A 55896-nucleotide genomic window follows, 5' to 3' on the forward strand; every position below is an offset into this window, starting at 1 on the left:
TCATCCCGCGAACTCAGTTCGGTGCGCCCGCACCCGCTGTCCCACCCCATGTGTGACCCGGGCTCAAAATCAGGCGCTGTTGCGTCTGGCAAAGACGAAACATGGGCAAGACAACAAGCCGCTCCTGAACCTTCAGGTGCCTCACAGCTGCAAAACCAGGGCTGATTTTGGGGTGAGGCGGGGGAGCGGCCAATAATCCTGCCATGCTCCGGCATTCGCCGGTCTACGCAGTCGCCACATTGTCGTCACCGGTATGACCGGCTGATGAATGCGACGGCGGCGGATGCGGAGACTGCTCCCCGCACCCGCAATTCACCTGGCGCGCCTAGCGGCGCAGGCCGAGCTTTTCGATCAAGGTCTTGTAACGGGCATCATCGACCTTCTTGACGTAGTCGAGAAGGCTGCGACGGGTCGAAACCAGCTTGAGCAGGCCGCGACGGGAATGGTTGTCCTTGCCATGGCCCTTGAAGTGCTCGGTGAGGTTGGCAATGCGCTCGGACAGGATGGCCACCTGGACTTCCGGCGAACCGGTATCGTTTGGCTTGATGGCATATTCCTGAATCAGAGCGGTCTTGCGCTCAGCAGTGATCGACATCGGATAGATCCTTTCAGAAGAGGATTGGGGTCGCCCCGGCCGGGATGTCGTCCAGGAGGGGCCATGAGTGCCGCCGTGCAAAGCCCGGCAGCAGGCGTCCCTATAGGGCAAATGCCGCTATAATGCCAGAATTATTCGCCCGCCCCGTCCCCGACCGGCGGCGGCCCGCGTTCGGGATCGATGGCCTCGAGCGGAATGGAGAAGCGCCATTCCATGCCGCTGGGATGGACGATGCGCTCGACGCCGGCGCCCAGGGCATGCCCGACCATGGATTTGAGCACCGTGGTGCCGAAGCCGACGCGCTCGCCATGCTGCAACAGGTGCGGCACGCTCTCGCGCCAGACCAGGTCGAGCCGCTCGTCGGTCAAGGACCACTGCACGGTCAGCGTGCCGCCCGCCTCGCCAAAGGCACCATATTTGGCCGCATTGGTGGCCAGTTCATGCACTGCCATGCCCAGGATCTGCGCGGCCTGCATGTTCAGGCGCACCGGCGGTCCGGCCAGGCTCACCCGTCCGCGGTCGGGCGGGCTGAAGGGAGCGATCTGGCTTTCCACCAGCTCCTGCAGCGCCACGCCAACCCGGCCATGGGTCAGCAGCAGATCGGTGGACCGTGCCAGACCCAGAATGCGCCGCTCGAAAGACTGCACATAGCCCGGCACATCGTCGGCGCCACGCGCCGTCTGGCGCGCCATGGCGGCAATCACCGTCATCTGGTTCTTGGAGCGGTGCGCCACTTCGCGCATCAGGAAGCGCACTTCGCTGTCGGCCGCCTGCCGCAGGGCCGAGGCATCGGCCAGCGCCCGCGACACTTCGGCAATTTCGGCGACGGGGTAGGACTTGGCCTCAACCGCCTCGCCGCGCCCCAGCCGCTGAGCATCGCGCCGCAGACCGCGCACCGACAGCGCAATGCGCTCTGCTATTACAAAGGCCAGCAGGGCCGCCATGGCCGAGATGACTACGCCCCAGGCCGCCAGCCAGATCAGGCTTTCCCCCAGTGGCCGGTCCACCGCGTCGGTCGAGGCCCAGGCGATCACCCGCCATCCGGCCAGCCCGGACCGCCACTCGGCCGTGACGACCTGCTGCCCGCCAAACCGCTCGCGCTGCCACTCATCCGGATTCTGGGCCTGGCTCTGCCGCATCGGCAGCACGCTGCCGGTGACGAACTCGGCGTCGGGGGTGGCCGCGATCACCAGGTTGGTGGTGTCCACCAGCGCCGCATGCCAGCCGGTCGGCAATTGCCGCGACTGCAGCGCCACCGCCAGATTTTGCGCGTTCTGCGTCAGCGCCAGCAGGGCCACGGTGTCATTGTCGGGAACCGGCAGCAGCACATTGAAGACCCAGCGATCGGCCGTCTTGCCGAAGAACAGGCCCGACACAGTGGCGCCGGGACGCCCCAGAGCCAGCGTCGCCGTGGCGGGATCAGAGGTGCCCCCCAGGGGCGTGCCATAGGGCACGCGGGTATTGAGCAGCTGGGAAAAATCATTGTCCAGCGCGATCAGATAAGCGCCGCTGCCGGCCAGCGCGGTAACCACCCGGTCATGGAAATCGGCGAGCTGGTTGTCCTTGAGCAGTTCGCTGGTCGAGAGCACGCGCAGGGTCGTCACCATGCTGGCGATTTCCCGCTCCACCGACTGGCCGATCGCCTGCGCCGTGGCATTGGTGAGGCTGCGCACCACCTCTTCCTGCGCCTGGTTGTTGCGATTGAGCAGGAGCAGCGACACCAGCAGTGCGGGCAGAATGATGACCAGGACGAGTGCGAACAGATAGAGGGCGACCGGCAGGCTGCGGACAGATCCAAGCCAGCCTGTGCCGCGACCGGCCGGTTCAGCTGCGTCTTGCAAGGTTTCGGTCATGCCGCGCTTTCTTGGCAGAGCTTGAGGATAGGGCCGCGGCCAGCGCCGACCATAGCGGCATGTCCATTTGGTGCGAAGCGGCAGCGGGGACAAGTCTATAGGCCCCCGCCGCCGCCGCAAGATGGTCAGGAGACGGCTGCCTCAGTATTTGGCGGTGGCGTCGCTGGCGGGAAAGCTCTCGTCCAGCGCCTCGTCCTGTGCGTCCCAGTCCTTGGTCTTGTCGGCATGCGCCTCGTCGCCGGCATTGCGCACCTGGACGGGCGACTTGTCCGGACCGGGCTTCTTGCCGCCCTTCATCGCCGCCGCATCGTCGCCGGTCTTGGCGGTATCTGCCTTTGGCTTGCTCGTATCGGTCATCACGGTTCTCCAGGACTTGGTACGCACCAGAACACCCGAGTGACCACAAGGGTTGCAGGTGCTTTGATAAGCGCGCGTCCTCTGGTATGAGCCGGCTATGACCGAGATGCGCGCCAATACCAAGAAACTCTTCATCAAGACCTATGGCTGTCAGATGAATGTCTATGACAGCGACCGCATGAGCGATGCGCTGGCGCCGCACGGCTATGAAACCACGCTCGACATGGCCCAGGCCGACCTGGTGCTGCTCAATACCTGCCATATTCGCGAAAAGGCCAGTGAGAAGGTGTTTTCCGAACTCGGCCGGCTCAAGGAGCTGCAGGGCGAGCGCCGTGCCATGGGTGGCGACATGCTGATCGGCGTAGCCGGCTGCGTGGCCCAGGCGGAGGGCGAGGAGATCGCCCGCCGTGCCCCCGTGGTCGATATGGTCTTCGGCCCGCAGGCCTATCACCGCCTGCCGCAGATGCTGGCGCGCGCTGAGGCGCAGCGCCATCTGCATCCTGCGCTCAAGACCCCCATCGTCGATACTGATTTCCCCGAGGAAGACAAGTTCGAGCACCTGCCGGCGGCGCGCAAGGAAGTCACCATCAAGCGCGGCCTGACCGCATTTTTGACGGTGCAGGAGGGCTGCGACAAGTTCTGCAGCTTCTGCGTCGTGCCCTATACCCGCGGTGCCGAAACCAGCCGCCCGGTCAGCCAGGTCATTGCCGAGGCGCGCGGCCTGGTCGATGCCGGGGTGCGCGAAATCACCCTGCTGGGCCAGAACGTCAACGCCTATCACGGGCTGGACGCCAGCGGCCGCAGCACCAGCCTGGGCGAACTGGCCTATCTGCTGGCCGAAATCGAGGGGCTCGACCGCCTGCGCTACACCACCAGCCATCCGCGCGACATGGATGATGGGCTGATGGCCGCCCATCGCGACCTCGATATCCTGATGCCCTATCTGCACCTGCCGGTGCAATCGGGTTCGGACGCCATCCTTAAGGCAATGAACCGACGTCATACGGCCGCCGAATATCTGGATGTGATCGGCCGCATCAAGACGGCGCGGCCTGACATGGCTCTTTCTGGCGACTTCATCGTCGGCTTTCCCGGCGAGACCGACCGCGATTTCGAGGACACGCTCAAGATCATCGCCGATGTCGGCTATGTCTCGGCCTATTCCTTCAAATATTCCACCCGCCCCGGCACGCCCGGCGCCAATCTGGGCGATCAGGTGCCCGAAGCGGTCAAGAACGAGCGGCTGTGGCGGCTGCAGGATCTCGTCAACGCCCAGACCACGGCCTTTCATGCGTCCTGCGTGGGCAAGACCCTGCCCGTCCTGATCGACCGTCCCGGCCGCATGCCTGGCCAGGTCGGTGGCCGCTCGCCCTATCTGCAGGCCGTGCACCTGGATGGCTCGCCCGACCTGATCGGCGCGGTGCATCAGGTCGAGATCGTCGGGACAAGCACCAATTCGCTGGTCGGCCGGCTCAAGGCAGCGGTGGCGGCTTAGGCGACGGCCTTCGCCACCATGTCGGGATGCTGGGCGATGACCCGCACATAGGCAATGGCAAAATCGGGCGCGGTCACGCGCGCCTGTTCCCAATCACGCAGGGTGCCGACCGGGACATGGAATCGGCTGGCGAACTCGGCTTGCGAGAGGCCAAGATCGGTCCGTGTCATCCGGATCAACCGCGCACGCTGACCCCGATCGAGCGCTTCTGCCGTGACGTCAAAGTCTTCGGTGTCAGACGGGTCAGCGGGAAGCACGATATTGTCTTTCTTCATTTCTGTTGCTCCTTCGCACGGACATGAACCGCGGCAAGTCATCTCGCCAGGTGAATACGCCGGTAAACAGCCGGTCTTCCACCAGGCCGACCACCTTGAATCGCTCTTCCTGATCCACCGTCCTGATGGAGGGGATGATGAGGTGGGCGCGGTCCTCAAAGATCCGATCGCCAAACGCCAGCGACAGCTGATGCTTGGCGATATTGATCGCATCCTTGCCTGGGTCGAACCTGTCCGACATGGTGGCACTTTATACGGGATTTCCGCATAAAGTGCAAGATTTCGAACAAGATGCCTGCTTCCATTTGCCTTTGGCATAGCCTGTGTCCCCATTCCGCCAATAGGACAGAGGTCGTGGGACGAAGAACAATAAGGGTTCGGAAGATTTAAAACCGCGGCGGCGGCTCAGGCGCGCGGCGGCGCTATAATCTCGATATCGGGGAAATAGGTCTGGTACTTTCTGGCGTCGCGCGTCAGCAGCGGCAATAGGCTGACCGCTGCGTGAGCGCCGACAAAGAAGTCGGCAAGGATGTTGGATCGTGACCCGCCCGCCGGGCGATATTGCGCAAATGCTTTGCCGGCGAGAAACAGAGCGGATGTTGGGAGGTGGTGCATTTCGATGCCGGCGGCTTCAAGAAAGCCATCCAACTCTTCGATGCGATCAAATCCCACAGAGAGTTCGGCATAGATGATGTCGTTTATGAGCAGGGCCCCCCGAAGCGAGGCAATTTCCAGCTTTTGCTGCGACCAGTCTGCCCAGTTCGGGTCATCGGTGGCCACATCAATAAGGACGCTGGTATCGATCAGCGTCACGGCTCGCCACGCAGCATTTTCATGATCTCATCCGTATTGAGGTCTGTTGTCGCACGCCCCCGCAACTTGGCGAACCGGCTGGGCCGCGCCGCCGTCCCGTCAGCTTTGCTCAGGACGATCTCGCCTTTGTCATTGCGGTGGAAATCTACCCGCATACCGGGCTCGATGCCGAGAAGGTCGCGCACGGGCTTCGGGATTGTAACCTGACCTTTGCTGGTGACTGCTGCACTCATGGGTTTCTCCACGGTAAGGAACGGTATCTTGAAGGTATTACCTGTGCCTCTTCAGTTCAAGCGGTGGCTGCCCGCGCTGCCATTCGGGCATAGCCCTCATGGCCTTCTTGCCTCAAATCGCTCCACCGGAGCGATTGTGCCCTTGGCAACGGCTCGAAGCGTCACAATATTGCTACAGACAGGGCAACCAAATCGGCCTAGCCTTGTTTTGTAGTCGCGGCGCAAGCCCGCAGCCGCGCTGAGCGTGGAGCCACACCAGTTTGAGCAGGCATTTGTCCCCGACCGCAGACAACGCACTCGCATCCCAACTCGAACTCGCTTTTGAAGACAATCGCCTGGCTGCCCAGCTCTATGGCGACTTCGACCAGAACCTGGCGCTGATCGAACAGCGCCTCAAGGTCTCAGCCATTCCCCGCGGCAATCATGTTCTGCTCAAGGGCGCCGCCAGCGCCGTCGATCAGGGCCGTCGCGTCCTCGAATCGCTTTATGGCAGTCTCGAAGAAGGCCGTACCGTCGACATTTCCGAAGTCGATGGCGTCATCCGCATGATCCAGACCGAAGACAGCCAGCTCACCCTCCCCACCCTCGAGCGCAAGGGCAAGGTGCGCATGGCCCAGATCGCCACGCGCAAATCCACCGTTGTCGCCCGCACCCCGTCCCAGGACGGCTATATGCGCGCCATGGATCGGGCCGAACTGGTTTTCGGCGTGGGTCCGGCCGGTACCGGCAAGACCTATCTGGCGGTGGCCCATGCCGCGAGCCTGCTCGAACGCGGCGATATCAACCGCATCATCCTGTCGCGACCGGCTGTGGAGGCCGGCGAGCGCCTAGGCTTTCTGCCCGGCGACATGAAGGAAAAGGTCGATCCCTATCTGCGTCCGCTCTATGATGCGCTCTACGACATGATGAAGCCGGAAAATGTCGAGCGCTGCATCACCTCGGGCATTATCGAAGTGGCGCCGCTGGCCTTCATGCGCGGCCGCACCCTGGCCAATGCCGTGGTGATTCTCGACGAGGCCCAGAACACCACTTCCATGCAGATGAAGATGTTCCTGACCCGCCTGGGCGAGAATTCCAAGATGATCATCACCGGCGATCCGACCCAGGTCGATCTGCCGCGCGGCGAGAAATCCGGGCTGGTCGAGGCGGTCAATCTGCTCGACGGGGTCGAGGGCGTCCATATCACCCGCTTCAACGACAAGGATGTGGTGCGTCACGCCCTGGTGGGCCGCATCGTGCGCGCCTACGAGGCCGACACCGCCAAGCGCCTGGCCGAAAAGGCCATCGAAGGGGCATCCCGCTGAGCGACCTTCCCCTCGAGATTGCCATCATCCGCAATGACGACGCCTGGCCGGAGGATCTCGATCCTCTGGCCGAGCGCGCCGTGCTCGAAGCGCTCAAGCAGTCCGGGGCCCGGGTCAAGGGCGCCGCCGAACTGGCCATCGTGCTCACCAATGACGAGGAACAGCACGCGCTCAACCAGCAGTGGCGCGGCAAGGACAGCTCGACCAATGTGCTGAGCTTTCCCCAGATCGAGCCCTTCGGTCCCGTGCGCGGCATTCTGGGCGACATCACCATGGCGCGCGAAACCCTCGAACGCGAAGCCGTCCAGCAGGGCACCACTTTCCCCGATCATTTCACCCATCTCGTGGTGCATGGATTTCTGCACATTTTAGGCTATGATCACCTTACCGATGTCGAAGCCCTGCAAATGGAGGGCCTCGAAACCCGGATCCTGGCCAGCTTGGGGATCGCCGATCCCTATGCCGACTGAGACCGGACCCAGATCGACCGGCGAATTTCGCCCTTGCAAGGACAATGAGCTGCCAGCGGGCAGCGAGCAAACATGAACGACAGCGACACTCTGGCCCACTCGGCGCCTGCCAAATCCGAGCCTCCTTCTAGTCCCGCCTCCGTGCCTGCACGGAGGCCATCACTCTGGAACCGTCTCAAGGCCATGCTGGCCCGCAGCACCGTATCGCTGCGTGACGATCTGCAGGTCGCCCTCGACGAGCAGGGCAGCGCCGAAGTCGCCGACTTCTCCGAGAGCGAACGCACCATCCTGCAGAATGTGCTCAAGCTGTCCAACGTCTCGGTTGGCGACGTCATGGTCGAACGCAGCGACATCCAGGCCATCGACATCGACGCCAATCTGGGCGATCTGCTGGCCCGCTTCCGCCATGTCGGCCATTCGCGCCTGCCGGTCTATGACAACGGGCTCGACAACATTCTGGGCTTCATCCACGTCAAGGATGCGCTCAGCAAGATTACCGCGCCGGTGGAGGACACCACCAAGGCCGTGCCGGTCAAGCTGATCTCCACCGTGCTCAAGCAGAAGCTGAGCAAGTTTGACGGCCTGCGCACGGCAATGTTCGTGCCCACCTTCATGCCGGTGGGCGATCTGCTGCAATCCATGCGCGCCAGCCGGGTGCACATGGCCATCGTCGTCGATGAGTATGGTGGCACCGACGGTCTGGTGACCATTGAGGACCTGCTCGAGGCGGTGGTCGGCGAGATCGAGGACGAGCACGACGAACTGGCCGCTTCGCTGATCCGCAAGGTCGGCGTCGATACCTATATTGCCGATGCCCGCGCCGAACTCAGCGACGTTGTCGCCATGATCGGCCCCGAATTCGATCCGGGCGAATATGCCGACGAGGTCGATACCATTGGCGGCCTGGTGTTTGACCTGGCCGGCCATGTACCCAAGCGCGGCGAACGCGTTACCCGGCTGGACGGCTTTGATTTCGAGGTCCTGGCCGCCGACAGCCGGCGCATCAAGCGCCTGCGCATCATCCGCAAGCGCGACGCCGGTTCCCAACTCGCCATTACCGACCAGCGCAGCGACGGCCAGAAAGCCGCGGCCGAGTAACGCGCGGCCGGTTGCAGACCCTCAGACAGCAAAAAGGGCGCGGTTCACACCGCGCCCTTTTTCCTGTTCTTGATAGCCGCTGACTAGAGCGTGCGCTGCACGGTCTCGACGCGGAAGCACTCGATGACGTCGCCGGCACGCATGTCTTCGTAGTTCTCGAAGGCCATGCCGCATTCCTGGCCGGTCTGGACGTCCTTGACCTCGTCCTTGAAGCGCTTGAGCGTCTTGAGCTTGCCTTCGTGGATCACGACGTTGTCGCGGATCAGGCGCACGCCGGCACCGCGTTCCACGATACCCTCGGTAACCCGGCAGCCGGCAACCTTGCCCACCTTGGTGATCGTGAAGACCTCCAGGATCGAGGCATTGCCAATGAAAGTCTCGCGACGTTCGGGCTTCAGCAGGCCGCTCATCGCATTCTTCACGTCATCCACCAGATCGTAGATGATGTTGTAATAGCGGATTTCGATGCCGTCGCGCGTCGCCAGCTCGGTGGCCTGCTTGTTGGCACGGACGTTGAAGCCGATCACGATGGCATTGGATGCCGCTGCCAGGGTGACGTCGCTCTCGGTGATGCCGCCTACCGCGCTCATCAGGATCTGCGCCGACACTTCGTCGGTCGAGAGCTTGTTGAGGCTGGCCACGATGGCTTCGACCGATCCCTGCACGTCGCCCTTGATGATCAGCGGGAACTTGGCGATGCCGGCAACCTTGAGCTGATTCATCATCTGCTCGAGGCTGGTGGCGCCGCCGCCGGCCGTCTTTTCACGGATGGCGCGCTGACGATATTCGGTGACTTCGCGGGCCCGTGCTTCGGTTTCGACCACCGAGAAGCGATCGCCCGCGCTCGGCACGCCGGTAAAGCCCAGCACTTCCACCGGCGTGGAGGGACCGGCTTCCTTGACCTGCTCGCCCTTGTCGTTGATCAGGGCGCGCACACGGGCAAATTCGGTACCGGCGACGAGAATGTCGCCGATCGCCAGCGTGCCACGCTGCACCAGCACCGTCGCCACCGCACCGCGGCCGCGATCAAGCTTGGCTTCAATCACCAGGCCTTCGGCACGGCCATCGCGGGCCACCCGCAGCTCGAGCACTTCGGCCTGCAACTGGATGGTCTCGAGCAGCTTGCCCAGACCGTCGCCGGTCTTGGCCGACACTTCCACGTCCAGCACGTCGCCGCCCATCGATTCGACGAACACTTCATGCTGCAGCAGCTCGGTGCGGACCCGCATCGGGTCGGCATCGGGCTTGTCCATCTTGTTGATGGCCACGATGATCGGCACACCAGCCGCCTTGGCGTGCTTGATGGACTCGATGGTCTGCGGCATCACGCCGTCATCGGCCGCCACCACCAGCACCGCAATGTCGGTGGCCTGCGCACCACGGGCACGCATGGCGGTGAACGCCTCGTGGCCCGGGGTATCGAGGAAGGTGATGCGGGCGCCGTTCTTTTCCACCTGATAGGCGCCGATATGCTGGGTGATGCCACCGGCTTCACCCGAAACCACGCTGGCCTCGCGAATGGCGTCGAGCAGGCTGGTCTTGCCGTGGTCGACGTGACCCATAATGGTCACGACCGGCGCACGATCGGTCAGATCCTCGGCCTTGTCGTCCGCGGGCAGATCGTAGAGACCTTCTTCGACGTCCGCTTCCGACACGCGCTTGACCGTATGACCCAGCTCGGTGGCGATCAGCTCGGCCGTATCGGCATCGAGCACGTCATTGATGGTAGCCATCTGGCCCTGCGCCATCAGCATCTTGATGACGGTGACCGAGCGCTCGGCCATGCGGTTGGCCAGTTCGGCAACCGTAATGGCTTCGGGAATGATGACTTCGCGCAGCAGCTTGGGCGCTTCCTGCTGGTTGCGGCCCATCTTCTTGTCGCGGCGACGACGCATGGCGGCCAGGGACGGACCCTTGTCGCGATCGCTCTCGGCGCCGGCATTGGTAACGGTCAGACGGCCACGCGCATTGGCATCGGCACCCGCACGGCGGGTGGGACGTTCCGGGGCAGCACGCGACGCGCGCCGGGCATTTTCAAGCTCGGCTTCGGTGGTCGGACGCACCTGCGGGGTACCGGAGCGGATCTTGCGGCCATCGGCCTCGTTCGGGCCGGCGGGCGGCACATTGCCGATCGGCGCCATGCCGGCACCAACGGGACGGCGTTCGCCCGGCGGACGCGTAGCGGTGCCGGACGGACGCGCCGCGGCAGCCCCGGCCTTGATATAGGCATTGGCGCCGCGTTCGCTTTCCGGACGCGCATTGCTCGGGCGTTCCACCCGCGGTGGCCGGGGTGGCTGGCCGGGACGGCCGGCAACCACGCGCACGCTGGACGGACCGGCATTGCGCTGCGAGGCAGGTGTCTCTGGTTCGGCGTCGCCAGCCGGTGCAGCAGCGGCAGGTGCTGCTGCTGTCGCCGGTGTCGGCGCTGCGGCCTCGGCGGGGCCCGCCTCGGTCGCGGCAATGGCAGGTGCCTCGGCAGCAGGCTGCTCGACAATCGCTTCCACAGCCTGACGTTCTTCTTCGGCGCGGGCGGCCTCCTCACGGATCTGGCGCCGGCGGGCGTCATCTTCCATGCGGCGGGCTTCGTCAGCTGCGAAACGCTCCTTGTCCTCGGCCTGACGCGCACCGGCCAGGGCCAGTGCATTGCGGCGGGCCTCGGCCTCTGCCGCCGACAGCCCCAACGGCGCGCGCGTCTGCTGGCCAGGACGGCCGGCAGGCGGGCGCTGATTGGCCGTGCTGGCGGGCGGGCGCTGTGGCGCGCCGCTCGGCACATTGGGCTTGGGGACCAGGCGGGTGCGCTTCTCGACGACCACCGTCGAGCGGGAAGGACCGCGCGACACGCCCGGACGGTTGCCCAGGCCTGGGCCGCCCTTCAATGTCAGCGTCTTCTTCGCGCCGTTGTCGTCGGTGCGCTTGTCGTCGTTTTCAGCCATGTATCTCGCGTCTTTCGTCGTGTTCCTCGGGCAAAACGTCACCGTCAACCGCAGGGCGGCCGGTGTCATTTTCCGTCAGTTTGGCAGTGAAAAGCGCCAGTCTTCTGGCTTTTTCTACTGCCGCTTGGGCTGCAGCCCCTCTTGTGAGGGCAGCATGTATCACATTTTCCATCCCGAGTGCCAAACCCATTTGCTCTGAGTCGAGCAATTCGAAATGGGGCACGTCGAAGCCGTTAATTTCTTCTTCCGCCGCAGCGTAATGCAGCGCCTTGAGCGGTCCAACCATCTTGCTGCGCCCGTCCTCGGCCGCATCGGTCGCCGTGATCAGCGCGATCAGGCTGCCCGTGGTGATCAGACTGCGCACTTTGGTGGCGCCGAAGGTCAGCTGGCCGGCCTTCCGCGCCATGCCCAGCGCATTGAGATAGCGCTGCTGCAGCCGCAGTTCGGTCAACCCCGGCAAATCCTCGGGCAGCGTCACCTCTTCCTTGAGGCTGCGCGCAAAAACCTTCTTCTTGACGGCTTCCGCCACCAGGGCCCGGTTGAGGCTGATCCAGACGCCACGCCCTTCGGCCTTGGCTTCCGTGTCGGGTACTAGCACACCATCGGGGCCGAGTACAAAGCGGATGAGCTCCGCCACGGGTTTTTCAACCCGCGTCAGAGCACACATCCTGGTCGTTTCTGCGCGCCGGGCCATTTCTGGTGCCCTCGCTAAGGTTTCGGCCGCTAGGCCGAAACCTCGTCAGTAGCAATCGCTTCGAGATCGGCTTCGTCTTCGGCCGGTACGTCCTCTGCGGCAATCCAGCCGGCCTTGATGCGGGCCTGCATGATCATGTCTTCAGCCTCTTCACGGCTGACCGGGAAGTCCTTGAAGGTGCCTTCAAAGCGCTTGGTCTCGCCATCCTTGCGTTCGCTCCAGCCGATCAGGTCGTCGGCGGCACAGCCGGCAAAGTCCTCGACCGTCTTGATGTCTTCCTTGCCCAGGGCCACCAGCATGGCGGCCGTCAGCCCGGCAATTTCATAGAGCTCGTCCTCGACGCCAAGCGCCTTGCGCTCGTCGTCATGGGCGCGGTCGATGGCGGCCAGATATTCGGCGGCCCGGTTCTGGATCTCGCCGGCAGTCTCTTCGTCGAAGCCGTCGATGGAGGCGATTTCATTGGTGTCGATATAGGCCAGTTCCTCGACCGAGGAGAAGCCTTCCGACGCCAGCAGCTGGGCGACCATCTCGTCGACGTCCAGCGACGCCATGAACAGGCTGGAGCGCTCGGTGAATTCCTTCTGCCGGCGTTCGCTTTCTTCCTGTTCGGTCAGGATGTCGATATCCCAGCCGATCAGCTGGCTGGCGAGACGCACATTCTGGCCACGACGGCCGATGGCCAGCGAGAGCTGTTCATCGGGAACGACGACTTCGATGCGCTCGGCCTGCTCGTCGAGCACCACCTTGGCCACATCGGCCGGCTGCAATGCGCTGACCACGAGGTCGGCAATGCTGTCGGTCCAGGGAATGATGTCGATCTTTTCGCCCTGCAGCTCGCCAACCACGGCCTGCACCCTGGAGCCGCGCATACCGACGCAGGCGCCCACGGGGTCGATCGAGGAATCAGAAGAGGTCACGGCGATCTTGGCGCGGCTGCCCGGATCGCGGGCGATCGAGCGAATGGTGATCACGCCATCATAGATCTCGGGCACTTCCTGCATGAACAGCTTGGCCATGAACTGCGGATGGGTGCGGGAGAGGAAAATCTGCGGGCCGCGCTGTTCGCGGCGCACGTCATAGACATAGGCGCGGACACGGTCGCCATAGCGGAACATTTCGCGCGGGATCAGCTCGTCGCGGCGGATAATGGCTTCGCCACGCCCCAGGTCGACGATCACATTGCCATATTCGACGCGCTTGACCGAACCGTTGACGATCTCGCCGATGCGGTTGATGTATTCGTCATACATGCGCTCGCGCTCGGCATCGCGCACCTTCTGCACGATGACCTGCTTGGCCGACTGGGCGGCAATACGGCCGAATTCCATCGGTGGCAGCGGCTCGGTCAGGAAGTCGCCGACCTTGGCCTCGGGGGACTTGATCTGGGCGTGCTTGAGATCGACCTGGCGGCTGGTTTCTTCCACCGTCTCGACGATTTCGAGCAGGCGCCACATGCGCGTCTCGCCCGAGCGGGGATTGATCTCGACCTTGATCTCGGTCTCGGCGCCGTAGCGGCCCTTGGCGGCCTTCTCCATGGCGTCCTGCATCGCTTCGATCACGACCATGCGGTCGATCGACTTTTCACGGGCTACAGCATCTGCAATCTGCAGGAGCTCAAGTCGGTTCGCGCTAACGGCCATTTAGTGTGTCTCCTCAGAGATGTCGTCATCATTGTCGATTTCGACCGTTTCGGTCTCGTCGTCGTCAAGCGGGTGCTGTTCCTGGTCTAGCCGCGCCTTTTCCATCAGCGCATCGGTCATCACCAGCTTGGCTTCGCCGATCGAGACGAGCGGCAGATGGTGGTCCGGATCAGTGCCGGCGGGCGCGTCGGGCAGGGTGATGGTCACCGTATCGGCATCCACCGCCTTGATGAAGCCGCGGAACCGCTTGCGGCCATTGAGCATGTCGCTGAGCTCGATCTTGGCCTCGTGACCGATATGGGCGGCAAAATCGCGCTGGCGCACCAGCGGCCGGTCAATGCCCGGCGAGCTGACTTCCAGGTGATATTCCCGCTCGATCGGGTCTTCCACATCCAGTACCGGCGAAACATCCTTGGACAGGGTCTCGCAGTCCACGATGGTGAAGCGGCCATTCTCGTCTTCGGCCATGATCTGCAGCGTCATGCCGTTTTCCTGGGTGATGCGCACCCGGACCAGGGCATAGCCCAGGCTGTTGGCGACGGGTTCGACAATGGCCGACACCCGGGCTTCCATGCCCGTTTCCTTGATATAGCGCTTGGCGGTGAGATCGAAGCTCATCGGTCCCTTCGGATAATAAAAAAGAGCGGGGCCGGGAGGCGCCCACTCTGCAAACCTGCTGAGATGTTGGCCTCTGTATAGCGCCGAACCGAAGTTACCGCAAGGGCAGGCGAAGGAGGCAGGTACGACGGCCGCCCGCCGCCCGCCGCCACTCGTCCATGGCCTCACCCCGACCTGCAGGGGTCGCAGGGGAGCCGGTCGGCCAATCCCGCCCCCACCTCCCCCTCAATGTGACCGGAAATGGCCGCTTTGGGGCTTGCCAAGCGGGTTGCTCGATGGTCAGCTCGACTGGCGAAGAGGTCCGGCCCGAATACTTTTCGGTTTTTCGACGTTTTTTTTATCGTCGGCGGGGCTACCGCAAAAAGGCCAGATTTGCCGTCCGCTGGCGGCAGGTTCAAGCTGGTTTTGCCGCCCTGACCGGCCTTTCGACGGGACCGGAACGGCCGCTCAGGCCCGCGTTGCCGGACCGTCACATAGTCGAAACACAGTCACTCAAAGCATACTGACGCACATCGTAATGCCTTGATATCCTTTGGAAAACTCTCGGCAGTCGCGCTGAAAGTTCAAGCCCCCGATGGCGCGATTTCTGCACTTGAGGATCCCTCCGGTCAGGATCATTTCCAGGGTGTTCAAAACGAAAGGAACACTCGAAATGATCAAGAACACAGTAATCGCCCTCGTTGCCGCTGCCTCCATCTTCGGCGCTGCCGCTCCCGCAATGGCCGGTGCCTTTGGCGACGGCGATGCCGATTCCCGCCAGTTCGTCTCGGAAATCATCCTGGCCGGCCTGCATGACAAGGGCGTGAATGCCACGTCGGTTGAAGAATGGGGCGATCTGGTCCGCGCCTATGTGGTCCAGGCCGATGGCACCGAGACCATGCAGTTCTTTACGCCGGTCCAGCTGCAGCCCGTCTCCCTCTAGACTGGCCGACCACGGCGCCGCCGGACCTGGGTCCGACGGCGCCCGTATGCTAGGCGGGATGGATGAGCCGGATCACCGGCTCGCCGCCCGCGGCATCGAACTGCCGTCTTGCCGCTTCCACCTGGGCGCGATTGCGCGCCGCAAAGACCCGCCAGCGATCGGCCAGTTCCAGCAGCTCCACGCCCAGTTCGGTCAGCTCATAGTCGACGCGCGGCGGAATGGTCGCAAAGATCTTGCGCGTGACGAAGCCGTCGCGCTCGAGATCGCGCAAGGTGGTGGTGAGCATTTTTTGGGAGATGCCGCCGGCATGGCGCTTGAGTTCGGAAAAGCGCAACGTTTCGGCGCGCAGCAGCGTTACGATGATGAGGGTCCATTTACCCGGTCGCACCACCAGCACGGCGTCATCGGGCTGAAAGCTTTGCGATAGGGACATGACGCGCCTCGGAAACGATAAAGCAAGCTCCGCATATGGGGGGGCGGCGCCCGCAGTCTAGTGTCCGGCAGATTAAAATTCTGACAGGGCAGCCATGCGCCTTGTCACGACCTGCGCACAAAACTCAGATAAAAACTGATCATGCGGCCTTCGCGGCGCGCCTTTTGCTCGTAGCGCGTAGCCTGCCAGCCCGGATAGGGCTCGTGCCAGTCGCCAGGCTGCTGCGGGATCATGGCGAAGTCTGGACTGCGCACGATATGGGCCAGCGTCCAGTTGGCATAATCCTCGATATCGGTGGCAAAATGAAACATGCCGCCCGGCCGGATCACCCGCGCCAGGGCGTCCAGCGTGGTGGGCGACACAAAGCGCCGCTTGTGGTGGCGCGTCTTGGGCCAGGGGTCGGGATAGAGCAGGTAGACTTCGTCCAGGCTGGCATCGGGCAGGGCCGTGAGCAGCTTGAGCGCGTCGTCGGTATAGAGGCGGATATTGCTCAGGCCCTCGGCCGCAATGGTCTGCACCATCTTGCCGATGCCCCCGGTAAACACCTCGCAGCCGATATAGCCGGTTTCGGGATGGCTGGCGGCCTCGAGCGCCAGATGCTCGCCCCCGCCATAGCCGATCTCGACGATGATCTTCTTGGCAGCGGGAAACAGGCTGCCCGGATCCAGCGTTCCGTCCAGCTTGATCTCGAGGTCGGGCAGGGTGGCATCGAACAGCGCCTGCTGTCCGCCATGCAGTTTCTTGCCCGAGCGCCGGCCGAAAAAGGCACGGGGCGCGCCATCGCGCGTCTTGGGCAGCTGGTGGTCGGGCTTGCTCATCGGTCTCGCATCATCAAAAAAGCACCTTGTCCCCGACGGCGCAGAGACAAGGTGCATGGTAGCAGGCTTTTGATCGGTCAGCGTTACTTCACGGCAGCCTTGAGGGCGGCGACCAGATCGGTTTTTTCCCAGGAGAAGCTGCCGTCGCGACCAGCCTTGCGGCCGAAATGGCCATAGGCCGAGGTCTTGGCATAGATGGGCTTGTTGAGATCGAGATGGGTGCGGATGCCATGGGGCGACAGGTCCATCACCTTGGAGAGGGCCGCTTCAACGGCTTCCTCGGCGACCGTGCCGGTATCATGCAGGTTCACATTGATCGACAGCGGATGGGCGACGCCGATGGCATAGCTGAGCTGGATGGTGGCGCGCTCGGCCAGGCCCGCCGCGACGACATTCTTGGCCAGATAGCGTGCGGCATAGGCCGCCGAACGGTCCACCTTGGTCGGATCCTTGCCCGAAAACGCGCCGCCGCCATGCGGGGCCGCGCCACCATAGGTGTCCACGATGATCTTGCGACCGGTCAGGCCCGCATCGCCATCGGGGCCGCCGACCACGAACTTGCCGGTCGGGTTGACGTGCCAGACCGTGTCCTCGGAGATCCAGCCCTCGGGCAGCGCCTGGCGGATATAGGGCTCGACGATCTTGCGCACATCGGCCGAGGTCAGGGTGTCATCCAGGTGCTGGGTCGACAGCACGATCTGGGTGACGCCGACGGGCTTGCCGTCCTCGTAGCGCACGGTCACCTGGCTCTTGGCATCGGGGCCGAGCGCCTTGGCCGGGCCGGTGCCCTCCTTGCGGGCGGCGGTCAGCACTTCGAGAATCTTGTGCGCGTAAAAGATCGGCGCCGGCATCAGCTCGGGGGTTTCGCGCGAGGCATAGCCGAACATGATGCCCTGGTCGCCGGCGCCCACATCCTTGTTGCCGCTGGCATCGACGCCCTGGGCAATGTCGGCCGACTGGCCATGCAGCAGCACATCGATGCGCGCCGTCTTCCAGTGGAAGCCGGACTGCTCATAGCCGATGGCGCGAATGGCCTTGCGGGCGGCGGACTTGAACTTGGACGGGTTGACCACCGGATTGCCGGCAGCGTCGAGCAACTGCTTGCCTTCCTTGTCCTTCTTCAGCAGCGAATCGGGGACGCGCACTTCGCCGGCAATGATCACGCGATTGGTGGTTGCCAGCGTTTCGCAGGCGATGCGCACGGCGCCAGCGTCCATGCCGGCCTTCTTGGCCTCGCGGAAAACCAGGTCGACGATTTCGTCGCTGATCCGGTCGCATACCTTGTCCGGATGACCTTCGGAGACCGATTCCGAGGTGAATACAAAAGACGACCTGACCACGCAAAATCCCCTAGGCTGGCTGAAAAGGGCTCAAAACAAGCCATTCGGACAGGTTTGTGACACCCAAAGCCTAACCGGTCAAGGCGGATATAAAGAAAGCTTGATATGATTTGCCGCGGTTGACGGGCACGTTTTGCCAAGTCGGCGCGGATGCCGCACACGCGCCGGTCACCAGAGGACCGCCCAAAACCAAAGACCCCGGCCGCGACTTTCGTCGGACCGGGGTCTAAACTTGGTGCCCAGAAGAAGACTCGAACTTCCACACCTTGCGGTACACGGACCTGAACCGTGCGCGTCTACCAATTCCGCCATCTGGGCAGGCAGGGGGTGATTAGGGGCACTAGACACTGATGTCAATCACCTATTCGCGCAGCGCCGCAATTGGCACTCTCCCCAAGGTGGCGTGCCGGGCGGCAACTGCCGCTCTGTCCTCATGGCCGTCGGCCCGCCAGCGCCTTGTGCCGCAGGTCCGGGCCTCGACAGCACCGCGGGGCGTGCGCTAGAAGCGGGAGCGTTTTGCCCTTCTGCCGGAGCCCACCCATGGAAAGCCTTGACCCTAAACTTGTCACCGTGTTTGGCGGCTCGGGTTTCGTCGGCACCCAGATTGTCCAGTTGCTGGCCGCCAAGGGGCATCGGGTGCGCGTTGCCGTGCGCCGTCCCGATCTGGCCGGCCATGTGCGCCCGCTCGGCACGGTGGGGCAGGTGGTGCCCATCCAGGCCAATATCCGCAACCTGGCCTCGATCCAGCGCGCCGTAGCCGGCGCCGACGTGGTCATCAACCTGGTCGGCATCGGCGCCAATAGCGGCGCCCAGACCTTTACCGCTGTCCATGTCGATGGCGCGCGGGCCATTGCCCAGGCAGCCAAGGCCGCCGGCGCCAGCGCTCTGGTGCATATGTCGGCGCTCGGCGTCGACAAGGCCGCCGAGATCAGCCAGTACGCCGCCTCCAAGCTGGAAGGCGAAGCCGCCGTCTTTGCTGCATTCCCCAATGCCGTGGTGATGCGGCCCTCGATCCTGTTTGGGCCGGGCGACGGCTTTTTCAATCTGATGGCGGGCCTGGCGCGCCTGTTTCCCGTGCTGCCGCTGATTGGCGGTGATACCAAGTTCCAGCCCGCCTATGTGGCCGACGTCGCCGAGGCCTTTGTGCTGGCCGCCGAAGGCAAGCTCAAGACCGGCAAGGTTTATGAGCTGGGCGGGCCGCAGGTCGAGACCTATCGCCAGCTGATGGATCGGGTGCAGCGCGAGGCGCTGCGCAACCGGCCGCTGCTGCCGCTCTCCTTCGGCGTCGCCAGGCTGCTGGCCGGCGTCATGGCTTTCCTGCCCTTCCCCGCTCTGCTCACCGCCGATCAGGTCGAGCTGCTCAGCGTCGACAATGTGGTTTCGGACGCCGCCATCAGGGAAAAGCGCACCTTTGCCGGCATGGGCATCATGCCCACCTCGATGGACACCATCCTGCCCACCTATCTCTGGCGCTTCCGCAAGCATGGCCAGTTCGACAAGGCACTCCCCACGCCGGCCGACGACTCCACCGCCGCCTGATCGGCCTCAACGCTGCAGATTCCAGGCCCGCAGTATCACTGCGGGCTTTTTGCTGGGCGCGTCCCATCGGCCAAATTAAACCTGCGATATATCTTGAATCGTGGGTGCGTCACGCCGATCTCTTAGTACAGATAGAGCTAAGATATATCGGAGAATAATAATGACCTATTGGAAGGATGGCGAACCCAATTGGCGCCGCATGGAAGCCATGGCCCGCCGCGGCTGGGAACGGCTGGCCGCCGGCGTCGATGGCGCCGAAAACTGGGGCAATATGGGCGGCAATTTCCGCATTGGCCGCATGCTCGCCTCGGGCGATCTGCGCATGGTCGCGCTCTACCTGATCGAGGCCCAGCCGCGCCATGGCTATGACCTGATCAAGGCGATCGAGGAGAAATCGGGCGGGTTCTATTCCCCCAGCCCCGGCGTGGTCTATCCGGCCCTGACCTTCCTTGAGGAGGCCGGCTACGTGACCTCCCATGTCGATGGCAACAAGAAGCTCTACACCATCACCGAGGAGGGCCGCGCCCACCTCAACGACAACCGCGAAGCCATCGAATCGACGCTGGCCTTCCTGGCCAAGGCCGGCGAGCGGATGCGGCACTTCCGCGACTTCGCCAAGGCCGACTGGTCGGCACGGCGCGAGGAGCCGGCCGAGGCCGGTTTCGAGCCCTCGGCACAGCGGGCCGATCGCGATCTCAAGGATGTGGTCCCCGAGCTCAATGATGCCCGCCGCGCCCTCAAGGCGGCGCTCAAGAAGGCCCGGCGCTCCAGCGAGGAACAGCAGCGCCATGCGGCCGATGTGCTCAGGCGCGCCGCTGCCGAAATCGAGGCCCTGAGCGACGACGACGTCGACATCTGAGCCTTTCCCGTCGGGCGGCGACAGCACGCGCCGCCCGATTGTCTTCGCCCCGGATTCCCTTCATGCTCCCCGGGCTGGGCAACGCGTTGAGGGAGATGCGCCATGTCTTTGTCCGATCGTGACCGCCAACTTGGCATGGACCGCCCGATCAGCCGTCGGGATTTCCTCAATGGCATGGCCCTGGCCACGGCCGGCATCGCTGCTACTGCGCTGCTTCCCGGCGCGGCCCAGGCTCAGGCGCCATCCTATCCGCCCAAAATCGCCGGGCTGCGTGGCCACAGCGAAACTGCCATGAACATCATGCACGCGGTGCGCGACGGCACCTTCTGGGACAGTGCCCCGGCGCTGACCGAAACGGGAGAGAGCTACGACCTCGTGGTGGTCGGCGGTGGCATTTCCGGGCTTGCCGCAGCGCGGCTCTACCAGCGCCAGGTCCCGGGCGCCCGCATCCTCATTCTCGAGAACAATGACGATTTCGGCGGCCATGCGCGGCGCAACGAATTTGTCGCCGGTAATGGCAAGACCATTATCGGCTATGGCGGCAGCCAGTCGCTGCAGACGCCGAGCTATTTCTCGCCGCTGGTCAAGGATGTGCTGGCCGATATCGGCGTGCAGGTTGAAAAGTTCGAAACCTATTATGACCAGGCCTGGCACGAGGAGCGCGGGCTGGGTGACGCCATCCTGTTCCGCGCCGGCGACTGGGGCAGTTCTGGCGACGTGCTGGTGGTGACCAGCGACTCCGCCGCCGAATGGGTGCCCAGGACGCCGCTCAATGATATTGCCAAGGCCAATCTGATCGAACTGCTGGATGCCCCGCCCGATTATCTGCCGGGCAAGACTCGCGAGGAGAAGCTCGAGATCCTCTCGACCACCACCTATGCCGATTTCCTCACCAAGATCTGCGGCTATGACGCGGAACTGGTGAAATATTTCCAGCATTCCACCGAGGCCTATTTCGGCATGGGCATCGAGGGCACCACGGCGCTCGACGCCTGGGGCAACTGGAATCCGGGCTTTGACGGTATGGATCTGGGCGACATGCCCTACAAGACCATGAGCCCCTCCGGCCGCCTCGCCCTGACCGATCCCGACCCCTATATCTACCACTTCCCCGACGGCAATGCGGGCGTGGCCCGCTCCCTGGTCCGCACCATGATCCCGGCTTCCTTGCCCGGCTCGACCATGGAAGACTTGGTGACCACGCCTGTCGACTATGACCGGCTCGATGTGGAGGGCAGCGACGTGCGGCTGCGGCTCAATGCCTCGGTGGTGCGCGTCAAGCATGACGGCGATCCGGCGGACGCGCCAAGCGTGACGTTGACCTATCTCGAGGGCGAAACGCTCAAGACCGTCGCCGGCGCCCAGGTGGTGCTGGCCTGCTGGCATCGCGTCATCCCCTACCTCACCGACGAGTTGGCTGTAGCACAGGTCGAGGCGCTGCAGGACCAGCACAAGGTACCGCTGATCTATACCAATGTGCTGCTGGCCAACTGGCAGGCGCTGGACGCGGCCAAGATTGCCGGCTTCAGCGACCTGACCGGCTTCTGGAGCGGCGCCGAGATCGATTTTCCGGTCTCGATGGGCCACTACAAGTTTGCCGACGTCCCGGCCGATCCGGTCCTGCTGCACCTCTCCAAGATCCCGCTGACCGGCGATCCGTCGATGACAGCGCGCGAGCAGGCTGCCGCCGGCCGTCAGGCGCTGACCGCCATCACCTTCGAGGATATGGAGCGCGAAATCCGCGACATGCTGCAGCGCGCGCTTGGACCCCATGGTTTTGACGCCGCTCGCGATATCGAGGCTATTACCTGCAACCGCTGGAGCCATGGCTACGCGCTTGAATATATGCGGCCCTGGGACCAGTTCTGGCCCGACGGTCCCTTGCCCATCGAAACGGCGCGCCAACCCTGGGGCCGCATCGCCATCGCCAATTCCGATTCGGGCGCCTATGCCTATGTCCATTCCGCCATCGACCAGGCGGCGCGGGCCGTGCATGACCTGCTCGGCGAGACGGCAAGCCTCACCGATTACAGCAAGTTCCCGGGCCCGCCGCCTGACATGCTGGGGCTCTAGGGGCGCACACGATTGGCGGAAGCTGCGTGAAAGGTCTTCGCAGCCGCGAACTAACATGTTAGTTCTGGGGCATGCAGCAAGCCCCTTTCTCCGTCCCATCCCCGGTTCATCAGGTCACCCCCGAACGGCACGCTGCCGGCGAGCGGCTGGTGGCGCGGCTCAAGGGCCAGGTGCGCGGTCAGATGTTTACCGACCCGCTGATGACCTATGCCTGGAGCGGCGACGCCAGTTCCTATCGGCTGATTCCGGCCGCGGTCGTGTTCATCAATTCCGAGGACGAGGTGCGCGCCGTCATGGCGGCAGCGCGGGCCGAGCACCTGCCCATTACCTTTCGCGCCGCCGGCACCTCGCTGTCCGGCCAGGCGGTGACCGATGGTGTGCTGGCCGTGCTCGGCGATGGCTGGCGCAAGCTCTTCATCCATCCCGGCGCCGAGCAGATCACCCTGGGCCCGGCCATCATCGTCGCCCAGGCCAATGCCGCACTCAAGCCCTATGACAAAAAGATCGGCCCCGATCCGGCCAGCCAGGCCACCTGCAAGATTGGCGGCGTGGTCAACAACAATTCATCGGGCATGTGCTGCGGCGTCAGCCAGAATACCTATCACACCATGGCGCGGTTGCGCCTGGTACTGACCGACGGCACCATGCTCGATTCCGGCGATGCGGAAAGCTGCGCCGCCTTTCGCATCAGTCATGCCACCATGCTCGAGGGCTTGCACCAGCTGCATCACCAGGTCATGGCCGATCCCGAACTGGTGGCGCTGATCACCCGCAAATATGCCATCAAGAACACGGTCGGCTATTCGCTCAATGCTTTGGTCGACTACCACGACCCGCTCGATATCCTGATTCACCTGATGGTGGGCTCGGAGGGTACGCTCGGCTTTGTTTCCGAGGTGACCTACAATACCGTCCCCGAGCACCCGTTCAAATCCACCGCTCTGGTGCCCTTTCCCGATCCGCAGACCGCCGGCCGCGCCATCATCGAAATGGCCAATGGCGGGGTGCAGCTGACCACGGGCGTGACGGCGGCCGAATATATCGAGCGCCGGGCCCTCGCGACGGTCGAGCACCTGGCCCCCATGGCGCCGCTGCTGCCCTGGCTGACCGACAATTCGCCGGCCGTGCTGATCGACGTCACCGCGCCCGACGCGACCACCCTTGAGAGCGAAGTGGCCAAGGCGGTGGAACTGCTGACCCGCCACGGCGCCACCCATGTCGATTTTTCCACCGACGAAGGCCGCAGCCACGCGCTGTGGGATATCCGCAAGGGCTTTTTTGCCTCGGGCGGCGCAGCCCGGCCCAAGGGCACCTCCATGCTGACCGAAGACGTGGCGGCGCCCATCGAACGCCTCGCCGAATTCGTCCTCGACATGCGCGCGCTGCTCGATGAGCACGGTTATGCCGACGCCATTATCTTTGGCCATGCTTTGGCCGGCAATCTGCACTTCCAGATGAGTGACGATTTTTCGCAACCCGACGCGGCCGACAAGTTCGACAGGTTTTCCAAGGCGCTGAGCGACCTGGTCTCGGTGCAATATCAGGGCTCGCTCAAGGCCGAGCATGGCACCGGCCGCGCCATTGCCGCCTTTGTCGAGGCCGAATGGGGCGCCAAGGCCTATGGGCTGATGCTGGCCATCAAGGCGCTGTTCGATCCCGAAGGCCTGCTCAATCCGGGCGTGTTGCTCAATACTGACGACAAGATCCATATCAAGCATCTCAAGGTCATGCCGCCGGCCGACGAACTGGTCGATCTGTGCATCGAATGCGGCTTTTGCGAACCGGCCTGCCCCAGCCACCAGATGACGCTGTCGCCGCGCCAGCGCATCGCCGTCACCCGCGAACGCGAGCGGCTGCGGGCCAGCGGCGAGGATCCGGCCCGCCTCAAGCGGCTGGACGACGACTTCCAGTATCCCGGCCTCGACACCTGCGCCGCCTGCAATCTCTGCTCGGTGCGCTGCCCGGTCGGCATCGAGACCGGCACCATGATCATGGGCCAGCGCGCCCAGCGTCGTGGTGGCACGGCACAGGCCATGGCCGGTTTCGTGGCCGATCACCGCGGCAGCGTCGAGAGCCTGATGCGCGCCGGCCTGGGCCTGGCCGATGTCGCGCGCACCATCATTCCTGCCCCCGCCGTCGCAGCGGTGACCGATACGGCGCGCCGCCTCACCGGCAAGCGCGTGCCGCGGCTATCGCCGCAACTGCATCGCGGTCCGGGCGCGCCAAAACCGCGCGAAACGCGGCAGGATCCGCGACGCAGCGGCTTTCCCGTTCCCATCGCCCAGAGCCCGCGACCATCGGTGGTCTATTTCCCCAGCTGCGCCACCCGCATGTTCGGCGCGCCGCAGAGCGATCATGAGCTGCTTGCCGTGCCCGACGCCATGCTGGCTTTGCTCGAGCGGGCCGGCTTTGACGTGGTCATGCCTGAGCACCTCAATGGCCAATGCTGCGGCCAGCCCTTCCAGTCCAAGGGCTTCCCCGAAGAGGCGGCCCGGGTGGGCGGCGACCTGTCGCGTGAACTCTCGGCGCTCTCGGACGCCGGACGGCTCAGCGTGGTGACCGATGCCTCGACTTGCGCCAAGCATCTGCGCGACTTTCCCGGCGACGCTCCGGTGCTCGATTCCGCTCAGTTCCTGCTCGCCCAGGTGCTGCCGCGCCTGACCATCACGCAGCAGCTGCCTGTCGTGGCGGTTCACCATAACTGCTCGGCCCAGCGCCTGGCCGAACAGCCGCTCACCGAGGCCATTGCCCGCGCCTGCGCCCAGACCATCGCCGTGCTGAGCTCGGTCACCTGCTGTGGCTATGCCGGCGACAAGGGGCTTTTCGTGCCCGAGCTCAACGCCCACGCCACCCGCTTTGTCAAAAACGACATTCCCGCCGGCTGCACTTTGGGGGTCTCCACCGTCAGCACCTGCGCCTCGGGGCTGAGCGAGCATGCCGGCCTGCCCTTTGTCGGCCTGGCCAGCCTGCTCGAATGGGCCAGTCGCCCGCTGCACTAGACCTGGCCGGGGCTTGCCGCTACTGAACGGGTTCAGCAAGCCCCGGATCATCATGACCACCATCACGACCATCACCAGCCTCGGCCACAAGGGCGAGGGCGTCGCCGAGATCGACGGGCACAAGGTCTTCGTGCCCTTCGCCCTGCCCGGTGAACGCGTCGAGCTCGAGATCGATGGTGACCGGGCCACGCTGCTGGGGGTGATCGCGCCGGCGGCAAATCGCATTGAACCGTTCTGCCCGCATTTTGGCGCCTGCGGCGGCTGCCAGCTGCAGCATCTGGATCGCCCCAGCTACGAGGCCTTCAAGATCGGCCTGATCGAGACGCCGCTGCGCTTTGCCGGCATCGAGCTGCCGGTCTCGCGCTTCATCGACGCCGCTGGCGCGGGTCGCCGCCGCGCTACCCTGCATGCCCGACGCGAGGGCGTCGGCTATATGCGGCTGCGCAGCCACCAGGTGCACGATATTGATGCCTGCCCCATTCTGGTGCCGGGCCTCGACAAGGCGCCCGACATTGCCCGCGCCGTGTTCCAGGCGGTTGGCGAGGCCGATGTGAGCCTGGTTGCTACCCTCTCCGGACTCGATGTCGCCATCCGCACCGAAAAGAAGCAGGCCCGCCATGACCGCGTCGCGCCGCTGGTGGCCCGCTTCCGGATGGCCCGGCTGGCGCTCAATGGCGAGATGGTGCTGCAGGCCCAACCGCCCGTGGTTGAAATGGGTCGCGCCCGGGTCGAGCTGCCGATTGGCAGTTTCCTTCAGGCCACCGCCGCCGCCGAAAACCTCTTGGCCGACTATGTGCTGGGCGCGGTGGACCGCAAGGTCAAGACCGTGGCCGACCTGTTCTGTGGCCTCGGCCCCTTTGCCCTGCGGCTGGCCGAACAGCGCCCGGTCATGGCGTTTGACAACGACCGGGCCGGCATCGCCGCGCTGGATCAGGCCCGTCGATTCACCAAGGGCCTGCGCGAGATCACCGCCAAGTGCCAGGACCTGTTCCGCGACCCGCTGACCCAGTATGAGCTCAACTATGACTTCGTCGTGCTCGATCCGCCGCGCTCGGGCGCCGAGGCGCAGGTGCGCGAACTGGCCAAATCCAAGGTCAAGACCGTGGTCATGGCGGCCTGCGATGCGCGCACCTTTGCCCGCGATGCCGCCATCCTGGTGGCCGGCGGCTACACGATGAGCGACCTCGTCGCCATCGATCAGTTCACCCAGTCCACTCATATCGAAATGGCCGCAACCTTCCGGCGGTGATCAGCAGTTGTGATCGACGCGCCCGTCAGCCGCGGCAACCAATGCGCTTTTGCCGACGTTGGGTAAGCATTCAACAATCATAGCGATTGCCCTGGGCGGGAGCCGTCGTGATGGAGATCACCATGAACATCTTGAAAACGACCTTTGCCGTGACTGCCCTCTGCGCCAGCCTTGCCGCGCCAGCCGTGTTCGCCCAGGAGGCCATTCCGACCGGCACCTTTGTCGACCAATATGGCACTTCGTTCGAGTTTCAGTCCTGCGGCGACGGTGGCACCACGCTCTGCGCCGTACTGACCAACCTCGAGGGTGAATCGGCAACCGAGGACAATCTGGCCTTTGTCGGCAAGCAGGTGATTGCGGCCGAGCAGGTTGCTGAAAACGAGTGGAAGGGCGAACTCGTCGCCGGTGGCCTCAGCGCCGCAGCGACCATTACCCAGGTCAGCGAAGATACCGTTGAAATCCAGGGCTGCCGTGCCGGCATTCTGTGCCAGACGCTGTCCTATACCAAGGCGTCGTAAGATCCTTCAATGCACAGACCCCCGAGGCGCGCCCCGGGGGTTTTTATTGCCTAGCAGACGGTGGCGACGCGCTCCTTGATGACGGCGAGGACTTCGTCCCCAGGGCGTTTCCACCAGTTGTCCTGGCTGAAGATTTCCACTTCCTGCGGACCGAAAAAGCCGGCATCTTCAATCATCTTTCGGATGGCGGGCAGGTCGATCACCCCATCGCCCATCATGCCGCGATCGAGCAGCATGTCCTTGGTCGGCACCAGCCAGTCGCAGATATGATGGGCAAAGATGCGGTTCATCCGCCCGGCCCGGGCAATGGCGCCCGCCAGCCGCGGGTCCCACCACACATGGTAGACGTCGATGGCGACGCCGACATTTTCGCCCAGCGTCTCGCAGATATCGAGCGCCTGATCGATGGTGTTCACGCAGGCCCGGTCGGCGGCATACATGGGGTGCAGCGGCTCGATGGCGATCTTGACGCCGCTTGCCTTGGCATGCGGCAGCATGGCGGCAATGCCGTCGCTGACCATGCCGCGGGCACCCGGCAAGTCCTTGGAACTGCCGGGCAATCCGCCCACCACCAGCACAAGGCAATCGGCATTGAGCGCGGCGGCTTCATCGATGGCATGGAGGTTATCGTCGATCTGCGCCTGGCGTCCGGCTGCGGTTTCGGCCGGGAACATGCCGCCGCGACAGACGCCGGTGACCTGGATCTTGTTGTCGCGCACGATGCGCGCCGCTTCGTTGAGGCCGATGGCCGCGATCTGGTCGCGCCAGGGGGAAATGGCGGTGATGCCGGCTTTGAGGCAGCCATCGACCGCCTCGGCAAAGCCCCAGACCTGGCGCGTCGTCGCCAGGTTCAGCGAAATCTTGCGCTGCATGGTCATGCCGGCACCCCATTGACCTGAAGCATGGCCTGCATGCGTTTTACCGCCAGATCGGGGTCACCCAGAACCCGTGCCTGGTCTGCCAGGCGGAACAGTTCCGCCAGGTGCTGCACCGATCTGGTGGACTGCTGCCCGCCGATCATCTGGAAATGGTCCTGCAGCCCGTTGAGATAGGCCAGGAACACCACGCCGGTTTTGTAGAACCGGGTCGGGGCGGCAAAGATATGCCGGCTCAAGGGTACCGTGGGTTCGAGCAGGGTGAAGAACTCTTTGTCATCGCCCTTGCCGAGCGCCGCCAGGGCGGCGGAGGCCGCCGGCGCGATGGCGTCGAAAATGCCAAGCAAAGCGTGACTATAGCCCTGCGCGTCGCCGGCGATCAGCTCGGCATAGTTGAAATCGTCGCCGGTATACATCTTGACCGATGCCGGCAGGCGACGGCGCATGGCGATCTCCTTTTCCGCCGAGAGCAGCGAGATCTTGATGCCGTCGACTTTGTCGGCATGGGCGGCGATGACGTCGAGACAGACGTCCATCGCCCGGTCATGGTCGATATTGCCCCAATAGCCCTGCAAAGCCGGATCGAACATTTCGCCCAGCCAGTGCATCACCACCGGCTGCTGCACCTGGCTGAGGATGTGGCCATAGACGCGCGCATAATCATCGGGGGACTTGGCGGCAGCCGCGAGGGCACGGCTGGCCATCAGGATGACGCGGCCGCCCTGGGCCTCGACAAAGCCGACCTGCTCTTCATAGGCCTTGATGATCTGGTCGATGGTGACGTCCGGGCCAGCCATAAGGTGATCGGTGCCGGCGCCATAGGCGATCAGGGCATCGTCCCGGGTACGGGCTTCGGCCTGGGCGCGGCGGATCAGTTCCTGCGCCTCGGGCCAGCCCAGACCCATGCCACGCTGGGCTGTATCCATGGCTTCGGCGACGCCCAGCCCCAGATCCCAGAGGCGGTGGCGGAACTTGAGCGTCGTGTCCCAGTCGATCGCCGGGGTCAGCCAGGGATCGTTGCTGGCCAGCGGATCGGCCACCACGTGAGCCGCCGCATAGGCGATGCGATTGAAGTCGCTGGCCTTGTGCTTGACGAAGGCGATGGGTTCGCCGGTCAGCGCATAGGGGGTGATGGAGCGGTCGGCATTGGGCAGGTTGATGGTGGGCATAGGGCGTCTCCGGAGGAAGCCACAACAAACGCGGTGTCACCCCGGCGCAGGCCGGAATGACACCCACAACGGTTAGTCTGTCGCCTAGAATTCGAGCTTCGGCACGTCGAGCCAGCGGCGTTCGGCCCAGCTCTTGAGGCCGAGCTCGGCCAGCTGCACGCCCTTGGCGCCGGCCTCGAGGCCATATTCCCAGGGCGCGTCTTCGGCGACGTGGCGCAGGAACATTTCCCACTGCGCCTTGAAGCCGTTCTGCGCCGGCCAGTTGTCGGGCACTTCTTCCCAGTCGTTGAAGAAGTTCATCGTCTGCGGCTGGTCGGGGTTCCATACCGGCTTGGGCGTATTGACGCGATGCTGGGTCCAGCATTTGTGCAGCCCGGCCACGGCCGAGCCATGCGTGCCGTCGACATGGAAGGTGACCAGGTCGTCGCGCCGCACGCGGGTGGTCCAGCTTGAATTGATCTGGGCGATCACGCCGCCCTCGAGCTCGAAGGTGGCATAGGCCGCGTCATCGGTATCGGCCTTGTAAGGCTGGCCCTTTTCATCGACGCGATTGGGGATGTGGGTGGCGCCCAGGCAGGAGACGGCCTTGACCTCGCCGAACAGGTTGTCGAGCACATAGCGCCAGTGGCACAGCATATCGAGGATAATGCCGCCGCCATCCTTCTTGCGATAGTTCCAGCTCGGGCGCTGCGCGGGCTGCCAGTCGCCCTCGAAGACCCAATAGCCGAACTCGCCGCGCACCGACAGGATCTCGCCGAAAAACCCGCTATCGCGCAGCATCTTGAGCTTCATCAGGCCGGGCAGGAACAGCTTGTCCTGCACCACGCCATGCTTGAGCCCCGAAGCCCGGGCGGTCTTGGCCAGGTTGACGGCGATTTCCAGCGAATCCGAGGTCGGCTTTTCGCAATAGACATGCTTGCCGGCGGCCAGTGCCTTTTCGATCAGGCTGGCGCGCATCAGCGTGGTGCCGGCATCGAAGAACACCGTATCGTCCGGATTGGCCAAGGCCGCATCGAGGTCGTTGCTCCAGCGCTTGATGTCGTGCTTTTTGGCCAGCCGCTCGATCTTGTCGGCGTCGCGGCCGACAATGATCGGGTCGACCACCAGGCGGTCGCCATTGGCCAGCGCAATGCCGCCCTGGTCGCGGATCGCCAGGATCGAGCGCACCAGGTGCTGGTTGTAACCCATGCGTCCGGTGACCCCGTGCATGATCAGGCCAAGCCGTCTGTCCGCCATCGCAAATTCCTCCCTGCGCGCATTCTCGTGTAACTGATTAGTTACTTACGTATACGGGCAGATCGATGTCCGTCAAGCCGGCATCGGCAGATTTGTCGGCCGCCGGCTCAGAACCCCAGCACCATCTTGACCCCGATGGCGCCCAGAAAGACCAGGATCATGCGGTCAAAGGCGGCGCGGCTGAGCTTGCCGCTGACCCATTGCCCGATCGGCATGAAGATCAGGATCGGCACCAGGGCCAGCAGCCCCTGCAGCAGCCAGAGCGGCTGCATCACCCCGGCCACAAACAGCGCCGGCAGCTGCACCACCGAGAACAGCAGGAACATGGTCGAGACGGCATAGACATGGGCGGCCCGGTCCAGCCCCATGGCGTGGATGAAGGTGACCCCGATGGGCGCGGAAATGCCGGTGGCGCCCTGCAGCGTGCCGCCGCCCAGTCCCGCCAGCGGGCCGAATCGCTTGGCCATCACCAGACTGAGCGACCAGTGCGGGGTGGCCAGCCGCAGCGCCACATAGGCCAGCAGAATCACGCCGAGCCCCAGCACCAGCAGCCGCTCGGGCAGGCTGGTCAGCGCCCAGGTGCCCAGCATGATGCCCAGGGCGCCGCCCACCAGAAACCAGGGCATGAAGGCCATGCGCGGTGTTGCCGCCTCGGCGCGAAAGCGCCAGACCTGCCAGGCATTGGTGACGATCAGCGGAATGGTCATCAGCCCCACCGCATGCTGCAGGCCGAACACCGCGGTCAGCACCGGCAGTGCAATCAGCGGCAGGCCCATGCCGGTGGCGCCCTTGACCACGGCCCCGGCACCCAGCGCCAGCACCATGATCAGTATCGAACTCAAATCCATGCCGCCCTCGCCTGTCGCCATCCCGGTGCCGGCCGCAGCCGCATGGGCGCCAATCTTGCCCGCATTGTCCGGCCCGGCAATCGAAATATCGGGCACAACGCGCCATTCGACGTCACCGCGCGGTTACTTGTCATTGACAGCGCGTTCCCGCCCACCCAGTCTGCCTGCTGCTGCACCAGCGCTGGCCCGGGCCGCAAGGCTTGCTGCCGGTCACGGGATCGGCGCCGTCCCGTTCTTTACCCGTCCCGTCGGTGCTGGTATCTGGCGGACCATTGTTGTCATCATCCTCAAGCCCATTTCGGCGGTATCCAAGCGTGTCAGAGCTGTCTCCCACCGCAACCAAGCCGGCGACCCCGCCCAAGGCCGAGACGCCCAAGCCCAAGACGCCCCGGGTCAAGCGCGCGCGCGACAGTGCCAAGACCAAGGCGGAGATTCTTGTCGCCGGACGGGCTGAATTTGCCGAGCGCGGTTTTGAGGGCGCACGGGTGGATGCCATTGCCGCACTGGCCGGCGCCAACAAGCGCCTGCTCTACCACTACTATGGCAACAAGGAAGATCTCTACCGGGCGGTGCTGCTTGACGCCTATCAGGAGATCCGCCGCGGCGAGAAGGCGCTGAGCCTGGACCAGTTCGGCCCCGTCGAGGCCATGGACCGGCTGGTGCGCTTCACCTTCCGGCACTTTCTCGCCAATCCCTGGTTTCCGCGCCTGCTCAATACCGAAAACATCGAGAATGCGCGTTTCCTCAAGTCCATGCCCGATATCCAGGCACTGCATTCGCCGCTGGTGGGGCAGATCACCACCATTGTCGAGCGCGGCGCCGATGCCGGCGTCTTCCGCCGCGATGTCGATCCGGTACAGCTTTATATTTCAATCGCCGCCTTGGGCTTTTTCTACGTCTCCAACATGGCTACGCTCTCGGTGATCTTTGCCCGCGACCTGGCCGCCATCGACATGGTGCAGGAGCGCGAGGCCCAGGCGGTGCAGATGGTGCTCGACTATCTGCGCACCAAGCCGGCCTAAGCCAGCGGCGGCAGCACGGCCCGGGCGGCGCTCTGCAGCCAGCCGATCAGTTCGGCCACGCGGGGCTCCTCGGCGCGCTCGCTCAGCACGTAAAGCCCGATCGTGTTCTGTCGCGTCGGCTCGGTCAGCGTGATGCGCCCCAGCCCGCGCCGGGAAAATTCGGGCTCCATCACTTCGGTATGGGCGATCACCGCATCGGTGCGCTCGACATAGTCCAGACACGCCGCCAGCGAATTGGAAGCAAAGGCATATTTGCCCTGATCGAAATTGGCACTGGCGGCGGTGGTGCGGCTCCAGGTTTCAAAGAACCGCTGATGCCGCGTTTCGGGCAGGGCGCTGGTCACTGCCGGATAGGTCTCGATCTCGGCCAGGCTGCGCGGCGCCTGCAGCAGGCCATGGCCCTGGCGCACGAAATAGCCCTGGCCGACCCGGGTCAGCGGCACGAACTGCGCCCCGGTGCTGCGGTTGAGCCCCTCGATCTCGTGCCCGACGAACAGCGAGATGTCGCCGGTCAGCAACTGGTCCATCAGGCGCAGCTGGTTGCCCAGGCTGACATGCACCCGCGCACTGGCGAATTCGCTTGCATAGTCCACCACCATGTCGCGGATGAACAGCGTCCACCACGAATAGCCGGTGCCGATATTGAGCCCCTGCTCGATGCGGCCGCGCTGCTGCTCGATGGCCTTGAGCGTATTGTCATGCAGCCGCCGCATCAGCCGCGCATTCTGGTAGAGCGTTTCGCCATAGGCGGTCAGCTCCACCCCGCGCGACGAGCGCGTCAGCAGCGGCACGCCCATGGTTTCCTCGAGCTTGCGCATGTTGAAGGTCAGCGTCGGCTGGGTGATGAACAGCGCAGTGGCGGCGCCGCTGATTGTCCCCGCCTCGGCGACGGCCAGGAACTGGTTCAGCAATTTGTCCACGCCGCTCTCCCATAGATTTTATCTATAGTAGACAGGGTATTTCGTATTTTTCTTTTGGTCCAGTCTGAGCCAGACTTGTCGACAACAAGACCAGTTCGTCCCCCAAGGACGACGGAGGCGGCGCTTATCGGGATCCGGTTTTGCGTCATAAAGACACACAAATTCAAGGATCTAGCAAACGATCACGGTCTGGTCAGCGGGATGTTAACGACCCTCGGAAATCTTCCATACAAGTCGATTGCGCCCCGCCAAATCAGTATGCTATGTCGTAACCAGTCGGTTATTTGTGCAATTTGCGAATGCGTGATTTCGCAGAAGGCATTGAGGCTTGCCAAGGACAGCGATGTCAGGTAGCGCCATTATGTAACCGGTTAGTGATTTAGCGGCGGGAGGCTGCTGCGTTACACCCGTTCCAAGGCTCGGAACGACCACATTCATGGGAGGAAAACCTGATGTCTATTCGTCTTGATCGCCGTCAATTCCTGATGGGCAGCTCCGCGCTGCTCGCTGCCGGCGCTGCCGGCATTTCGCCCAGCTTCGCCCAGGCCGAGAGCCTGCGCCTGATCTTCTGGGGCGGCCAGGCCCGTGCCGACCGTACCTATGGCGTGACCGACCTCTATACGGCGGCCAAGGGCACCCAGATGGAAGCCGAGTTCCTCGCCTGGAACGACTACTGGCCCAAGCTGGCGACCCAGACGGCCGGCGGCAATGCCCCCGACATCATCCAGATGGATTATCGCTACATCGTCGAATACGCCAAGCGCAACGCCATCGCGCCGCTTGATGAATTCGTCGGCGGCGCCCTCAACCTCGCCGATTTCGACGCCGACCAGCTCGAAGGCGGCAAGGTCGACGGCAAGCTCTATGGCATTTCGCTGGGCGCCAACTCGGTCGCCATGCTGGTCAATACCGCCGCTTTCGAGGAAGTCGGCGTCGCGGTGCCGACCAATGCCTGGACCTATGACGACCTGATGACCATTGGCGAGGCCTTCAAGACCGCCAATATCCGCGGCGGCATGAAGGCGATCATGGACGGCTCCTATTCCGAGCCCATGCTCGACAACTGGCTGCGCCAGCGCGGCAAGGCTCTCTACACCGCCGACGGCAAGCTGGGCTATGACGAGGCCGATGCGGTCGAGTGGTACACCATGTGGGCCAAGCTGCGCGAAGCCGGCGTCTGCGTCTCGGCTGAAGACCAGGCTCTCGATACCGGCCCGCTCGAAACCACCATGCTGGTGCTGGGCAAGGCGGCGCTGCTGCCCTCCAATTCCAACCAGCTCGTGGGCTTCCAGGCCATCATGCAGGACAAGCTCGACATGGTCGGCTATCCGCGCATCGAAGCCGGCAAGGGCGGCGGTCACTACCGCAAGCCGTCGATGTTCTTCTCGATCGCCGGCTCGTCGGCCAAGCAGGAAGCGGCTGCCGAGTTCCTGAACTTCTTCATCTCCGATCCGGAAGCTGCCAAGATCCTGGGCGTCGAGCGCGGCATTCCCTGCTCGGCCGCCACGCGCGACGTTGTCGCGCCGACGCTGGACGAACAGAGCCAGATCGCGCTCAACTTCGTGGCCAATCTGGGCGACCTGCTGGGGCCGCTGCCCCCATCCCCACCCGCTGCGGCCGGTGAAATCGACGCCTCCCTGATCCGTACCCTCGGCCAGGAAGTCGGTTTCGGCGCCAAGACGCCAGAACAGGCCGGTGCCGATCTGGTCAATGGCGCCAACGACATTCTCAGCCGCGCCTGACACTGATCCTTGCCGCGCGTCCCCCCGGGGCGCGCGGCTTTCTATTCCAGTCGCTAGGAACGGTCCTTCATGTCGCATGTTCTTTCCCGCCAGATCCTGACGGATCACGACCTGTCTGATCCCCTGGCGCGTGCCGCCACCGCCACCCCGCCGGGGGCGCGCTGATCATGGCCATGCAGGACACCTCCCGCTCCAGCGCCGACCACCAGCCGGTGGTCCATACCGCCTGGTCGCGCTTCTGGCAGAACGATGCGCCCGGCTATCTCTTCCTGCTGCCCTGGATGATCGGCTTTCTCGGCCTCACCATCGGGCCGATGGTGACTTCGCTCTATCTCAGCTTTACCGATTTTGACCTGCTGACCAGCCCCGACTGGGTAGGCGCGGACAACTATATCCGCATGTTCAGCAACGATCCCAAATTCTGGACCTCGATGCGCGTGACCATGTTCTTCGTGGTCTTCTCGGTGCCGCTCAAGCTGGCCTTCGCGCTGGCCGTGGCCATGCTGCTCAACCGCGGCATCCGTGGCCTGCCGCTCTATCGCGCCCTGTTCTATCTGCCCAGCCTCCTGGGTGCCTCGGTGGCCATCGCTATCCTGTGGCGGCAGATCTTTGCCGGCGACGGCCTCGTCAACAAGCTGCTGGCCATGGTCGGCATCATCGGCCCGAGCTGGATTTCCAACCCCAACTATTCGCTCTGGACCCTGATCGTGCTGTCGATCTGGCAGTTCGGCTCGCCGATGATCATCTTCCTTGCCGGCCTGCGCCAGATTCCCACCGACATGTATGAGGCGGCAAGCCTGGATGGCGCCAGCAAATGGCGGCAATTCGTCAAGATCACCCTGCCGCTGCTGACCCCGGTGGTGTTCTTCAACGCCATCATCCAGACCATCGAGGCCTTCAAGAGCTTCACCCCGGCCTTCATCATCTCGGGCGGCACCGGCAATCCGATCAACTCAACGCTGTTCTATACGCTCTACCTCTACCAGGAGGCGTTCAGCTTCTTCCGCATGGGCTATGCCTCGGCGCTCGCCTGGGTGCTGCTGGCGCTGGTCGGGCTGTTCACTGCCTTCTCCTTCTTCACCTCCAAATACTGGGTGCACTACGATGAGTAATGCTGCTCGCCTGACGGTCGTCACCGGCGCCGCGGCTCCCGGTCGCAAGCGCCTGACCTCTATCCTGATCCATGTCGCCCTGATCGGCGCCTCGATCGTCATGCTCTATCCGCTGCTCTGGCTGCTGGCCGCCTCGGTGCGGCCGGAGAACGAGATTTTCAGCTCGGCCAGCATCATCCCCAGCTCGTTTAGCCTCGATGCCTATTTCCGCGGCTGGAACGGGCTGCGCACCGGCTTTGGCGTCTTCTTCACCAACAGCTTCATCATTTCGGGCCTGTCGGTGGTGGGCAATGTGCTGGCCTGCTCCATGGCCGCCTATGCCTTTGCGCGGCTGGAATTCAGGTTCAAGAGCTTCTGGTTCGCCATGATGCTGATGACGCTGATGCTGCCCTACCAGGTGACGCTGATCCCGCAATATGTGCTGTTCCGCCAGCTCGGCTGGGTCAATACCTTCCTGCCGCTGGTGGTGCCCAAATTCCTCGCCGCCGATGGCTTTTTCATCTTCCTGATGGTGCAGTTCTTCCGCGGCCTGCCCAAGGAACTCGACGAGGCCGCCCAGATGGACGGCTGCTCGCCCTGGCGCATCTACTGGAAGATCATCATTCCGCTGTCCATGCCGGTGCTGGCGACCGCCGCCATCTTTACCTTCATCTGGACCTGGGACGATTTCTTCGGGCCGCTGATCTATCTGAGCGAGATGAAATCCTACACCGTCATGCTCGGCCTGCGCACCTTCACCGACAGTACCGGCGAGAGCGACTTTGGCGGCCTGTTCGCCATGAGCGTGCTCAGTCTCGTGCCGATCTTCCTGTTCTTCCTGTTCTTCCAGCGACTGCTCATCGAGGGCATCGCCACCACTGGTATGAAACGTTAGCCCTATGACCGATATCAAGTTTGCCGCCATCGGCATCAACCACAGCCACATCTATGGTCAGGTGGAATGCCTCAAGCGCGCCGGCGCCCAATTCGTCGCCTTCCACGCCGTGGAAGACGACCTGGCCGCAGCCTTCGCCGAGAAGTTTCCCGAGGCAAGGCGCGTTGCCGAAGCCCGCGAAATCCTCGAGGATCCCTCGATTGCGGTCATCACCACGGCGGCCATTCCGGCCGATCGCGCCGCCATTTCCATCGCCGCCATGCGCCATGGCAAGGACGTGCTCTCCGACAAGCCGGGCATGACCACCTTTGCCCAGCTCGCCGAGATCAAGCAGGTCCAGGCTGAAACCGGTCGCATCTATTCGGTGATCTATTCCGAGCATTTCGAGGTGCGGGCCACCGTCGAGGCCGGCAACCTGATCGCCCAGGGCGCCATCGGCCAGGTGATCAACACGGTGGGTCTCGGCCCGCACGCCATCCGCAACAACCAGCGTCCCGACTGGTTCTTCGAGCGCGCCCGCTATGGCGGCATTCTCTGCGATATCGGCAGCCACCAGTTCGAGCAGTTCCTGTTCTTCTCGGGCGCCATGGATGCCGAGATCACCTCGGCCAGCGTCGCCAACCGCGCCCATCCCGACCGGCCCGGCCTGCAGGATGTCGGCGACGTGCACATGAAGACCGCCACAACCTCGGGCTATGTCCGCGTCGACTGGTTCACCCCTTCCGGCCTGCCCACCTGGGGCGACGGGCGCCTCACCATCCTGGGCACCGAGGGCTATATCGAGCTGCGCAAATATATCGATATTGCCGGCCATCCCGGCGAGAACCACCTGTTCATCGTCAACCAGGACGGCCCGCGCCATATCGACTGTTCCAATGTCGACCTGCCCTTCGGCCGCCAGTTCCTCGACGACGTGCGCAACCGCACGGAAACCGCCATGCCGCAGGAACGCTGCTTTAACGCCATGAAACTGGCGCTGACGGCGCAGGAAATGGCCGAACGCGGCACGGAGTGGGCACAATGAGCCAGATCTTCAAGGTTGCCATCGTCGGCGTCGGCATCGGCCGCAGCCATCTGGTGGAGGGCTATCTGCCCAATGGCGACAAGTTCAAGGTGGTCGCGCTCTGCGACCTCAATGCCGAGCGCATGGGTGCCGTGGCCGACGAGTTCGGCATCGAGCGCCGCGTCGCCAGCTATGACGACCTGCTGGCCATGGACGACATCGACATCATCGATGTCTGCACCCCGCCCATGCTGCACCACCCCATGGTGATCGCCGCGCTCAAGGCCGGCAAGCACGTGATCTGCGAAAAGCCGCTGGTCGGCTCGCTCGCCCAGGTCGACGAGGTCATGGCCCAGGAAAAGCTCTCCAAGGGCAAGCTGATGCCGGTCTTCCAGTATCGCTTCGGCGACGGCATCGAGCAGGCCAAGGCCATCATCGATGCCGGCATTGCCGGCAAGCCCTATACCGGGACGGTGGAAACTTTCTGGCGCCGCGACGCCGATTATTATGCCGTCCCCTGGCGCGGCAAATGGGCCACCGAGCTCGGCGGCGTGCTGATGGGCCACGCCATCCATCCCCATGACATCTTCACCTATCTGATGGGCGACATTGCCCGCGTCTTCGGTCGCGTCGCCACCCGCGTCAACCCGATCGAGGTCGAGGACACCATCTCCGCCTCCTTGGTGATGCAGAACGGCGCGCTGGCCAGCCTGACCGCCACGCTGGGTGCCGCCGACGACACCACCCGCATTCGCCTGGCTTTCGAGAATGTCATGATCGAAAGCGATCACGCGGCCTATAATCCGGGCGAAAAGCTCTGGAAGATCCAGCCGCGCAACCCGGAGACCAAGGCGAAGATCGACGCCCTGCTGGCCAACTGGCAGCACGTCCCCTCGCGCTTCCAGACCCAGATGGCGCGCTTCCACGCCGCGCTGACCGGCACGGCGCCGCTGCCCGTATCGAGCGCGGATTCGCGGCGCTCGCTTGAACTGGTCACGGCCTTCTACCATTCTTCGGCGACCGGCGAGGACGTCGTCCTGCCGCTCGGTCCAAGCCATCCCCTCTACCAGAGCTGGGTCCCGGCCCAGTTCCGGACCCCATAGGAGTTCGCCATGGCGACCAACATCGCGCTGAACAAGATCGTCAAGTCCTATGGCGACATCCCGGTCATCCACGGCATTGATCTGACCATCAATCCTGGCGAATTCACCGTCTTCGTCGGGCCGTCGGGCTGTGGCAAGTCGACCTTGCTGCGCATGATCGCCGGCCTTGAGCCGATCACCGGCGGCGACCTGCTGATCGATGGCGAGCGCATGAACGACGTGCCCGCGGCCAAGCGCGGCATCGCCATGGTGTTTCAGTCCTATGCGCTTTACCCGCATATGAATGTCTACCAGAACCTGGCCTTCGGGCTGGAAACCGCCAAGATGCCCAAGGCCGAGATTGAGCAGCGCGTCGCCAAGGCCGCGGATATCCTCAAGATCGAGCCGCTGCTCAAGCGCAAGCCCAAGCAGCTCTCGGGCGGCCAGCGCCAGCGCGTGGCCATCGGCCGCGCCATCGTGCGCGAGCCGCGCATCTTCCTGTTCGACGAACCGCTGAGCAATCTCGACGCCGAACTGCGCGTGCAGATGCGCGTCGAGATCGCCAAGCTGCACAAGGATCTGGGTAACACCATGATCTATGTGACGCATGATCAGGTGGAGGCCATGACCATGGCCGACAAGATCGTCGTATTGCGGGCCGGCGTCATCGAGCAGACCGGCGCGCCGCTCGACCTCTACAACAAGCCCAGGAACCTGTTCGTGGCCGGCTTCATCGGTTCGCCCAAGATGAATTTTCTGACCACGACCGCCGAGGGCGCTACGCTCAATGTGGCGGGTGGCAGCCTGACGCTGGATCGCCCGGTCACCGGCGCCACCACGCTGGGCGTGCGCCCCGAGCACATTACCCTGACCCCCGGCAGCGGCACCAAGCTGGCCGATGTCCGCGTCGACCTGGTGGAAAACCTGGGCGGCCAGACGGTGGTCTATGCCACCACCCTGGACAATCAGCCCATCAATATCGTGCTGGAAGGCCAGAGTCCGGTGACGCTGGGCTCGACCGTCTCGGCCCATATCGACCCGGCCCGACTGCACCTGTTCAACGCGGCAGGCGACGCCATCTAGACTTCGTCTGCCTGAGGCAAAGGCAAATAAAAGGGCAGGCCATCGGCTTGCCCTTTTTCATGTCGTGCCGCTGGGGCTTGTCAGTCCTTGAGGTCGTCCTCGACCTCGGTTTCCGGCCGGTCGCCACCATCGGCCATTTCCTCGTGCCAGGTGCCGCTGCGGTCCTGGTACTGGATGGCCTCGTCCTGCCCGCCCAGCTGCTGGCGCTGTGCCGCAGCGGCGGCGGCATCGTGGGCGGCCTGATGGGTGGGGAAGGTTTCGGAGAATACATCCCCGACCTTGTAGGCGAAGCCGCCATCATGCTCGACAATGTCATAGGTTACGTGGGCCATCATATTCTCCTTGTGGGGGGAGCAACCCGGCTGCGGCCCGGAAGTTGCCTGGCTTGTACACTTGTGGCTGCATACTACATGGTGCCTGAACCACCGGGAGCCAAGTGCGTGCCACTAGACAGTCCCGCCATCCGCGCCGCGCTCAAGCTCGACATCGTCGTCATCGGCGCCGGGCAGGCAGGCCTCAGCACCGCCTATCACCTCAAACAGGCGGGCCTGGTGCCCGGGCGCGACTTTATCGTGCTTGATGCCGCCCCCAGGCCGGGCGGCGCCTGGCAATATCGCTGGCCCTCGCTGACGCTCTCCACCGTCAACCGTGTGCATGACCTGCCCGGCATGAGCTTTGCCGACAGCGCCGGGGGTGATGCCAGCGTCCAGGCCGCCATTGCCGTGCCGACCTATTTTGCCGCCTATGAAAGCCATTTCGACCTGCAGGTGCTGCGCCCGGCTAGCGTTGGCGTCGTCTGCAATCGCGGCACCCGCCTGCGCGTCGAAACCGACCGCGGCCTGTTCTCGACCCGCGGCCTCGTCAATGCCACCGGCACCTGGGAAAAGCCCTTCATTCCTGATTATCCCGGCGCCGCCAGCTTTGCCGGCCGTCAGCTGCACACGAGGGATTACAAGAGCGCCACCGACTTTGCCGGCCAGCACGTGCTGGTGGTGGGCGCCGGCATTTCGGCCATCCAGCTGCTCGACGAAATTTCCCGCGTCACCACCACCAGCTGGGTCAGCCGTACCCCGCCGCATTTCCGGGACGGCAGTTTCACCCCCGAAGACGGCCGCGCCGCCGTCAAGCTGGTCGAGGACCGGGTGCGCCAGGGCTTGCCGCCCGGCTCGGTGGTGTCGGTCACCGGCCTGCCGCGCAGCCCGGCCATTGAGGCCATGGCAGCGCGCGGCGTGCTCAACAACCAGCCCATGTTCGAGACCATCACCCCCAAAGGCGTGCGCTGGGCAGACGGCAGCACGCTCGACGTCGATGTGATCCTCTGGTGTACCGGCTTTCGCAGCGCCCTCGACCACCTGGCGCCGCTGCAGCTGCGCGAGGCTTCGGGCGGCATCACCATGACCGGGCGGCTGGCCACCCAGGTGGCGGCCGATCCGCGCATTCACCTGGTCGGCTACGGCCCCTCCGCCTCCACCATCGGCGCCAACCGCGCCGGCGCTGCCGCGGCAAGGGAGCTGCTGGATCATCTGGCGGCCAGCCCGCTGGTGACTGGCTGACATGGCCAAGCCCGGTCGGGGCTGCTAGCCTGCCGCCACCCATCCTGCCCTCTGAATTCGGAATATTGTCCCCGTGAAAACCTATACAATACCCCATACCGACCGCGCGGTTTCCAGCGTCGTGCTGGGCCTGATGCGCATCGTCAAGATGAGCGATGCCGAGGTGCAGGCGCTGGTCGGCGCGGCACGTGACGCCGGCATCACTGTTTTTGACCATGCCGATATCTATGGCGGCGCCCGCCATGCCTGCGAGGCCCGTTTCGGCGAGGCCATCCAGTTCCTGGCGGCCGAGCGCGACCAGGTGTTCATCCAGTCCAAGGCCGGCATTCGCCCCGGCTTCTTCGATTTTTCGGCCGAGCATATCCTCAATTCCGTAGACGGCTCGCTCAAGGCGCTGGGGACCGACTATCTCGACCTGCTGCTGCTGCATCGGCCCGATACCCTGGTGGAGCCCGAGGAAGTGGCCGCAGCGTTCGACACGCTCTTTGCCGCCGGCAAGGTGCGCCATTTCGGCGTCTCCAACCAGACCCCCGGCCAGATCGACCTGCTCAAGACCGCGGTCACCCAGCCGCTGGTGGCCAACCAGGTCCAGCTCTCCATCACCCATGCGCCGCTCTTTGCCCAGGGCGTGGCCGCCAATATGGCCGGCCTCGACCAGTCGATTTCCCGCGACAATGGCCTGCTGGAATATTCCCGCATCAACAAGATGATGCTGCAGGCCTGGTCGCCGTTCCAGAAGGGCTTTTTCGATGGCGTCTTCCTGGGCGACCGCGAGAACTTCGCCGAGCTCAACGACGCCCTGGATGAACTGGCGGCCCAGTATGGCGTCACCCCGACCGGCATTGCCGTGGCCTGGATCACCCGGCACCCCGCCAATATCCAGGTCGTGCTGGGCACCACCAATCCCGGCCGGGTCACCGAGTCGGCTGCCGGCGCCGATGTGACGCTGACGCGGCCGGAATGGTACCGCCTGTTCACCGCCGCCGGCCACAAGCTGCCCTAGGCCCTTTGGGCGGGCGCCGCGCTCAGTAGAACGGGCGCACCTCGACCGGGGCGCGGCAGGCCACGGCAGCCTTGCGGCCCCAGTCGAGGGCCGCGTCGAGATCGGCGACGTCGAGCACCCAGAGGCCGCCAATATGTTCCTTGGCCTCGCTATAGGGCCCGTCGGTGATCACCGTGTCACCGGCGGCACTGGCGCGCAGCGATCTGGCGCGACGTGCCGGCTGCAGGCCGCCCACGAAGGTTCGCACGCCTGCCGCGACCATGTCGCGGTTGAGCGCATCGATATCGGCGGTCATGGCCGCAGATTCGCGGGAGTCGTCATAGTCATCGGGACGGTAGATGGCGACAAGGTACTGCATGGCAAATCCTCCTCAAACTGGCCCAGCCCCCGGCCGGCCGAGCCTCTGATCTGACGACGAATGAGTTGTGCCCGCGCCGACAGAGGTGCCACCGTGACGGCAAACGGTCGAAAACCCCGCCACGATCCGGTTGAGCAGGTCCGCCTTAGGGCTTTGTTAACCATGACGCCACTTGATGGAGGAGGGCACCAGCGCCTGATTTGGAGAGACCGACATGAGCCAGACCGGCGCGCATATCATTGCCGTGGGCAATGAAAAGGGTGGCTCGGGCAAGTCGACCACGGCGCTGCACCTGGCCGTCTACCTGCTGCACCAGGGCCATCGCGTCGCCACCATGGACGTCGACAGCCGGCAGCAGACGCTGACCCGCTATATCCGCAACCGCCGCACCACCATCGAGGCCAGCGGCCGCCCTATCCCCATGCCCAAGCATGCGCACCTGCCGACCGCCTGGGGCGATTCGATCCGCGAGAACCAGGTCATCGAGCGCGACATGTTCACCAAGGCCGTGGCCGGCCTGCGCGACGAGGTCGACTATATCGTCATCGACACGCCCGGCTTTGACGGCAATCTGGCGCGGCTGGCGCATGGCCTTGCCGATACGCTGGTCACGCCGGTCAATGACAGCATGATTGATCTGGACGTGCTGGCCCGGGTGGATCCGGTAACCGGCGAGCCCATCGAGACCAGCCCCTATTCGCGCAATGTGCAAAAGGCCCGCGCCGAGCGCCTCGCCGCCACCGGCGCCGGCATCGACTGGGTCCTGGTGCGCAACCGCATTTCCAACCTCGGCTCGCGCAATGCCAGCCAGGTGCAGACCACGATCGAGCGCGTCGCCGCTAAGCTCGGCTGCCGGGTGGCCGACGGCATTGCCGAGCGCGTCATCTTCCGCTCGCTGTTTCCCATCGGCATGACCGTGTTCGACCCGCTCGAGGCCGACCTGTTGGGCGGCGCGCCCTCGATGAGCCACGTCAATGCGCGCCAGGAATATCGCAGCCTCGTCGCCGCGCTGCGCCTGCCGTTGCCGGTCCAGTCCAGCAGCGTGGCCGAGCCGGCGCGACGCTCGGCCTGATTGGGGTCTGCGCAGCGCCGGGCAGGGCGCTGGCCCGGAATGACGAAAGGCCGGACATTGCTGTCCGGCCTTTTCATCGTGTCTTCCCTTGCGAGGGGGAAGATTGGAGCGGGCGATGGGATTCGAACCCACGACCCTAACCTTGGCAAGGTTATGCTCTACCCCTGAGCTACACCCGCACTCCATTGTCTGCGACTGGTCTTGTTCGCCGCCGACGCGGGCCTATATGCCTAAAGGTGACCCCGATTGCAACCCACATTTTGACCGAAGCGTCATCTTCATGTCGGCTTGTGGATTGGGGGGCTTGTCACATCCCGGTTCGCGGGCGCAAGAAGGGCTCCGAACTTCCAGATTTCGCCTAGCTGCAAGGGCCTTTTTGATGTCCACCCCGATGATCGACCTCGCTTCTGCTCCCGCCAATGCCGTCCCGGCCGGGCTGATCAAGGAATCCAGCGACGCGGCCTTTAAGGCCGACGTCATCGATGCCTCGCTCGACCAGCCTGTGCTGGTCGATTTCTGGGCGCCCTGGTGCGGCCCCTGCCGCCAGCTCACGCCGGCCCTTGAAAAGGTCGTCAACGAGAAGGCCGGCGCGATCAAGCTGATCAAGATCAATATAGACGAGCATCCCCAGATTGCCGGTCAGCTCGGCGTGCAGTCCATCCCGGCCGTCTTTGCCTTTGCCGGCGGCCGACCGGTCGATGGCTTCATGGGCGCCATGCCAGAAGCCGAAGTACGCCGCTTTGCCGACAAGGTCATCGCCGGCGCCCCACCCCGCGCCCCCGATACCGGTTCGATCGACGCCCAGATCGCCGAGGCCCTGACGGCCGCCAGCGCCGCCCTCGCGGCCGGCGACCTGGGCACCGCCGCCCAGGTCTTCGGCATGATCATCCAGCACCAGCCCGACCATGTTGCGGCCCTGGTGGGCCTGACCCAGGTCTATCTGGCGGCCAGCGAGGCCGAACAGGCCCAGGCCACGCTTGACCTCGTGCCCGAGGTCGAGCGCAAGGGCGACGCTTATCTCAGCGCGCTCAATTCCATCAAGCTATTGGCCGAAGCCGCCAATCTCAGCGATACATCTGCGCTTGAGGCCGCCCTGCTGGCCGATCCGGACGATCATCAGGCCCGCTTCGACCTGGCGCTGGCGCTCAATGCCGATGGAAGGCGTCTCGAGGCGGCCGAGGCTCTGGTCGCCATAGTCAAGCGCGACCGTACCTGGAACGAGGATGGCGCGCGGGCCAAGTTGCTCGACTTCTTCACCGCCTGGGGTCCCAAGGACCCTGCCACCGCCAAGGGCCGCCGCCTGCTCTCGGCCGCCCTGTTTTCGTGAGGCTCAATCTGCATGCTGAGGCGCCCCGCCACTCCCGCTGACCTGCCCAAATCGGTGCCGCTGTTCCCGCTCTCGGGTGCGCTGCTGCTGCCCTTTTCGCATCGCCCGCTCAATGTGTTCGAGCCGCGCTATGTCGACATGGTCGACGCCGCCCTGCGCGGCGACCGGCTGATCGGCCTGATCCAGCCCGAGGACACCACCGAGGAAAGCCCGCGCGGCCGCGATCCGCTGCAGTCGGTCGGTTGCCTCGGCCGCATCACCCATTTCGAGGACAGCGCCGAGGGGCGCTATTTCATCATTCTCGAAGGGGTGACGCGCTTCCGCCTGCTGCATGAGCTGACCGTCATGACGCCCTATCGCCAGGGCATGATCGACGCCAGCGCCTATGCCACCGACTTCACCCGCGATTTCGGCGAGGATGCGGTGGACCGCGAGCGCTTCGTCAAGTTGATGCGCGACTATGCCGAATTCGCCAATATCGAGCTCAACTGGGAAGAGATCGAGCGCACCGGCACGGCCGAGCTGGTCAATTTCTGCTGCATGGTGGGCCCCTATGATCCGGCCGACAAGCAGGCTTTGCTCGAGGCGCCGACGCTGGAGCAGCGCGCCGAAACCCTCATTGCCATGACCGAATATGAAATGGCCCGGGGCAGCGGTGGCAGCGCGCCGCCGCTCAACTGATGGCCACCTTGCCCGAAGCCGATCCGCGCCACGTCGTCGACGTCAAGACGCTCGAAATGCTGGTCTGTCCGCTGACCAAGACCAGGCTGACCCTGTCCTCGGACCGCCAGACGTTGATCTCGGTAGCGGCCCGCTTGGCCTTTCCCATTGTGCGTGGCGTGCCGCTGCTCAGCCTGGATGAAGCCAGCAGCGTCGATCCCGATGCCTTGCGCCGCCTGCCCGATTTCGAGTCGCGGCAAGATGGGCGGTGAAACCGATCTGGCGGCACTGCTGAGCGGGCTCGACCCGGTGCTGCATGCAGTGCCCTATGGCTTTGCCCTGATCCCGCCCGGGCAGGCCCTTCCGGCCGGGCTGGCGCCCTTTGCCCTGATTCGCGAAACCGAGGGGCTGACCGTGATCGGCACACTTGATGATCTGGCTTCCGCCGGCATCACCCCGGTCAGCCAGTGGGCGCGCATCACCATGATGGTGCATTCCGCGCTTGAGGCCGTGGGCATGACCGCCGCCATGGCCGGCGCGCTGGCGCAGGCCGGCATCGCCGCCAATGTGGTGGCCGCCATTCATCACGATCATCTCTTCGTGCCCTGGCCCCGCCGCCATGACGCCGTGGTGGCGCTGCAGGCGCTCGGCGGCAAGTCTGCGCGCTAGATCGGCAGGCCGCTGAGCAGGCGCGGCCCGCCCGGCGCTACGCCGGCAGCGGCGCGGATCAGCGCCGTTTTGACCGGGCCGGCCCGATCGACCAGGCCCAGCCCGAAATCGCGCAGCGCCCGCACGGGCGCCACATCATTGGAAAACAGCCGGTTGAGCCCGTCGGTCATCGCCGCCATGCTGGCGGTATCGAGCCGCCGCCAGGCCTGGTAGCGCTCCAGCACATCGTCGCTGCCATGGTCGAGCCCCAGCCGGACCGCCTCGATCACCACTTCGGCCAGCGCCGCAACATCCTTGAGGCCCAGATTGAGTCCCTGGCCGGAAATCGGATGCACGACATGGGCAGCGTCGCCCACCAGCGCCAGGCGCGGCGCCACAAAGGCGCGCGCCAGCTGCAGCCGGAGCGGAAAGCCCGTCAGCTTTTCCTCCACCGTGACGGTGCCCAGCGTCGCGCCCATGGCCACTTCGATTTCCCGGGCCAGGGCGTCATTGTCGAGGCCGAGATAACGGGCTGCCGCATCGCGCGTTTCGGTCCAGACCAGCGACGAGCGGTTGCCCGGCAGCGGCAGGCTGGCAAAGGGGCCGGCCGGCCGGAAATGCTCATAGGCCACGCCGTCATGGGGCAGGGCATGGGCGATCGTGGTGACGAGGCCCGTCTGGCCATAATCGTGCCCGGTGACGCCGATCCCGGCCATGGCCCGCAGCGGCGACTGGCTGCCATCGGCACCCACCAGCAGCGGCGCCCGCAGCACCCTGCCATCGGCCAGCACCAGCTGCGCCAGATCGCCCGAACTGGAATAGCTGGCCACCTCGGCCGGGGCGATGATGGTCACGCTATCGCCCAGCCCGTCCAGCAGCGCCTGCGCGCTCACCTTGTTGGGCACCATATGGGCAAAGGCCTCGCCGGGCGCCACCGCGCCCTCAAAGGTCAGGAACAGCGGGCGGGCGATATCGTCCGCGCCCGAATCGGTGATCCGCATGGCCGTGATGGGCTGTGACTCCGCCAGCATGGCCGGCCAGACGCCCAGGGCCTCGAACACCCGGCGCACACCGGCCGCAATGGCCGAGGCACGATTGTCGCGTGGCACGGCGAGCGGGCGTCGATCCACCAGCGCCACGCTGATGCCGCGGGCCGACTGGGTCAGCGCCAGCGCCAGCGTCAGGCCGACATGCCCGCCGCCCACGATGATGACGTCAAAACGATCCTGGTCTGCCATTCCGGCCTCCGTCTCTGCCCCTCGAGCCCTACGCCCATCTCGCCACGCTGCCAAGCTGGCGATCTGCCACAGCCGTGCGCCCGGTGGCAGCTGAAGCGCCTGTCATACCTGGGCGCGCAGAGGAATCCCGTTGTCACGTTTGGCCGCTCCCTGGCCCGGCCAAACGTGGCGAAAATGTGCACAGACAATCGCCGCCCTGCTTAAATACTAGGCAAAAACTTGGGGCAATTTGCGGCGGTGGTCGTCCTCATTCTGTAAACCATTGGAAATGCTTGGAATTCATCCCCGCCGGCCAGTTGGCACGGCGCTTGAGTCTATTGGACCATTCCAGACCATGCACAAAGCTGCAAAGGGGGCACACGTGAAACTGGTTATTGCCATCATCAAGCCATCCCGCCTCGAAGAGGTCCGCCAGGCGCTGACCTCGCTCGACGTCCACGGCATGACCGTGACCGAGGTCAAGGGTTACGGCCGCCAAAAGGGGCACTCGGAAATCTATCGCGGCACCGAATATGCCGTGCATTTCCTGCCCAAGCTCAAGCTCGAGATCGCCGTCGATGATTCCATCGCCGACGAGGTCTCCAACGCCATCCGCGACAGCGCCCAGACCGGCCGCATCGGCGATGGCAAGATTTTCGTGCTCGACCTGCTGGCCGTCACCCGCATTCGCACCGGTGAAACCGGCGCGGCCGCCCTGTAAGCGTCATCGGAGAACCAAGATGAAGACGTCAAAAATCCTCGGGGGCACCGCACTGGCCTCCCTCCTGCTGGCGCTGCCAGCCTTTGCCCAGGACGCTGCCGCGCCAGCGGTCGAAGCCGCCGTTGAAGCTGCCGCCATTGTCGACAAGGGTGACGTGGCCTGGATGCTGATTTCCACCATGGTCGTGATCGTCATGACCGTGCCGGGCCTGGCCCTGTTCTATGGCGGCCTCGTCCGCTCCAAGAACGTGCTGTCGACCCTGACCCAGGTCTTCCTGGGTTTCTGCATGATCTCGATCCTCTGGGTAGCCTATGGCTATTCGCTGGCCTTTGCCGGCCCGACCGAAGGCGGTCTTTCGGCCTTTGTCGGCGATTTCTCCAAGTTCTTCCTGTCGGGCGTGACCCTCGATTCGCGCGCAGCGACCTTCTCGGCCGGGTTCGAACTGCCCGAAATGGTGTTCGTCGCCTTCCAGATGACCTTTGCCTGCATCACCTCGACCCTCATCGTCGGCGCCATTGCCGAACGCATGAAGTTCGGCGCGCTGATGGCGTTCCTCGCCATCTGGTTTACCTTCTCCTACATCCCCATGGCCCACATGGTCTGGGCCGGCCCCGGCCTGCTCTATGGCCTGGGCGCCTATGACTTCGCCGGCGGCACCGTCGTGCATATCAACTCCGGTGTGGCCGCGCTGGTCGCTGCCATGGTGCTTGGGCCGCGCCTGGGCTATCTGCGCGAGCCTATCGCGCCGCATAACCTGGTCTGGACCTATGTCGGTGCCGGCCTGCTGTGGTTTGGCTGGTTCGGCTTCAATGCCGGCTCCAACCTTGAAGCCAATGCCCTGACCGCCGTTGCCCTGATCAATACCGTGCTGGCCCCGGCTGCCGGTGCGCTGGCCTGGGCGATCGGTGAAAAGGTCACCCGCGGTCACTCCTCGACCCTGGGTGCCGTTTCCGGCGCTGTCGCCGGCCTCGTGGCCATCACCCCGGCTGCCGGCTTTGCCGGCATCGGTGGCGCCATCGTGCTCGGCGCCATTGCCGGCGTGGTCTGCCTGTGGGCTGTGGTCAACCTCAAGCCCCTGCTCAAGTATGACGACAGCCTCGACGTGTTCGGCATCCATGGCGTGGGTGGCATTGTCGGTGCCCTGGGCACCGCCATCGTCGCTGCCCCCGGCTTCGGCGGCTATCCGCTGGGTGATGCGGCCGAATACTCGATCGGCGGCCAGTTCATGATCCAGCTCACCGCCGTCGGCATTGCCGTGGTGTGGTCCGGTGTCGTGGCTCTGGTGGCCATGTTCATCGTCAAGGCCATCTTCGGCGGCGCCCGCGTCCCCGAATCGGCCGAAAGCGATGGCCTCGATCTCTCCAGCCATGGCGAACGCGCCTATAACTAAGCTGACCCTGACCCGGTGGCGTCTGCGCCACCGGGTCAACCTGGCCACCGGTTGAGCGTGGCGTGCGGCTCGTGTCCCTCTTGGCCCGCCACAGAGGCTTCCCACTCGCAAACTGCACGGGCTGCACTCCCCGCTCAATAGCCTAAAACGTGATCAAGGCTCGCCCTCCAGGCGGGCCTTTTTGGCCTTTTGCCAGGCTTGCCGTGGCCACGGCGGCCCGATGGTTAGCCTTAGGTTAACCCGGCCCTACTAGCATGAGCGCTGATTGGGCCCGGATCGGACCGGGCCATTCCGGACACGCCCATGCCCAGCTCTCCTTCGCCCGTTCTCGACGAAATCCGCTCGGTGCCGCAGCGCGGCACGCGCGCCTCGACCAAGCCTCTGCCCACGCCGCCCCCGGCATTGGCCATCCGCATTCCCGTGCGCCTGGCCGGCCTGCTGCTGCTGGCGCTGGTGGCGGCCTGTCTGGCGTCCCTGGCGTCCTGGTCGGTCGATGATCCCAGCTTCACCTATGCCACCACCAAGCCGGTCGCCAACTGGCTGGGCTTTCCCGGCGCCGTGATTGCCGACACGCTGTTTCAGGTCTTTGGTCTGGCCGCGCTGATCCTGCTGGTGCCGCCGGCCCTTTGGGGCTGGACCCTGTCGCGTCGCCGCATGCCCAGCCATATGGGCCTGCGTCTGCTCGGCTGGACCGGTGCCTCGCTGCTGGCCGCCGGCGTGCTCTCCTTTGTCACCATGCCGGCCTCCTGGCCGCTGCCCACCGGCCTGGGTGGGCTGGTCGGCACCGGTTTCACCACGCTGGCAACCCTGGTTACCGGCGCCCAGCCGCAGGCCGTCACCAGCGTGCTGTTTGCCATCATCATCGCCGTCCCGGCCTTGGCCCTGTTCTGGATCGCCATGGGCCTGGGCAGCTCCGTGCCCACCGGTCCGCGCAAGTCGGCTGCCGGCGCCGCCCGCAGGGGCGGACCTGCCGCTGCCTCGGCCGACGAACCCGAGACCAATCCGGTTGTCGACATTGCGCTGGGCGCGGTGGTGCATCTGGGCTATTCGCTGCGAACCGCCTTCCGCCGCGCCCGCCAGAGCCATGCCGAACGCCGCGCCGCCGATGCCAGCAGCTGGCGCGAGGACGAGGTCGAGCCCAGCCTCGATGGCCATGCCCCGCCAATGGAGCGCCAGGAGCCCGTCGTGGCCCCCAGCCAGCGCCGCATCCATGCTCCGCGCGACGCCGCCATCGAACCCGGTTTCGCCAACGAGCCCGGCTTTGCTGCCGAGGCGGCTTTCGTGGCCGAGCCCTCGGCCCGTATCAACGCCCGCCCCAGCTATGACGATACCGAGATCGACTATCCCGACGAGCTCGAGGACGACATGGCTTTCGTCCCCGAGCTGGCAACCCCGCCCGCCAGCCATCGCCAGCAGGGCGATTCGCGCTTTCATCCCGTCGATCCGGCCAAGCCCCGCGTCACGGCACCGGCGCCGCGCCCGCAGCCCGGCAACCGGATGCTGCGCGAGGCCCAGACCTCCTTCTTCAGTGAACCGGGCGGCTTCGAGCTGCCACCCCTGAGCCTGCTCTCCGAACCCAAGCATAATGGGCCCTCGCCCGAGCATGCCCCCGAGCGGCTGGAGGCCATGGCGCGCCAGCTCGAGGCTGTGCTCGCCGATTTCGGCGTCAAGGGCGACATCATCAATGTCCGGCCCGGCCCGGTCGTGACCCTGTTCGAACTCGAGCCGGCCCCGGGCATCAAATCCTCACGCGTCATCTCGCTGGCCGACGATATTGCCCGCTCCATGAGCGCCATTTCCGCCCGCGTTGCCGTGGTACCGGGCCGCAATGCCATCGGCATCGAACTGCCCAACCAGAACCGCGAAACCGTCTATTTCCGCGAAATGCTGGCCTCTTCCGACTTCGAGAAGATGAAGGGCAAGCTGCCCATCTGCCTGGGCAAGACCATCGGTGGCGAGCCGGTGATCGCCGATCTGGCGCGCATGCCGCATCTGCTCATCGCCGGCACCACCGGCTCGGGCAAGTCGGTGGGCATCAATACCTTTATCCTGAGCCTGCTCTACCAGATGACCCCGGCCCAGTGCCGCATGATCATGATCGATCCCAAAATGCTCGAGCTGAGCATTTATGACGGCATTCCCCATCTGCTGACCCCGGTCGTCACCGACCCGCAAAAGGCTGTCGTGGCGCTCAAATGGGCCGTGCGCGAGATGGAAGACCGCTATCGCAAGATGAGCAAGATCGGCGTGCGCAATATCGACGGCTTCAACCAGCGCGTCAGTGAAGCGGCTACCGAAGGCAAGATCATCAGCCGCACCGTGCAGACCGGCTTTGACCGCGAAACCGGTGAGGCGATCTTCGAGACCGAGGAATTCCAGCTCGAAGTGCTGCCCTATATCGTGGTCGTGGTGGACGAAATGGCCGATCTGATGATGGTGGCCGGCAAGGATATCGAAGGCGCCATCCAGCGCCTGGCCCAGATGGCCCGTGCCGCCGGCATCCACATCATCACCGCGACCCAGCGTCCGTCCGTGGACGTCATCACCGGCACCATCAAGGCCAACTTCCCCACGCGCATCTCCTTCATGGTCACCTCCAAGATCGATTCGCGCACCATTCTGGGCGAGCAGGGCGCCGAGCAGCTGCTGGGCAATGGCGACATGCTCTATATGGCCTCTGGCGGCCGCACCAAGCGCCTGCACGGTCCGTTTGTGGCCGACAGCGAAGTCGAGGCGGTTGTGGCCCATCTCAAGAGCCAGGGCTCGCCTGACTATCTGGACTCGATCACCGAGGAAGCGGAGGAGGGCGCCGAATATGGCGGCGATAGCGGCGGCGGCGGGGGTGACGACTATGCCGGCTCGGGCGACGAGCTCTACGACAAGGCCGTCCATATCGTGCTGACCGACAAGAAGGCCTCCACCTCCTATGTGCAGCGGCGCCTCGCCATCGGCTACAACAAGGCGGCCACCCTGATCGAGCGCATGGAACGCGAAGGCGTCATCAGCGCCGCCAACCATGCCGGCAAGCGCGAAATCCTGGTGGGCAACGACTAGTGGAGGCGGGCCGCATCGGCGCGGGATTGCTCAAGCGTCTGTGACGGCTGGTCGCCCCATGGAACCCGCTGTCGCCGCAATTGCTTTCTAGGGTAACCTCAATACCGTCAACTTACCCGGGACCTTTCCATGATTCGCCGTGATGCCCTGCTGCTCGGCCTTGCTGCCGCCTTTGCCGTAAGCACCTCCGCCTGGGCGCTGGACCGGGCGCTGACGCCCGAAGAGCAGCAGATGATCACCAATATCGGCGCGCACAATTCGGCCATCCGCACCATGGTGGGCCGTTTCCTGCAGATCGATACCAATGGCGGCCGCACCGAGGGCACCTTCTTCCTTGAGCGCCCCAACAAGATTGCCTTCCGCTACGCCCCGCCCAGCCGCGACGAAATCGTTTCGGTCGGCAATGGCTTTTACGTGCTCAACCGGCGCGACGAGACCTATTACGCCTATCCCCAGGACACCATTCCGCTGCGCCAGTTCCTCGGCGATACCATCAACCTGATGGACGCCAATGTGGTCGATGTCTCGACCTCGGACGGCTATATGTCGATTACCGTGATCGACGAGACCATTGCCGGCACCGTCCAGGTCTCGCTGGTCTTCGGCACCGATACGCTCGATCTGGTACAGTGGAGCCTGGTCGAGCCCAGCGGCGCCGAGCTGACCTTCTCGCTCTACGATGTGGAAAAGGACCGCGAAATCCCGCGCAGCTATTTCTCCATCCCGGCCAATTACCAGCCGCTCAAGCAGGGTTAAGTCAGGCGAGCCGTCAGGCCTGACCCATCATGAACAGGGCGATAATGCCCGCGCCGCCCACGGCAATACGCCACCAGGCAAAGGGCGCAAAGCCATAGCTGGAGACAAAGTTCAGCAGGTAGCGCACGACGATCGCACCGACCACGAAGGCGGCGGCAAAGCCGACGGCCACCTGCAGCGCGATGCTGGTATCGATCAGGTCGCGGCTCTTGTAGAGGTCGTAGCCAAAGGCGCCGGTCATGATCGGCAGGGCGACAAAGAAGGTGAACTCGGCCGCGCTGCGCTTGCTCGCCCCGAACAGCATGGCGCCGACCACGGTCGAGCCCGAGCGCGACACCCCTGGAATGAGGCTGAGCATCTGGAACAGGCCGATGATCAGGGCCAGATGCCACGGATAGTGGTAGATGTCGTCATAGGTTTCCCGCTTGGGCATGCGGTCGACGTACAGCAGCACGATGCCACCAAGCAGCAGCGACACGCAGATGGTCATCGGCGATTCCCACAGCGCGCCCTGGATGAAGTCGCGCAGCAGCACGCCCACGATAATCGCCGGTATGCAGGCCAGGATCACCGACAGCGCGAAGCGCCAGGCATAGGCCTTGCCGGTCAGCGCATCGCGGATCAGCAGCCCCAGCCGGGCGAAATAGATGGTAACAATGGCCAGAATGGCGCCAAGCTGAATCAGCACGATGAAGGTCTTGGGCTGGCTCAGCCCGAAGAAATGGTCGGCCAGCAGCAGGTGACCGGTCGAGCTGACCGGCAGGAATTCGGTAAGCCCTTCGAGAATGCCCAGTACCAGCGGCACAAAAAGACCTTGATCGCCGTTCATTTGATCCCCTAATCCTGTCCGATGCCATGGGCGGCGCGCAAGCTTTAGCCTGCTTCGCCAAGAGCGCCAAGCAGCCCTGCCTGGCGCGCCAAAAAAGAGATGAGCCCCAATGCCCAGCCTGCTGCATCATCCCCTCGACCCGGCCTCCCGGCTTATCCGCCTGATGTGCGCCGAATATGGCGTGCCGCTCGACATGGAAGAGATCAAGCCCTGGCTGCGCACGGCAGAACTGCTCGAGATCAATCCGGCCGCCACCCTGCCCATCCTGATCGACGACAATGACCAGCCCATTGTCGGCCTGCTGGCCAATATCCACCTGATCGAGGATCTCTATACCCCCAATGTCGTTGCCGGCCTGATCCCGCCCGATCCCATCACAAGGGCCGAGATGTGGCGGCTGATCGAATGGGTGACCTCCAAGCTCAATGACGAGGTCACCCGCTATGTGCTTGAGGAAAAGATCGTCAAGCGCGACCACAAGGGCGCCACGCCCGACCCGGCCGTGCTGCGCGTCGCCAAGGTCAATCTCAACGAGCACATGCTCTATTTCAACTGGCTCTTCGCCAACCGCTCCTGGCTGACCGGCGACGACCTGACCCTGGCCGACTTCGCTTTGGCGGCCCATCTCTCCACCCTCGATTATCTGGGCGATATCGACTGGGGCAAGGCGGGAGAAACCCGTGACTGGTATTCCCGCATCAAATCGCGCCCGGCCTTCCGCACCCTGCTCAACGACCGCGTCCTCGCCATGCCGCCGCACAAGGGCTATGCGGATCTCGATTTTTGACGACAACCGAAGCCCTCGTCGTTGAACTCAAGGCCCGGGCCACGGCGCTCGGCTTTGACAGTTTCGGCATTGCCCCGGCCGATGCGCGGCCCGATCTGCCCGACAAGCTCAACGCTGCCCTGGCCGCCGGCTGGCATGGCGATATGGACTGGATGGCCGATACCGCCGAACGGCGCGGCAGCCCGACCCAGCTCTGGCCGGAAGCCAGATCGGTGATCCTGCTGGGCATCAATTACGGCCCGCAATCCGATCCCCTGACCCTGCTGGATGAACCCACACTGGGCGCCATTTCCGTCTATGCCCGCAATCGCGACTATCACGAGGTCATCAAGGGCAAGCTCAAGGAACTGGCCGGCTTGTTGGCGCGGCGCTCCGGCGCGGCGGTCAAGGTCTTTGTCGACACCGCCCCGCTGATGGAAAAGCCACT

General features: G+C 64.4%; 54 protein-coding genes and 2 tRNA genes (1 of these 56 running past the window's edge). 31 read left to right on the forward strand and 25 right to left on the reverse strand.

All coding sequences use genetic code 11. The annotated features are described in order from the left end of the window. Positions 1 to 325 precede the first annotated feature (325 nt). The 3 genes from rpsO to AC4NN3_RS11055 all read right to left on the reverse strand — a co-directional run bounded on the left by rpsO (position 326) and on the right by AC4NN3_RS11055 (position 2805). Positions 326 to 676, reverse strand: a complete 351-nt coding sequence (gene rpsO / locus AC4NN3_RS11045) for a 30S ribosomal protein S15 (protein ID WP_491927149.1) — start codon at positions 674 to 676, stop codon at positions 326 to 328. Positions 677 to 726: 50 nt separating this feature from the next. Beyond that, positions 727 to 2448 (reverse strand): sensor histidine kinase, encoded by a 1722-nt coding sequence (locus tag AC4NN3_RS11050; RefSeq protein WP_491927150.1) that lies wholly within the window; start codon positions 2446 to 2448, stop codon positions 727 to 729. Between the two features lie 141 nt (positions 2449 to 2589). After that, positions 2590 to 2805, reverse strand: a complete 216-nt coding sequence (locus AC4NN3_RS11055; protein WP_491927151.1) for a hypothetical protein — start codon at positions 2803 to 2805, stop codon at positions 2590 to 2592. Between the two features lie 97 nt (positions 2806 to 2902). Between AC4NN3_RS11055 and miaB the strand changes: the two genes are divergently transcribed. Then, the gene (gene miaB, locus AC4NN3_RS11060) at positions 2903 to 4300 is read left to right on the forward strand and encodes a tRNA (N6-isopentenyl adenosine(37)-C2)-methylthiotransferase MiaB (protein ID WP_491927152.1); all 1398 of its coding nucleotides are present in this window, start codon (positions 2903 to 2905) and stop codon (positions 4298 to 4300) included. Here miaB and AC4NN3_RS11065 read toward each other — a convergent pair. The 4 genes from AC4NN3_RS11065 to AC4NN3_RS11080 all read right to left on the reverse strand — a co-directional run bounded on the left by AC4NN3_RS11065 (position 4297) and on the right by AC4NN3_RS11080 (position 5621). After that, positions 4297 to 4575, reverse strand: a complete 279-nt coding sequence (locus tag AC4NN3_RS11065; protein WP_491927153.1) for a helix-turn-helix domain-containing protein — start codon at positions 4573 to 4575, stop codon at positions 4297 to 4299. The genes miaB and AC4NN3_RS11065 overlap by 4 nt on opposite strands. Then, positions 4544 to 4816, reverse strand: coding sequence for a BrnT family toxin (locus AC4NN3_RS11070; protein WP_491927154.1), 273 nt, complete (start codon positions 4814 to 4816; stop codon positions 4544 to 4546). The genes AC4NN3_RS11065 and AC4NN3_RS11070 overlap by 32 nt, the downstream gene beginning before the upstream one ends. A gap of 164 nt (positions 4817 to 4980) precedes the next feature. Next, positions 4981 to 5388, reverse strand: a complete 408-nt coding sequence (locus AC4NN3_RS11075) for a type II toxin-antitoxin system VapC family toxin (protein ID WP_491927155.1) — start codon at positions 5386 to 5388, stop codon at positions 4981 to 4983. Beyond that, positions 5385 to 5621, reverse strand: coding sequence for an AbrB/MazE/SpoVT family DNA-binding domain-containing protein (locus tag AC4NN3_RS11080; RefSeq protein ID WP_491927156.1), 237 nt, complete (start codon positions 5619 to 5621; stop codon positions 5385 to 5387). The genes AC4NN3_RS11075 and AC4NN3_RS11080 overlap by 4 nt, the downstream gene beginning before the upstream one ends. A gap of 272 nt (positions 5622 to 5893) precedes the next feature. On the opposite strand from AC4NN3_RS11080, the gene AC4NN3_RS11085 reads away from it, so the two are divergent. The 3 genes from AC4NN3_RS11085 to AC4NN3_RS11095 all read left to right on the forward strand — a co-directional run bounded on the left by AC4NN3_RS11085 (position 5894) and on the right by AC4NN3_RS11095 (position 8493). Beyond that, positions 5894 to 6925, forward strand: coding sequence for a PhoH family protein (locus AC4NN3_RS11085; protein WP_491927157.1), 1032 nt, complete (start codon positions 5894 to 5896; stop codon positions 6923 to 6925). 26 nt (positions 6926 to 6951) lie between these two features. Then, positions 6952 to 7395 (forward strand): rRNA maturation RNase YbeY, encoded by a 444-nt coding sequence (gene ybeY, locus AC4NN3_RS11090; protein ID WP_491927310.1) that lies wholly within the window; start codon positions 6952 to 6954, stop codon positions 7393 to 7395. 183 nt (positions 7396 to 7578) lie between these two features. Next, on the forward strand, positions 7579 to 8493 hold the full coding sequence (locus AC4NN3_RS11095; protein WP_491927158.1) for a hemolysin family protein: 915 nt from the start codon (positions 7579 to 7581) through the stop codon (positions 8491 to 8493). 83 nt (positions 8494 to 8576) lie between these two features. Here AC4NN3_RS11095 and infB read toward each other — a convergent pair whose 3' ends face one another. The 4 genes from infB to rimP are packed head-to-tail and all read right to left on the reverse strand — an operon-like array spanning position 8577 to position 14378. Beyond that, positions 8577 to 11426: a translation initiation factor IF-2 gene (gene infB, locus AC4NN3_RS11100; RefSeq protein ID WP_491927159.1), complete on the reverse strand. Its 2850-nt coding sequence runs from the start codon at positions 11424 to 11426 to the stop codon at positions 8577 to 8579. Next, a complete protein-coding gene (locus AC4NN3_RS11105) occupies positions 11419 to 12120 on the reverse strand; it encodes an RNA-binding protein (protein ID WP_491927160.1) in 702 nt (233 codons plus the stop codon). Before AC4NN3_RS11105 ends, infB begins: the two co-directional genes overlap by 8 nt. 29 nt (positions 12121 to 12149) lie before the next feature. Further along, on the reverse strand, positions 12150 to 13760 hold the full coding sequence (gene nusA, locus AC4NN3_RS11110) for a transcription termination factor NusA (RefSeq protein ID WP_491927161.1): 1611 nt from the start codon (positions 13758 to 13760) through the stop codon (positions 12150 to 12152). Continuing rightward, the gene (rimP, locus tag AC4NN3_RS11115) at positions 13761 to 14378 is read right to left on the reverse strand and encodes a ribosome maturation factor RimP (RefSeq protein WP_193337637.1); all 618 of its coding nucleotides are present in this window, start codon (positions 14376 to 14378) and stop codon (positions 13761 to 13763) included. 652 nt (positions 14379 to 15030) lie between these two features. Between rimP and AC4NN3_RS11120 the strand changes: the two genes are divergently transcribed. Continuing rightward, positions 15031 to 15300 carry a hypothetical protein gene (locus AC4NN3_RS11120; RefSeq protein WP_491927162.1) on the forward strand — a complete coding sequence of 90 codons (270 nt, stop codon included), beginning with the start codon at positions 15031 to 15033 and terminating at the stop codon, positions 15298 to 15300. A 49-nt stretch (positions 15301 to 15349) separates the two neighbouring features. On the opposite strand, the gene AC4NN3_RS11125 is transcribed toward AC4NN3_RS11120, so the two are convergent. The 4 genes from AC4NN3_RS11125 to AC4NN3_RS11140 form a co-directional block, all read right to left on the reverse strand. Then, positions 15350 to 15733: a winged helix-turn-helix transcriptional regulator gene (locus AC4NN3_RS11125; protein WP_491927163.1), complete on the reverse strand. Its 384-nt coding sequence runs from the start codon at positions 15731 to 15733 to the stop codon at positions 15350 to 15352. 104 nt (positions 15734 to 15837) lie between these two features. Beyond that, a complete protein-coding gene (trmB, locus tag AC4NN3_RS11130; RefSeq protein WP_491927164.1) occupies positions 15838 to 16551 on the reverse strand; it encodes a tRNA (guanosine(46)-N7)-methyltransferase TrmB in 714 nt (237 codons plus the stop codon). Positions 16552 to 16634: 83 nt separating this feature from the next. Then, entirely contained in the window at positions 16635 to 17891 is a 1257-nt protein-coding gene (metK, locus tag AC4NN3_RS11135) for a methionine adenosyltransferase (RefSeq protein WP_491927165.1), read from the reverse strand. A gap of 233 nt (positions 17892 to 18124) precedes the next feature. Next, positions 18125 to 18209, reverse strand: a tRNA-Leu gene (locus tag AC4NN3_RS11140). Between the two features lie 222 nt (positions 18210 to 18431). Here AC4NN3_RS11140 and AC4NN3_RS11145 point away from each other — a divergent pair. The 6 genes from AC4NN3_RS11145 (at position 18432) to AC4NN3_RS11170 (ending at position 27128) form a co-directional block, all read left to right on the forward strand. Next, positions 18432 to 19430 (forward strand): complex I NDUFA9 subunit family protein, encoded by a 999-nt coding sequence (locus tag AC4NN3_RS11145; protein ID WP_491927166.1) that lies wholly within the window; start codon positions 18432 to 18434, stop codon positions 19428 to 19430. 160 nt (positions 19431 to 19590) lie between these two features. After that, complete coding sequence (locus AC4NN3_RS11150) at positions 19591 to 20289, forward strand: PadR family transcriptional regulator (RefSeq protein WP_491927167.1); 699 nt, start codon at positions 19591 to 19593, stop codon at positions 20287 to 20289. Between the two features lie 102 nt (positions 20290 to 20391). After that, entirely contained in the window at positions 20392 to 22362 is a 1971-nt protein-coding gene (locus tag AC4NN3_RS11155) for an NAD(P)-binding protein (protein ID WP_491927168.1), read from the forward strand. A gap of 71 nt (positions 22363 to 22433) precedes the next feature. Continuing rightward, on the forward strand, positions 22434 to 25361 hold the full coding sequence (locus AC4NN3_RS11160; RefSeq protein ID WP_491927169.1) for an FAD-binding and (Fe-S)-binding domain-containing protein: 2928 nt from the start codon (positions 22434 to 22436) through the stop codon (positions 25359 to 25361). A 52-nt stretch (positions 25362 to 25413) separates the two neighbouring features. Beyond that, positions 25414 to 26610 (forward strand): class I SAM-dependent RNA methyltransferase, encoded by a 1197-nt coding sequence (locus tag AC4NN3_RS11165; RefSeq protein WP_491927170.1) that lies wholly within the window; start codon positions 25414 to 25416, stop codon positions 26608 to 26610. 122 nt (positions 26611 to 26732) lie between these two features. Continuing rightward, positions 26733 to 27128: a hypothetical protein gene (locus tag AC4NN3_RS11170; protein ID WP_491927171.1), complete on the forward strand. Its 396-nt coding sequence runs from the start codon at positions 26733 to 26735 to the stop codon at positions 27126 to 27128. 50 nt (positions 27129 to 27178) lie between these two features. Here the strand turns inward: AC4NN3_RS11170 and AC4NN3_RS11175 are convergent, their stop codons facing one another. The 4 genes from AC4NN3_RS11175 to AC4NN3_RS11190 all read right to left on the reverse strand — a co-directional run bounded on the left by AC4NN3_RS11175 (position 27179) and on the right by AC4NN3_RS11190 (position 31352). Next, a complete protein-coding gene (locus AC4NN3_RS11175; RefSeq protein WP_491927311.1) occupies positions 27179 to 28000 on the reverse strand; it encodes a sugar phosphate isomerase/epimerase family protein in 822 nt (273 codons plus the stop codon). 2 nt (positions 28001 to 28002) lie between these two features. After that, positions 28003 to 29172, reverse strand: a complete 1170-nt coding sequence (locus tag AC4NN3_RS11180; protein WP_491927172.1) for a dihydrodipicolinate synthase family protein — start codon at positions 29170 to 29172, stop codon at positions 28003 to 28005. A gap of 84 nt (positions 29173 to 29256) precedes the next feature. Continuing rightward, positions 29257 to 30408 carry a Gfo/Idh/MocA family protein gene (locus AC4NN3_RS11185; RefSeq protein WP_491927173.1) on the reverse strand — a complete coding sequence of 384 codons (1152 nt, stop codon included), beginning with the start codon at positions 30406 to 30408 and terminating at the stop codon, positions 29257 to 29259. A gap of 107 nt (positions 30409 to 30515) precedes the next feature. Continuing rightward, positions 30516 to 31352 carry a sulfite exporter TauE/SafE family protein gene (locus tag AC4NN3_RS11190; RefSeq protein ID WP_491927174.1) on the reverse strand — a complete coding sequence of 279 codons (837 nt, stop codon included), beginning with the start codon at positions 31350 to 31352 and terminating at the stop codon, positions 30516 to 30518. 218 nt (positions 31353 to 31570) lie between these two features. Here AC4NN3_RS11190 and AC4NN3_RS11195 point away from each other — a divergent pair, with 218 nt between their 5' ends. Further along, complete coding sequence (locus tag AC4NN3_RS11195) at positions 31571 to 32278, forward strand: TetR/AcrR family transcriptional regulator (RefSeq protein ID WP_491927175.1); 708 nt, start codon at positions 31571 to 31573, stop codon at positions 32276 to 32278. Here the strand turns inward: AC4NN3_RS11195 and AC4NN3_RS11200 are convergent. Further along, on the reverse strand, positions 32275 to 33198 hold the full coding sequence (locus tag AC4NN3_RS11200; protein WP_491927176.1) for a LysR family transcriptional regulator: 924 nt from the start codon (positions 33196 to 33198) through the stop codon (positions 32275 to 32277). The genes AC4NN3_RS11195 and AC4NN3_RS11200 overlap by 4 nt on opposite strands. Before the next feature lie 452 nt (positions 33199 to 33650). Here AC4NN3_RS11200 and AC4NN3_RS11205 point away from each other — a divergent pair, with 452 nt between their 5' ends. From AC4NN3_RS11205 to AC4NN3_RS11230, 6 genes are all read left to right on the forward strand, one after another. Continuing rightward, entirely contained in the window at positions 33651 to 34940 is a 1290-nt protein-coding gene (locus AC4NN3_RS11205; protein ID WP_491927177.1) for an ABC transporter substrate-binding protein, read from the forward strand. A 173-nt stretch (positions 34941 to 35113) separates the two neighbouring features. Beyond that, the gene (locus tag AC4NN3_RS11210) at positions 35114 to 36052 is read left to right on the forward strand and encodes a carbohydrate ABC transporter permease (RefSeq protein ID WP_491927312.1); all 939 of its coding nucleotides are present in this window, start codon (positions 35114 to 35116) and stop codon (positions 36050 to 36052) included. Then, entirely contained in the window at positions 36045 to 36926 is an 882-nt protein-coding gene (locus AC4NN3_RS11215) for a carbohydrate ABC transporter permease (RefSeq protein ID WP_491927178.1), read from the forward strand. Before AC4NN3_RS11210 ends, AC4NN3_RS11215 begins: the two co-directional genes overlap by 8 nt. Before the next feature lie 4 nt (positions 36927 to 36930). Next, on the forward strand, positions 36931 to 37950 hold the full coding sequence (locus AC4NN3_RS11220) for a Gfo/Idh/MocA family protein (protein WP_491927179.1): 1020 nt from the start codon (positions 36931 to 36933) through the stop codon (positions 37948 to 37950). Next, positions 37947 to 39032, forward strand: a complete 1086-nt coding sequence (locus tag AC4NN3_RS11225) for a Gfo/Idh/MocA family protein (protein WP_491927180.1) — start codon at positions 37947 to 37949, stop codon at positions 39030 to 39032. Before AC4NN3_RS11220 ends, AC4NN3_RS11225 begins: the two co-directional genes overlap by 4 nt. 9 nt (positions 39033 to 39041) lie before the next feature. Then, positions 39042 to 40094 (forward strand): ABC transporter ATP-binding protein, encoded by a 1053-nt coding sequence (locus AC4NN3_RS11230; RefSeq protein ID WP_491927181.1) that lies wholly within the window; start codon positions 39042 to 39044, stop codon positions 40092 to 40094. Positions 40095 to 40174: 80 nt separating this feature from the next. Here the strand turns inward: AC4NN3_RS11230 and AC4NN3_RS11235 are convergent, their stop codons facing one another. Further along, entirely contained in the window at positions 40175 to 40426 is a 252-nt protein-coding gene (locus AC4NN3_RS11235; RefSeq protein ID WP_491927182.1) for a DUF2188 domain-containing protein, read from the reverse strand. Positions 40427 to 40534: 108 nt separating this feature from the next. Between AC4NN3_RS11235 and AC4NN3_RS11240 the strand changes: the two genes are divergently transcribed. Then, positions 40535 to 41647, forward strand: coding sequence for an FAD-dependent oxidoreductase (locus AC4NN3_RS11240; protein ID WP_491927183.1), 1113 nt, complete (start codon positions 40535 to 40537; stop codon positions 41645 to 41647). Positions 41648 to 41720: 73 nt separating this feature from the next. Then, positions 41721 to 42650, forward strand: a complete 930-nt coding sequence (locus AC4NN3_RS11245) for an aldo/keto reductase (protein WP_491927184.1) — start codon at positions 41721 to 41723, stop codon at positions 42648 to 42650. A 22-nt stretch (positions 42651 to 42672) separates the two neighbouring features. Here the strand turns inward: AC4NN3_RS11245 and AC4NN3_RS11250 are convergent, their stop codons facing one another. Then, positions 42673 to 43008 carry a YciI family protein gene (locus tag AC4NN3_RS11250; RefSeq protein ID WP_491927185.1) on the reverse strand — a complete coding sequence of 112 codons (336 nt, stop codon included), beginning with the start codon at positions 43006 to 43008 and terminating at the stop codon, positions 42673 to 42675. A gap of 214 nt (positions 43009 to 43222) precedes the next feature. On the opposite strand from AC4NN3_RS11250, the gene AC4NN3_RS11255 reads away from it, so the two are divergent. Further along, positions 43223 to 44080 carry a division plane positioning ATPase MipZ gene (locus AC4NN3_RS11255; protein WP_491927186.1) on the forward strand — a complete coding sequence of 286 codons (858 nt, stop codon included), beginning with the start codon at positions 43223 to 43225 and terminating at the stop codon, positions 44078 to 44080. A 104-nt stretch (positions 44081 to 44184) separates the two neighbouring features. Here AC4NN3_RS11255 and AC4NN3_RS11260 read toward each other — a convergent pair. Beyond that, positions 44185 to 44259, reverse strand: a tRNA-Gly gene (locus AC4NN3_RS11260). Positions 44260 to 44459: 200 nt separating this feature from the next. On the opposite strand from AC4NN3_RS11260, the gene trxA reads away from it, so the two are divergent. The 4 genes from trxA to AC4NN3_RS11280 are packed head-to-tail and all read left to right on the forward strand — an operon-like array spanning position 44460 to position 46736. After that, complete coding sequence (gene trxA / locus AC4NN3_RS11265; RefSeq protein ID WP_491927187.1) at positions 44460 to 45407, forward strand: thioredoxin; 948 nt, start codon at positions 44460 to 44462, stop codon at positions 45405 to 45407. Between the two features lie 12 nt (positions 45408 to 45419). Next, the gene (locus AC4NN3_RS11270) at positions 45420 to 46088 is read left to right on the forward strand and encodes an LON peptidase substrate-binding domain-containing protein (protein WP_491927188.1); all 669 of its coding nucleotides are present in this window, start codon (positions 45420 to 45422) and stop codon (positions 46086 to 46088) included. After that, on the forward strand, positions 46088 to 46339 hold the full coding sequence (locus AC4NN3_RS11275) for a Trm112 family protein (protein ID WP_491927189.1): 252 nt from the start codon (positions 46088 to 46090) through the stop codon (positions 46337 to 46339). The genes AC4NN3_RS11270 and AC4NN3_RS11275 overlap by 1 nt, the downstream gene beginning before the upstream one ends. After that, positions 46329 to 46736, forward strand: coding sequence for an ACT domain-containing protein (locus tag AC4NN3_RS11280; RefSeq protein ID WP_491927190.1), 408 nt, complete (start codon positions 46329 to 46331; stop codon positions 46734 to 46736). The genes AC4NN3_RS11275 and AC4NN3_RS11280 overlap by 11 nt, the downstream gene beginning before the upstream one ends. Here the strand turns inward: AC4NN3_RS11280 and AC4NN3_RS11285 are convergent. Beyond that, entirely contained in the window at positions 46733 to 47953 is a 1221-nt protein-coding gene (locus AC4NN3_RS11285) for an FAD-dependent oxidoreductase (RefSeq protein WP_491927191.1), read from the reverse strand. The genes AC4NN3_RS11280 and AC4NN3_RS11285 overlap by 4 nt on opposite strands. A gap of 361 nt (positions 47954 to 48314) precedes the next feature. On the opposite strand from AC4NN3_RS11285, the gene AC4NN3_RS11290 reads away from it, so the two are divergent. The 4 genes from AC4NN3_RS11290 (at position 48315) to AC4NN3_RS11305 (ending at position 53853) form a co-directional block, all read left to right on the forward strand. Further along, positions 48315 to 48653, forward strand: a complete 339-nt coding sequence (locus AC4NN3_RS11290; RefSeq protein WP_193337601.1) for a P-II family nitrogen regulator — start codon at positions 48315 to 48317, stop codon at positions 48651 to 48653. Positions 48654 to 48672: 19 nt separating this feature from the next. Next, positions 48673 to 50043, forward strand: coding sequence for an ammonium transporter (locus AC4NN3_RS11295; RefSeq protein WP_491927192.1), 1371 nt, complete (start codon positions 48673 to 48675; stop codon positions 50041 to 50043). A 303-nt stretch (positions 50044 to 50346) separates the two neighbouring features. Further along, positions 50347 to 53097, forward strand: a complete 2751-nt coding sequence (locus AC4NN3_RS11300) for an FtsK/SpoIIIE family DNA translocase (protein ID WP_491927193.1) — start codon at positions 50347 to 50349, stop codon at positions 53095 to 53097. 129 nt (positions 53098 to 53226) lie between these two features. Then, positions 53227 to 53853 carry a LolA family protein gene (locus AC4NN3_RS11305; RefSeq protein WP_491927194.1) on the forward strand — a complete coding sequence of 209 codons (627 nt, stop codon included), beginning with the start codon at positions 53227 to 53229 and terminating at the stop codon, positions 53851 to 53853. A gap of 13 nt (positions 53854 to 53866) precedes the next feature. Here AC4NN3_RS11305 and AC4NN3_RS11310 read toward each other — a convergent pair whose 3' ends face one another. Then, the gene (locus tag AC4NN3_RS11310; protein ID WP_491927195.1) at positions 53867 to 54682 is read right to left on the reverse strand and encodes an undecaprenyl-diphosphate phosphatase; all 816 of its coding nucleotides are present in this window, start codon (positions 54680 to 54682) and stop codon (positions 53867 to 53869) included. Positions 54683 to 54791: 109 nt separating this feature from the next. Here AC4NN3_RS11310 and AC4NN3_RS11315 point away from each other — a divergent pair, with 109 nt between their 5' ends. Both AC4NN3_RS11315 and queG read left to right on the forward strand, forming a co-directional pair. Further along, complete coding sequence (locus AC4NN3_RS11315) at positions 54792 to 55469, forward strand: glutathione S-transferase family protein (protein WP_491927196.1); 678 nt, start codon at positions 54792 to 54794, stop codon at positions 55467 to 55469. After that, on the forward strand, positions 55466 to 55896 hold the start of the coding sequence (queG, locus tag AC4NN3_RS11320; RefSeq protein WP_491927197.1) for a tRNA epoxyqueuosine(34) reductase QueG. It continues 694 nt past the right edge of the window; 431 of the gene's 1125 nt are visible here — the first part of the coding sequence; it begins with the start codon at positions 55466 to 55468; the stop codon falls past the right edge of the window. Before AC4NN3_RS11315 ends, queG begins: the two co-directional genes overlap by 4 nt.

It is taken from the genome of Devosia sp. MDV22-iso42 (assembly GCF_058629155.1).

Excerpts from the sequence above, each read along its gene's own strand:
- AC4NN3_RS11285 (WP_491927191.1), bottom strand. The coding sequence starts at position 47,953 with ATGGCAGACCAGGATCGTTTTGACGTCATCATCGTGGGCGGCGGGCAT.
- AC4NN3_RS11310 (WP_491927195.1), bottom strand. The coding sequence starts at position 54,682 with ATGAACGGCGATCAAGGTCTTTTTGTGCCGCTGGTACTGGGCATTCTC.
- AC4NN3_RS11280 (WP_491927190.1), top strand. The coding sequence starts at position 46,329 with ATGGGCGGTGAAACCGATCTGGCGGCACTGCTGAGCGGGCTCGACCCG.
- AC4NN3_RS11275 (WP_491927189.1), top strand. The coding sequence starts at position 46,088 with ATGGCCACCTTGCCCGAAGCCGATCCGCGCCACGTCGTCGACGTCAAG.
- AC4NN3_RS11145 (WP_491927166.1), top strand. The coding sequence starts at position 18,432 with ATGGAAAGCCTTGACCCTAAACTTGTCACCGTGTTTGGCGGCTCGGGT.
- AC4NN3_RS11155 (WP_491927168.1), top strand. The coding sequence starts at position 20,392 with ATGTCTTTGTCCGATCGTGACCGCCAACTTGGCATGGACCGCCCGATC.
- AC4NN3_RS11160 (WP_491927169.1), top strand. The coding sequence starts at position 22,434 with ATGCAGCAAGCCCCTTTCTCCGTCCCATCCCCGGTTCATCAGGTCACC.
- AC4NN3_RS11165 (WP_491927170.1), top strand. The coding sequence starts at position 25,414 with ATGACCACCATCACGACCATCACCAGCCTCGGCCACAAGGGCGAGGGC.
- AC4NN3_RS11315 (WP_491927196.1), top strand. The coding sequence starts at position 54,792 with ATGCCCAGCCTGCTGCATCATCCCCTCGACCCGGCCTCCCGGCTTATC.
- trmB (WP_491927164.1), bottom strand. The coding sequence starts at position 16,551 with ATGAGCAAGCCCGACCACCAGCTGCCCAAGACGCGCGATGGCGCGCCC.
- AC4NN3_RS11230 (WP_491927181.1), top strand. The coding sequence starts at position 39,042 with ATGGCGACCAACATCGCGCTGAACAAGATCGTCAAGTCCTATGGCGAC.
- AC4NN3_RS11305 (WP_491927194.1), top strand. The coding sequence starts at position 53,227 with ATGATTCGCCGTGATGCCCTGCTGCTCGGCCTTGCTGCCGCCTTTGCC.
- AC4NN3_RS11235 (WP_491927182.1), bottom strand. The coding sequence starts at position 40,426 with ATGGCCCACGTAACCTATGACATTGTCGAGCATGATGGCGGCTTCGCC.
- AC4NN3_RS11125 (WP_491927163.1), bottom strand. The coding sequence starts at position 15,733 with ATGTCCCTATCGCAAAGCTTTCAGCCCGATGACGCCGTGCTGGTGGTG.
- AC4NN3_RS11170 (WP_491927171.1), top strand. The coding sequence starts at position 26,733 with ATGAACATCTTGAAAACGACCTTTGCCGTGACTGCCCTCTGCGCCAGC.
- AC4NN3_RS11055 (WP_491927151.1), bottom strand. The coding sequence starts at position 2,805 with ATGACCGATACGAGCAAGCCAAAGGCAGATACCGCCAAGACCGGCGAC.
- trxA (WP_491927187.1), top strand. The coding sequence starts at position 44,460 with ATGTCCACCCCGATGATCGACCTCGCTTCTGCTCCCGCCAATGCCGTC.
- AC4NN3_RS11080 (WP_491927156.1), bottom strand. The coding sequence starts at position 5,621 with ATGAGTGCAGCAGTCACCAGCAAAGGTCAGGTTACAATCCCGAAGCCC.
- AC4NN3_RS11250 (WP_491927185.1), bottom strand. The coding sequence starts at position 43,008 with ATGCAGTACCTTGTCGCCATCTACCGTCCCGATGACTATGACGACTCC.
- AC4NN3_RS11225 (WP_491927180.1), top strand. The coding sequence starts at position 37,947 with ATGAGCCAGATCTTCAAGGTTGCCATCGTCGGCGTCGGCATCGGCCGC.
- AC4NN3_RS11120 (WP_491927162.1), top strand. The coding sequence starts at position 15,031 with ATGATCAAGAACACAGTAATCGCCCTCGTTGCCGCTGCCTCCATCTTC.
- AC4NN3_RS11180 (WP_491927172.1), bottom strand. The coding sequence starts at position 29,172 with ATGCCCACCATCAACCTGCCCAATGCCGACCGCTCCATCACCCCCTAT.
- AC4NN3_RS11220 (WP_491927179.1), top strand. The coding sequence starts at position 36,931 with ATGACCGATATCAAGTTTGCCGCCATCGGCATCAACCACAGCCACATC.
- AC4NN3_RS11295 (WP_491927192.1), top strand. The coding sequence starts at position 48,673 with ATGAAGACGTCAAAAATCCTCGGGGGCACCGCACTGGCCTCCCTCCTG.
- AC4NN3_RS11270 (WP_491927188.1), top strand. The coding sequence starts at position 45,420 with ATGCTGAGGCGCCCCGCCACTCCCGCTGACCTGCCCAAATCGGTGCCG.
- AC4NN3_RS11175 (WP_491927311.1), bottom strand. The coding sequence starts at position 28,000 with ATGCAGCGCAAGATTTCGCTGAACCTGGCGACGACGCGCCAGGTCTGG.
- AC4NN3_RS11105 (WP_491927160.1), bottom strand. The coding sequence starts at position 12,120 with ATGGCCCGGCGCGCAGAAACGACCAGGATGTGTGCTCTGACGCGGGTT.
- AC4NN3_RS11205 (WP_491927177.1), top strand. The coding sequence starts at position 33,651 with ATGTCTATTCGTCTTGATCGCCGTCAATTCCTGATGGGCAGCTCCGCG.
- AC4NN3_RS11255 (WP_491927186.1), top strand. The coding sequence starts at position 43,223 with ATGAGCCAGACCGGCGCGCATATCATTGCCGTGGGCAATGAAAAGGGT.
- AC4NN3_RS11065 (WP_491927153.1), bottom strand. The coding sequence starts at position 4,575 with ATGAAGAAAGACAATATCGTGCTTCCCGCTGACCCGTCTGACACCGAA.
- AC4NN3_RS11070 (WP_491927154.1), bottom strand. The coding sequence starts at position 4,816 with ATGTCGGACAGGTTCGACCCAGGCAAGGATGCGATCAATATCGCCAAG.
- miaB (WP_491927152.1), top strand. The coding sequence starts at position 2,903 with ATGACCGAGATGCGCGCCAATACCAAGAAACTCTTCATCAAGACCTAT.
- AC4NN3_RS11210 (WP_491927312.1), top strand. The coding sequence starts at position 35,114 with ATGCAGGACACCTCCCGCTCCAGCGCCGACCACCAGCCGGTGGTCCAT.
- AC4NN3_RS11185 (WP_491927173.1), bottom strand. The coding sequence starts at position 30,408 with ATGGCGGACAGACGGCTTGGCCTGATCATGCACGGGGTCACCGGACGC.
- nusA (WP_491927161.1), bottom strand. The coding sequence starts at position 13,760 with ATGGCCGTTAGCGCGAACCGACTTGAGCTCCTGCAGATTGCAGATGCT.
- rimP (WP_193337637.1), bottom strand. The coding sequence starts at position 14,378 with ATGAGCTTCGATCTCACCGCCAAGCGCTATATCAAGGAAACGGGCATG.
- AC4NN3_RS11150 (WP_491927167.1), top strand. The coding sequence starts at position 19,591 with ATGACCTATTGGAAGGATGGCGAACCCAATTGGCGCCGCATGGAAGCC.
- AC4NN3_RS11215 (WP_491927178.1), top strand. The coding sequence starts at position 36,045 with ATGAGTAATGCTGCTCGCCTGACGGTCGTCACCGGCGCCGCGGCTCCC.
- infB (WP_491927159.1), bottom strand. The coding sequence starts at position 11,426 with ATGGCTGAAAACGACGACAAGCGCACCGACGACAACGGCGCGAAGAAG.
- AC4NN3_RS11050 (WP_491927150.1), bottom strand. The coding sequence starts at position 2,448 with ATGACCGAAACCTTGCAAGACGCAGCTGAACCGGCCGGTCGCGGCACA.
- AC4NN3_RS11095 (WP_491927158.1), top strand. The coding sequence starts at position 7,579 with ATGCTGGCCCGCAGCACCGTATCGCTGCGTGACGATCTGCAGGTCGCC.
- AC4NN3_RS11300 (WP_491927193.1), top strand. The coding sequence starts at position 50,347 with ATGCCCAGCTCTCCTTCGCCCGTTCTCGACGAAATCCGCTCGGTGCCG.